At 64.2% G+C, this 56,333-nt stretch carries 55 protein-coding genes, 1 tRNA gene and 2 pseudogenes (1 of these 58 running past the window's edge); 28 read left to right on the top strand and 30 right to left on the bottom strand.

Going from position 1 to position 56,333, the window contains the following annotated elements; genetic code table 11:
* The 6 genes from IVA96_RS29235 to IVA96_RS29210 all read right to left on the bottom strand — a co-directional run.
* A protein-coding gene (locus tag IVA96_RS29235) for a M20 aminoacylase family protein (protein WP_247420735.1) crosses the window boundary here: on the bottom strand, positions 1-389 show its 5' end (the start). It extends 784 nt beyond the left edge of the window; 389 of the gene's 1,173 nt are visible here — the first part of the coding sequence; it begins with the start codon at positions 387-389; its stop codon lies off the left edge, out of view.
* Between the two features lie 13 nt (positions 390-402).
* A complete protein-coding gene (locus IVA96_RS29230) occupies positions 403-1,908 on the bottom strand; it encodes a M81 family metallopeptidase (protein ID WP_247420734.1) in 1,506 nt (501 codons plus the stop codon).
* Positions 1,909-2,184: 276 nt separating this feature from the next.
* Positions 2,185-3,834: an ABC transporter ATP-binding protein gene (locus IVA96_RS29225; RefSeq protein ID WP_247280085.1), complete on the bottom strand. Its 1,650-nt coding sequence runs from the start codon at positions 3,832-3,834 to the stop codon at positions 2,185-2,187.
* Between the two features lie 129 nt (positions 3,835-3,963).
* A complete protein-coding gene (locus IVA96_RS29220; RefSeq protein WP_247280084.1) occupies positions 3,964-4,851 on the bottom strand; it encodes an ABC transporter permease in 888 nt (295 codons plus the stop codon).
* A gap of 19 nt (positions 4,852-4,870) precedes the next feature.
* Positions 4,871-5,812, bottom strand: a complete 942-nt coding sequence (locus IVA96_RS29215) for an ABC transporter permease (RefSeq protein ID WP_247280083.1) — start codon at positions 5,810-5,812, stop codon at positions 4,871-4,873.
* Positions 5,813-6,044: 232 nt separating this feature from the next.
* Positions 6,045-7,175: a M20/M25/M40 family metallo-hydrolase gene (locus tag IVA96_RS29210; RefSeq protein WP_247280082.1), complete on the bottom strand. Its 1,131-nt coding sequence runs from the start codon at positions 7,173-7,175 to the stop codon at positions 6,045-6,047.
* 268 nt (positions 7,176-7,443) lie between these two features.
* Between IVA96_RS29210 and IVA96_RS29205 the strand changes: the two genes are divergently transcribed.
* Complete coding sequence (locus IVA96_RS29205) at positions 7,444-9,054, top strand: ABC transporter substrate-binding protein (protein ID WP_247280081.1); 1,611 nt, start codon at positions 7,444-7,446, stop codon at positions 9,052-9,054.
* Positions 9,055-9,260: 206 nt separating this feature from the next.
* Positions 9,261-10,901 (top strand): glycosyltransferase family 39 protein, encoded by a 1,641-nt coding sequence (locus IVA96_RS29200; protein ID WP_247280080.1) that lies wholly within the window; start codon positions 9,261-9,263, stop codon positions 10,899-10,901.
* Here the strand turns inward: IVA96_RS29200 and IVA96_RS29195 are convergent.
* Positions 10,892-11,029, bottom strand: a complete 138-nt coding sequence (locus IVA96_RS29195) for a hypothetical protein (protein ID WP_247280079.1) — start codon at positions 11,027-11,029, stop codon at positions 10,892-10,894. The two genes, IVA96_RS29200 and IVA96_RS29195, sit on opposite strands and share 10 nt — an antisense overlap.
* 54 nt (positions 11,030-11,083) lie before the next feature.
* On the bottom strand, positions 11,084-12,334 hold the full coding sequence (locus tag IVA96_RS29190) for a multidrug effflux MFS transporter (RefSeq protein ID WP_247280078.1): 1,251 nt from the start codon (positions 12,332-12,334) through the stop codon (positions 11,084-11,086).
* Positions 12,335-12,704: 370 nt separating this feature from the next.
* Between IVA96_RS29190 and IVA96_RS29185 the strand changes: the two genes are divergently transcribed.
* Positions 12,705-13,994, top strand: coding sequence for a hypothetical protein (locus IVA96_RS29185; protein WP_247280077.1), 1,290 nt, complete (start codon positions 12,705-12,707; stop codon positions 13,992-13,994).
* A gap of 114 nt (positions 13,995-14,108) precedes the next feature.
* Here the strand turns inward: IVA96_RS29185 and IVA96_RS29180 are convergent.
* Positions 14,109-14,197, bottom strand: a tRNA-Leu gene (locus tag IVA96_RS29180).
* Between the two features lie 173 nt (positions 14,198-14,370).
* Between IVA96_RS29180 and IVA96_RS29175 the strand changes: the two genes are divergently transcribed.
* Positions 14,371-14,793 carry a twin-arginine translocation pathway signal gene (locus tag IVA96_RS29175; protein ID WP_247280076.1) on the top strand — a complete coding sequence of 141 codons (423 nt, stop codon included), beginning with the start codon at positions 14,371-14,373 and terminating at the stop codon, positions 14,791-14,793.
* Between the two features lie 25 nt (positions 14,794-14,818).
* Here the strand turns inward: IVA96_RS29175 and IVA96_RS29170 are convergent, their stop codons facing one another.
* Complete coding sequence (locus tag IVA96_RS29170; RefSeq protein WP_247280075.1) at positions 14,819-16,021, bottom strand: FAD-dependent monooxygenase; 1,203 nt, start codon at positions 16,019-16,021, stop codon at positions 14,819-14,821.
* Between the two features lie 19 nt (positions 16,022-16,040).
* Positions 16,041-16,286, bottom strand: a complete 246-nt coding sequence (locus tag IVA96_RS29165; protein WP_007602543.1) for a zinc-finger domain-containing protein — start codon at positions 16,284-16,286, stop codon at positions 16,041-16,043.
* A 305-nt stretch (positions 16,287-16,591) separates the two neighbouring features.
* Between IVA96_RS29165 and IVA96_RS29160 the strand changes: the two genes are divergently transcribed.
* Both IVA96_RS29160 and IVA96_RS29155 read left to right on the top strand, forming a co-directional pair.
* Positions 16,592-17,728 carry a hypothetical protein gene (locus tag IVA96_RS29160; RefSeq protein WP_247420733.1) on the top strand — a complete coding sequence of 379 codons (1,137 nt, stop codon included), beginning with the start codon at positions 16,592-16,594 and terminating at the stop codon, positions 17,726-17,728.
* Positions 17,729-17,893: 165 nt separating this feature from the next.
* On the top strand, positions 17,894-18,649 hold the full coding sequence (locus tag IVA96_RS29155; protein WP_247280110.1) for an alpha/beta hydrolase: 756 nt from the start codon (positions 17,894-17,896) through the stop codon (positions 18,647-18,649).
* On the opposite strand, the gene IVA96_RS29150 is transcribed toward IVA96_RS29155, so the two are convergent.
* A complete protein-coding gene (locus tag IVA96_RS29150) occupies positions 18,635-20,011 on the bottom strand; it encodes a hypothetical protein (protein ID WP_247280073.1) in 1,377 nt (458 codons plus the stop codon). The genes IVA96_RS29155 and IVA96_RS29150 overlap by 15 nt on opposite strands.
* Before the next feature lie 276 nt (positions 20,012-20,287).
* Here IVA96_RS29150 and cysE point away from each other — a divergent pair, with 276 nt between their 5' ends.
* Both cysE and IVA96_RS29140 read left to right on the top strand, forming a co-directional pair.
* Positions 20,288-21,112, top strand: coding sequence for a serine O-acetyltransferase (cysE, locus tag IVA96_RS29145; RefSeq protein WP_247280072.1), 825 nt, complete (start codon positions 20,288-20,290; stop codon positions 21,110-21,112).
* Between the two features lie 126 nt (positions 21,113-21,238).
* Entirely contained in the window at positions 21,239-21,457 is a 219-nt protein-coding gene (locus IVA96_RS29140) for a DUF3126 family protein (RefSeq protein ID WP_007602550.1), read from the top strand.
* A 585-nt stretch (positions 21,458-22,042) separates the two neighbouring features.
* On the opposite strand, the gene IVA96_RS29135 is transcribed toward IVA96_RS29140, so the two are convergent.
* Entirely contained in the window at positions 22,043-22,750 is a 708-nt protein-coding gene (locus IVA96_RS29135; protein WP_247280071.1) for a hypothetical protein, read from the bottom strand.
* Positions 22,751-22,972: 222 nt separating this feature from the next.
* Between IVA96_RS29135 and IVA96_RS29130 the strand changes: the two genes are divergently transcribed.
* Positions 22,973-23,302 (top strand): hypothetical protein, encoded by a 330-nt coding sequence (locus IVA96_RS29130; RefSeq protein WP_247280070.1) that lies wholly within the window; start codon positions 22,973-22,975, stop codon positions 23,300-23,302.
* Between the two features lie 95 nt (positions 23,303-23,397).
* Positions 23,398-23,928 (top strand): gamma carbonic anhydrase family protein, encoded by a 531-nt coding sequence (locus tag IVA96_RS29125; protein ID WP_247280069.1) that lies wholly within the window; start codon positions 23,398-23,400, stop codon positions 23,926-23,928.
* A gap of 51 nt (positions 23,929-23,979) precedes the next feature.
* Here the strand turns inward: IVA96_RS29125 and IVA96_RS29120 are convergent, their stop codons facing one another.
* A complete protein-coding gene (locus IVA96_RS29120; RefSeq protein ID WP_247280068.1) occupies positions 23,980-24,144 on the bottom strand; it encodes a hypothetical protein in 165 nt (54 codons plus the stop codon).
* A 125-nt stretch (positions 24,145-24,269) separates the two neighbouring features.
* Between IVA96_RS29120 and IVA96_RS29115 the strand changes: the two are divergent.
* Together IVA96_RS29115 and IVA96_RS29110 are read left to right on the top strand one after the other, a co-directional pair.
* Positions 24,270-24,610, top strand: a pseudogene (locus tag IVA96_RS29115) (hypothetical protein).
* Positions 24,611-24,713: 103 nt separating this feature from the next.
* Positions 24,714-25,064, top strand: coding sequence for a hypothetical protein (locus IVA96_RS29110; protein ID WP_247280066.1), 351 nt, complete (start codon positions 24,714-24,716; stop codon positions 25,062-25,064).
* Positions 25,065-25,251: 187 nt separating this feature from the next.
* Here the strand turns inward: IVA96_RS29110 and IVA96_RS29105 are convergent, their stop codons facing one another.
* The 6 genes from IVA96_RS29105 to IVA96_RS29080 form a co-directional block, all read right to left on the bottom strand.
* Positions 25,252-25,746, bottom strand: a complete 495-nt coding sequence (locus IVA96_RS29105; protein ID WP_247280065.1) for a hypothetical protein — start codon at positions 25,744-25,746, stop codon at positions 25,252-25,254.
* Between the two features lie 178 nt (positions 25,747-25,924).
* Complete coding sequence (locus IVA96_RS29100; protein WP_247280109.1) at positions 25,925-26,656, bottom strand: aspartate/glutamate racemase family protein; 732 nt, start codon at positions 26,654-26,656, stop codon at positions 25,925-25,927.
* A gap of 4 nt (positions 26,657-26,660) precedes the next feature.
* The gene (locus IVA96_RS29095; RefSeq protein WP_247280064.1) at positions 26,661-27,539 is read right to left on the bottom strand and encodes an ABC transporter permease; all 879 of its coding nucleotides are present in this window, start codon (positions 27,537-27,539) and stop codon (positions 26,661-26,663) included.
* A gap of 3 nt (positions 27,540-27,542) precedes the next feature.
* The gene (locus IVA96_RS29090) at positions 27,543-28,502 is read right to left on the bottom strand and encodes an ABC transporter permease (RefSeq protein WP_247280108.1); all 960 of its coding nucleotides are present in this window, start codon (positions 28,500-28,502) and stop codon (positions 27,543-27,545) included.
* Positions 28,502-29,791: an extracellular solute-binding protein gene (locus IVA96_RS29085; protein ID WP_247280063.1), complete on the bottom strand. Its 1,290-nt coding sequence runs from the start codon at positions 29,789-29,791 to the stop codon at positions 28,502-28,504. Before IVA96_RS29085 ends, IVA96_RS29090 begins: the two co-directional genes overlap by 1 nt.
* 42 nt (positions 29,792-29,833) lie before the next feature.
* Positions 29,834-30,820 (bottom strand): ABC transporter ATP-binding protein, encoded by a 987-nt coding sequence (locus IVA96_RS29080; RefSeq protein WP_247280062.1) that lies wholly within the window; start codon positions 30,818-30,820, stop codon positions 29,834-29,836.
* A 256-nt stretch (positions 30,821-31,076) separates the two neighbouring features.
* Between IVA96_RS29080 and IVA96_RS29075 the strand changes: the two genes are divergently transcribed.
* Complete coding sequence (locus IVA96_RS29075) at positions 31,077-31,784, top strand: GntR family transcriptional regulator (RefSeq protein WP_247280061.1); 708 nt, start codon at positions 31,077-31,079, stop codon at positions 31,782-31,784.
* A 33-nt stretch (positions 31,785-31,817) separates the two neighbouring features.
* Here IVA96_RS29075 and IVA96_RS29070 read toward each other — a convergent pair whose 3' ends face one another.
* Positions 31,818-32,012, bottom strand: a complete 195-nt coding sequence (locus IVA96_RS29070; RefSeq protein WP_247296348.1) for a hypothetical protein — start codon at positions 32,010-32,012, stop codon at positions 31,818-31,820.
* Positions 32,013-32,377: 365 nt separating this feature from the next.
* On the opposite strand from IVA96_RS29070, the gene glsA reads away from it, so the two are divergent.
* From glsA to IVA96_RS29050, 5 genes are all read left to right on the top strand, one after another.
* Entirely contained in the window at positions 32,378-33,373 is a 996-nt protein-coding gene (glsA, locus tag IVA96_RS29065; protein WP_247420731.1) for a glutaminase A, read from the top strand.
* A gap of 69 nt (positions 33,374-33,442) precedes the next feature.
* The gene (locus IVA96_RS29060) at positions 33,443-35,110 is read left to right on the top strand and encodes an MFS transporter (protein WP_247420728.1); all 1,668 of its coding nucleotides are present in this window, start codon (positions 33,443-33,445) and stop codon (positions 35,108-35,110) included.
* Between the two features lie 359 nt (positions 35,111-35,469).
* The gene (locus tag IVA96_RS35925; protein WP_346347916.1) at positions 35,470-35,754 is read left to right on the top strand and encodes a hypothetical protein; all 285 of its coding nucleotides are present in this window, start codon (positions 35,470-35,472) and stop codon (positions 35,752-35,754) included.
* The gene (locus IVA96_RS29055; protein WP_346347917.1) at positions 35,649-36,023 is read left to right on the top strand and encodes a DUF308 domain-containing protein; all 375 of its coding nucleotides are present in this window, start codon (positions 35,649-35,651) and stop codon (positions 36,021-36,023) included. Before IVA96_RS35925 ends, IVA96_RS29055 begins: the two co-directional genes overlap by 106 nt.
* Before the next feature lie 57 nt (positions 36,024-36,080).
* Positions 36,081-37,397, top strand: coding sequence for an amidohydrolase family protein (locus IVA96_RS29050; RefSeq protein WP_247280107.1), 1,317 nt, complete (start codon positions 36,081-36,083; stop codon positions 37,395-37,397).
* Positions 37,398-37,504: 107 nt separating this feature from the next.
* Here IVA96_RS29050 and IVA96_RS29045 read toward each other — a convergent pair whose 3' ends face one another.
* On the bottom strand, positions 37,505-37,732 hold the full coding sequence (locus IVA96_RS29045) for a hypothetical protein (RefSeq protein WP_247280057.1): 228 nt from the start codon (positions 37,730-37,732) through the stop codon (positions 37,505-37,507).
* A gap of 130 nt (positions 37,733-37,862) precedes the next feature.
* On the opposite strand from IVA96_RS29045, the gene IVA96_RS29040 reads away from it, so the two are divergent.
* Complete coding sequence (locus IVA96_RS29040; protein WP_247280056.1) at positions 37,863-39,410, top strand: FAD-dependent oxidoreductase; 1,548 nt, start codon at positions 37,863-37,865, stop codon at positions 39,408-39,410.
* A gap of 124 nt (positions 39,411-39,534) precedes the next feature.
* Here the strand turns inward: IVA96_RS29040 and IVA96_RS29035 are convergent, their stop codons facing one another.
* The 3 genes and pseudogenes from IVA96_RS29035 to IVA96_RS29025 form a co-directional block, all read right to left on the bottom strand.
* The gene (locus IVA96_RS29035) at positions 39,535-40,158 is read right to left on the bottom strand and encodes a transglutaminase-like cysteine peptidase (protein WP_247280055.1); all 624 of its coding nucleotides are present in this window, start codon (positions 40,156-40,158) and stop codon (positions 39,535-39,537) included.
* 353 nt (positions 40,159-40,511) lie between these two features.
* Entirely contained in the window at positions 40,512-41,123 is a 612-nt protein-coding gene (locus IVA96_RS29030; protein ID WP_026312634.1) for a PilZ domain-containing protein, read from the bottom strand.
* A gap of 169 nt (positions 41,124-41,292) precedes the next feature.
* Positions 41,293-42,481: pseudogene (locus IVA96_RS29025) on the bottom strand (MFS transporter).
* Between the two features lie 221 nt (positions 42,482-42,702).
* Between IVA96_RS29025 and IVA96_RS29020 the strand changes: the two are divergent.
* Positions 42,703-43,464: a class I SAM-dependent methyltransferase gene (locus tag IVA96_RS29020; protein WP_247280054.1), complete on the top strand. Its 762-nt coding sequence runs from the start codon at positions 42,703-42,705 to the stop codon at positions 43,462-43,464.
* Here the strand turns inward: IVA96_RS29020 and IVA96_RS29015 are convergent.
* Positions 43,448-43,927 (bottom strand): GNAT family N-acetyltransferase, encoded by a 480-nt coding sequence (locus tag IVA96_RS29015; protein WP_247280053.1) that lies wholly within the window; start codon positions 43,925-43,927, stop codon positions 43,448-43,450. The genes IVA96_RS29020 and IVA96_RS29015 overlap by 17 nt on opposite strands.
* A 182-nt stretch (positions 43,928-44,109) precedes the next feature.
* Here IVA96_RS29015 and IVA96_RS29010 point away from each other — a divergent pair, with 182 nt between their 5' ends.
* The 4 genes from IVA96_RS29010 to IVA96_RS28995 all read left to right on the top strand — a co-directional run bounded on the left by IVA96_RS29010 (position 44,110) and on the right by IVA96_RS28995 (position 48,552).
* Positions 44,110-45,261 (top strand): zinc-binding dehydrogenase, encoded by a 1,152-nt coding sequence (locus IVA96_RS29010; RefSeq protein ID WP_247280052.1) that lies wholly within the window; start codon positions 44,110-44,112, stop codon positions 45,259-45,261.
* A gap of 88 nt (positions 45,262-45,349) precedes the next feature.
* The gene (locus IVA96_RS29005) at positions 45,350-45,775 is read left to right on the top strand and encodes a VOC family protein (RefSeq protein WP_247280051.1); all 426 of its coding nucleotides are present in this window, start codon (positions 45,350-45,352) and stop codon (positions 45,773-45,775) included.
* A 95-nt stretch (positions 45,776-45,870) separates the two neighbouring features.
* Positions 45,871-46,383: a hypothetical protein gene (locus IVA96_RS29000; protein ID WP_247420724.1), complete on the top strand. Its 513-nt coding sequence runs from the start codon at positions 45,871-45,873 to the stop codon at positions 46,381-46,383.
* Between the two features lie 216 nt (positions 46,384-46,599).
* A complete protein-coding gene (locus IVA96_RS28995) occupies positions 46,600-48,552 on the top strand; it encodes a DEAD/DEAH box helicase (protein ID WP_247280049.1) in 1,953 nt (650 codons plus the stop codon).
* A 94-nt stretch (positions 48,553-48,646) separates the two neighbouring features.
* Here the strand turns inward: IVA96_RS28995 and IVA96_RS28990 are convergent, their stop codons facing one another.
* The 3 genes from IVA96_RS28990 to IVA96_RS28980 form a co-directional block, all read right to left on the bottom strand.
* Entirely contained in the window at positions 48,647-48,937 is a 291-nt protein-coding gene (locus IVA96_RS28990; protein ID WP_247280048.1) for a hypothetical protein, read from the bottom strand.
* 151 nt (positions 48,938-49,088) lie between these two features.
* Entirely contained in the window at positions 49,089-50,228 is a 1,140-nt protein-coding gene (locus IVA96_RS28985) for a DJ-1/PfpI family protein (protein WP_247420721.1), read from the bottom strand.
* 146 nt (positions 50,229-50,374) lie between these two features.
* Positions 50,375-50,929: a PAS domain-containing protein gene (locus tag IVA96_RS28980; protein WP_247280046.1), complete on the bottom strand. Its 555-nt coding sequence runs from the start codon at positions 50,927-50,929 to the stop codon at positions 50,375-50,377.
* Between the two features lie 455 nt (positions 50,930-51,384).
* Here IVA96_RS28980 and IVA96_RS28975 point away from each other — a divergent pair, with 455 nt between their 5' ends.
* Together IVA96_RS28975 and IVA96_RS28970 are read left to right on the top strand one after the other, a co-directional pair.
* Positions 51,385-52,206 carry a rhomboid family intramembrane serine protease gene (locus IVA96_RS28975; protein ID WP_247280045.1) on the top strand — a complete coding sequence of 274 codons (822 nt, stop codon included), beginning with the start codon at positions 51,385-51,387 and terminating at the stop codon, positions 52,204-52,206.
* A 247-nt stretch (positions 52,207-52,453) separates the two neighbouring features.
* Entirely contained in the window at positions 52,454-52,882 is a 429-nt protein-coding gene (locus tag IVA96_RS28970; RefSeq protein WP_247420719.1) for a CBS domain-containing protein, read from the top strand.
* A gap of 6 nt (positions 52,883-52,888) precedes the next feature.
* Here IVA96_RS28970 and IVA96_RS28965 read toward each other — a convergent pair whose 3' ends face one another.
* The gene (locus tag IVA96_RS28965; RefSeq protein ID WP_247280043.1) at positions 52,889-53,920 is read right to left on the bottom strand and encodes a patatin-like phospholipase family protein; all 1,032 of its coding nucleotides are present in this window, start codon (positions 53,918-53,920) and stop codon (positions 52,889-52,891) included.
* A gap of 235 nt (positions 53,921-54,155) precedes the next feature.
* On the opposite strand from IVA96_RS28965, the gene IVA96_RS28960 reads away from it, so the two are divergent.
* Positions 54,156-55,244: a hypothetical protein gene (locus IVA96_RS28960; RefSeq protein WP_247280042.1), complete on the top strand. Its 1,089-nt coding sequence runs from the start codon at positions 54,156-54,158 to the stop codon at positions 55,242-55,244.
* A 136-nt stretch (positions 55,245-55,380) separates the two neighbouring features.
* A complete protein-coding gene (locus IVA96_RS28955) occupies positions 55,381-55,815 on the top strand; it encodes a hypothetical protein (protein WP_247280041.1) in 435 nt (144 codons plus the stop codon).
* Positions 55,816-56,333: the final 518 nt, after the last annotated feature.

Raw genomic sequence — 56,333 nt, 5'->3', positions numbered from 1 at the left:
AGGTGCACGGTGCCGTCGAAATTGCGGGTCTCGGCGAGATAGCGCGCGGTGCCGAGCAGCATGGTGGTGTGGCCGTCGTGGCCGCAGCCGTGGAAGCGGCCGGGAATTTTCGAGCTCCATTTCAGATTGGTGTTCTCTTCCATCGGCAGCGCGTCCATATCGGCGCGCAGGCCGATGCGCTTGCCGCTCGTGCCCTTACCCTTGATGACGCCGATCACGCCGGTGCCGCCGAGACCGCGATGCACCTCGATGCCCCAGCTCTTCAGCTTGTCGGCGACGATACCGGAGGTGCGCACTTCCTCAAAGCCGATCTCGGGATGGGCGTGGAGGTCGCGCCTGATAGCGGTGAGTTCGTCGGCATAGCCGTCGATGCGGTCGATCGTGGGCATGTGTCCTGTCCGGTTAGCGTGAGGAAGGGGTGAAGGCGGGTCCGTTCGGCTTGATGCGGATGCCCGGCCGCAGGCGCGTCCAGGGCAGGCAGGCGGTGTCGGCCGGCATCGCGCCCGGTGCGGCGCAAATCAGCAGCTTTTCCGCGATCGGCTCGAAATCGGCGCGGAAGTGCACCGAGCTCTTGTTGACCAAAATCTTCTCTCGCGTCGGCTCGATGCCGACATAGCGGTACATTGCCTGATCGGCGAGCTGCGCCTTGTGCGAGGAGACGACGACGCGGACGTCGCCGATGCGCAAGGCTGCGGAGGGGCCCATCTCCATCTCGCGGCCGCCATAATAAGGGCCGGACGCGATGAAGCGGCCGTCGGAGAGTTTTTCGACCACGAAGGTCTCGCGATAGGGCTCGTCGCCCGGAATGCCGGACTTGCCGCCGAGCGACAGCGTGACGGCGGCCCCGACGCCGGCTGCATGCGCGGCTCTGGCCGATTCCGGATCGTAGATCACCCCCGTCGCGGCACTTGCCTTGTTGCGCACCAGTGCGCGCAGCATACCGGTGGTATCGGAATCGCCGCCCGCGCCGGGATTGTCCTGGGTGTCGGCGATGACGATCGGCTTGCTCGCACCCTTGGAAAGCTCCATCGCATGGCGCACGCCGTCGTCGGGCGACCAGATCTTGCCGTCGAAGTCGTCCTCGTGGCTTTCGATCAGCTTGAGAAGCGCATCGGCCGCGCGGTCGGCGTCCGCTTGCGTCTTGCCATAGGCGAACACGCTCGGCCCGCAATCGCGGAAATCGGCGGCGGGGAAGCCGGGCGCGAAGGACAGCGTCGGAACCGCGTCACCCTCCAGCGCGGCGAGCTTCTCGTAGATGCTTTTGGTCGGCTGGTCGCTCGTGCACTGCCAGCTGATCGGGATCAGGAATGGCAATTGCCGGAACGCCTTTGCGAAGCGTTGCCTGGACTTCAGGAGCAGTGCGAGATGGCGCGCACAGGCGCGGCCGGTTGCGGCCATGTCGACATGCGGATAGGTGCGGTAGGCGATCAGCGCGTCGGCATGCTCGATCATCTCGGGCGTGACGTTGGCGTGCAGGTCGAGGCTCGCGACCAGCGGAATATCTTTGCCGATGATCCGGCGCACGCGCGCCAGGATCTCGCCTTCGCCATCGTCGAGGTGCTCGGCCACCATCGCGCCGTGCAGGTCGAGATAGACGGCATCGAGCGGACCGGCGGCTGCGATGCCGTCGATCATCACCTTCACGATGCGCTCGAAAGCATCTTTGGTGACATGCGCCGACGGGCTCGCACCGCAGGCGATCGTTGGGATGAGTTCCCAATCGTTCATTTCAGCGCCGTCGACGAAGCCCGCGAGACCGACATTGATGCGCCGCATCACCTTCAACACGTCGGCGCCCTGCGTCATCGCCGGCCAGCCGCCGCCATGCTGGAAGTCCGCGAACGTCGCCTTCGTCGGCGCGAAGGTGTTGGTCTCGTGCAGGAAGCCGCCGACGGCGATACGTGTCATTCGATCCAGTCCAATCGATCAAGAGTGCGCGAAGTTAGCCTTGGCCTTGCTGCAAGAGCAAGGTGGGAAGCAATCGCGCCATGCATGGGGTCAGATCGTTTTGGGAATGCTGCGGATGCGGTGGGGTGTGAGAGGAGCCATCTGCCACACCGCGGAGTCGTCCTGGCGAAGACCAGGAGCCACCGCGAGGTCCATCTGTCGTGTGCGCTGTAGTCCCGAGTGATGAGCCTCGCCAAACGTCTCCCGTAATGGGTTCTGGCTTTCGCCAGAACGACGTCAGGCGCTCGCCGCCACGCCCTCCGACACCGGCCGGAAGTTCGCAAAGTCCCAGCCTCGCCCCGGAGCCGCATCCAGCAGTGCCTTGGTGTAGGCCTCCTTCGGATGCGTCAGCACTTCGGCGGCGGGGCCCTGTTCGACGACGCGGCCGTGCTGCATCACCACGACCTCGTCGCAGATTTGCGCGGCGACGCGCAAATCATGGGTGATGAACAGGATCGCGATGCCGAGCCGCTTCTGGATCTCGTCGAGCAGCTCCAGCACTTGCGCCTGCACGGAGACGTCGAGCGCGGAGACCGCTTCGTCCGCGACCAGCACATCGGGATCGAGCGCGAGCGCCCGGGCAATGGCGATGCGCTGGCGCTGTCCGCCGGAGAACTGGTGCGGATAGCGCGACACCGCATCGACCGGCAGGCCGACCAACTCGAGCAGATCGCGCGCCCGCTTCATCGCCTCGGTGTGCGAGACGCCGTAGTTGATCGGGCCTTCGGCGATGCTCTCGCCGACGGTGACGCGCGGATTGAGCGAGCGATAGGGATCCTGGAACACGATCTGAATCTTTTGCCGGTGCGGCTGGAGCAGGCGGCGCGAGATATCGGCAATCTCGCGGCCGGCGAGGCGCACGCCGCCGGAGGTCGGATCGATCAAGCGGACGATGCAGCGCGCGACCGTCGACTTGCCGGAACCGCTCTCACCGACGATGCCGAGCGTACGGCCCTTGCGCAGTGTCAGCGTCACCTTGTCGGCGGCGACGACCTCACGGCCTTTGCCGAAGAAGGCGCGCTCCTTATAGACCTTGCTGAGCTCGTTGGCTTCCAGCACCACCGGCTCCTTGGTCTCGTCCCGCGCCGCGCGCGGCACCAAGCTCGGCACTGCGGCGAGCAAATTGCGGGTGTATTCCATGGTGGGATTGCGCAGCACGGTATCGAGCGCGCCGGTCTCGACGAGGCGGCCCTGCCGCATCACCGCGACCCGGTCGGCGATCTCGGCCACCACGCCCATATCGTGAGTGATGAACAGCACGGCGGTGCCGTGATCGCGCTGGAGGTCGCGGATCAGGGTCAAAATCTGCTTCTGCGTGGTGACGTCGAGCGCGGTGGTGGGCTCGTCCGCGATCAGCAGCTTCGGCTCGAGCACGAGCGCCATTGCGATCATGATGCGCTGGCGCTGGCCGCCGGAGAGGCGGTGCGGGTAAGAGGCGAAGATGCGCTCGACCTGGGGCAGGCGGACCTGCTCCATCATGTCGAGGATGCGCTTCTTGCGCGCTTTGGCGTCAAGATCGGTATGGGCGCGCAGCACCTCGTCGATCTGGCGGCCGACCGGCACCACCGGATTGAGCGCGGTCATCGGCTCCTGGAAGATCATCGCCATCTGCGTCGCGCGGAGCTGGCGCAGGCGGCGGTCGGTCGCGGTCAGCAGCTCCTCGCCGACCAGCTTGATGCTGCCGCCGGTCGGCACCAGCGTGCCCTTCGGCAACAGGCCCATCGTGGTGAGGGAGGTCACCGACTTGCCCGAGCCGCTTTCGCCGACGAGGCACAGCGTCTCGCGCTCGCGTACCTGGATCGAGATGCCGTCGATGATCTTCGGCCCACCCGGCTTCTTGCCGATGGAGACGACGAGGTTGTTGATGTCGAGGATGGTGCTGGTCATGCAGGGTCTTTCGTCATTCCGGGGCGCGCGCAGCGCGAACCCGGAATCCACCGGGCGTCAGTCCAAGCGGTGAAATGGATTCCGGGTTCGCGCCAAGAGGCGCGCCCCGGAATGACACTATTACCTGTTTCACTTCCCCTCCCGCTGCTTCATGCGCGGATCGAGGGCGTCGCGGGCGGCATCGCCGATCAAATTGATGCTGAGAATGGCGATCGAGAGCAGCAGGCCCGGCCAGAAGATCAGCGACGGCTTGAGCTGGAAGTACTGGCGGCCCTCGGCCATGATGTTGCCCCAGGTCGGCGTCTCCGGCGAAATGCCGGCGCCCAGGAAGGAGAGGATGGCCTCGGTCAGGATCGCGGAGGCGCAAACATAGGTGCCCTGGACGATCAGCGGTGCAATCGTGTTCGGCATCAGATGCCGCCACATGATCTTCGGCAGGCTGGAGCCGACCGAAATCGCTGCCTCGACGTAGGGCTCCTCGCGCGCCGACAGCACCACCGAGCGCACCAGGCGCGCCACGCGCGGGATTTCCGGAATGGTGATCGCGATCAGCACGGTCCAGAGGCTGGCGCCAGAGAGTGACACCACGGCGATCGCGAGCAGGATGCTCGGCATCGCCATCAGGCCGTCCATGATCCGCATCATCACGGCATCGACCAGCTTGAAGAAGCCGGACACGAGACCGATTGCAAGCCCAATGGCGACCGAGAGAATCGCCGAACCGATGCCGATCAGGAGTGAGATGCGGCCGCCATAGATGACACGCGACAGCAGGTCGCGGCCGTAGGCGTCGGTGCCGAGCAGGAACTGCGCCGACGACGGCTTCAGCCGCTGCGACGGCGCAAGCTGGATCGGATCATGCGGCGCGATCAGCGGCGCGAGAATCGAGATCACCACGACCAGCCCGAGCAAGACCGTGGCCGTCGCGATGATTGGCGTCGAGGTGAGAAATCCGAAGCGCGGCCGCAGCGGCGACGTGATCGGAATGGATGACTGGGGAAGGCTATCGACCGACATTATTGTTGTTACCCTTGCCTCAGTACCGAATCCGGGGATCGAGCAGCGTATAGGCGACGTCGATCAGGAGATTGACGACGACATAGATCAGCGACGTCAGCAGGATCATCGCCTGGATCACCGGATAGTCGCGCGCCAGCACCGCATCCACGGTGAGGCGGCCGATGCCGGGAATGTTGAACACGCTCTCGGTGACGACGACGCCGGAGATCAGCAGCGCAAAGCCGGTGCCGATCACGGTGATCACGGGCACGGCCGCGTTGCGCAGCGCATGCCGCATCATCACCGCGACCTCGTTGATGCCCTTGGCGCGCGCCGTGCGGACATAATCTTCGCCGAGCACGTCGAGCATCGCCGCACGCGTCATGCGCGCGATCAGCGCGATGTAGATGAAGGAGAGCGCGCAGGTCGGCAAGATGATGCGTTCGAAGAAGGGCCCAAAACCACTCGAGATGCTCTTGAAGCCCTGCACCGGGACCCAGCGCAGATTGATCGCGAAGATTTCGATCAGGACATAGCCGACGACGAACACCGGGACGGAGAAGCCCAGCACGGACAGGCCCATCACGAAACGGTCGATCCAGGTGCCATGCTTCCACGCCGCGATTACGCCCAGGGGCACGGCGACGACGACGGCGAGGATGATGGTCGACAGCGCGATCGAGATCGACGGCTCGACACGCTGGCCGATCATCTTCATCACCGGCAGGTTGGAAATCAGCGACGTCCCGAGATCGCCGTGCAGCAGCTTGTTCACCCAGGTGACGAACTGCACGATCAGGGGCTCGTTGAGGCCGAGCGAGGCGCGGATGCGCTCCAGCCGTTCCGGCGTCGCGTTGTCGCCGGCAAGAATCGCGGCGGGATCGCCGGGGGTGAGGCGGAGCAGCAGGAAGACGAACAGCGCGACGACGCCCATTACGGGCACGGCGGCGAAGATTCGGCGAACGAGATATCCGAGCAAGTTGGATCCGTCAGATTAGAGTCAAATCGGGCAGGGCCTTCGGCAAGCCTGCCATTAGCCTAACATTTCAGCAATTCCCGTGCCATCCGGGCCACAGCTTTTACAGGGCGGCCTGTCGTGGCGTGCTCTCTTTGCCCGTCGTCATTCCGGGGCGCGTCGAAGACGCGAACCCGGAATCTCGAGATTCCGGGCTCGGTCCTTCGGACCGCCCCGGAATGACGGACTCAGACAGTCACTCCAGCGTTGCCAGCAGCCCCGCCATCAGCCGGCCGCGTTCGACCAGGCTTTCGACCTCGATATACTCTTCGAGCGTGTGGCCGTTACCGCCGCGCACGCCCAGGCCGTCGAGCGTCGGGATTCCCATTGCGCCGGTGAAATTGCCGTCGGAGCCGCCGCCGGCACTCGCATGCGGCAGCTCGGCGCCGAGCGACTTGGCGATGCCGCGGGCTTTTTCATACAGCGCCATGGTGCCGGCGTCCGGTTCCCACACCGGCCGCGTTACGCCACGGGTGACCTTGAAGGTGACATCATTGGTTGTGCCCGACAGCGCCAGCATCCTCTCGACGCCGCGGTCGAGATCGGCCTGGCGCTTGGCCATCGAGAGCGCTTCGCCTGTGGCCGTCGTGGCAACGCAATTGACCCATTGGCCGCCATGCACGACGCCGACCGAGAAGGTGCAGTCGTCCGTGGTCATCGCGTCGATCGCGAGGATCTGCCGGGCCATCTCACGGATCGCCGAGCGTCCCGCCGACAGCGTCGCGCCGGCGTGGCTCGGGCGGCCCGTCGCCTCGAGATTGAAACGCGCGATGGCGTATCGTCCGGTGGTGACGCCATTGTCGGCGCGGCCAGGCTCGGGCACCAGCACGTATTTGTTGCGCGCGGCCTCCGCCTCGATGATGTCGCGGGTGGCGGGCGTGCCGACTTCCTCATCCGGCGTGAACAGCACGGTGATCGGCAGCGGCGTAGTGAAGGCGGCGCGCGCCAGCTGCCGGATCGCCTCCAGCGAGAGATAATTGCCGCCCTTCATGTCGTAGATGCCGGGGCCGTAGCACTTGTTGCCCTCGCGCCGCCATTTCAGCTTCTCGATGGTGCCGACCGGGTGCACGGTATCCATGTGCCCGGCGATCAGGATGCCCGGCCCGCCCTGCTTTGGATGGGGGAAGCGCGCGCGGATCACGCCGCCAAAACCCTGGCGGCCGGCGATGCGCTCGATCGTCGCACCCATGATCGCCATATCCCGCGCTGCGATATCGAGCATGCGGTTCACGGCGCCTGCGTCCCAGGTCGGACTCTCGCATTCCACCCAGCCGCGCAGGCCCTGGAGCATCGCCTCGGAATCGAAGGGAAGATTGGCTGGGTTCATCTCAATGTCTCTCAAGCTTCAAAGCTGGAACGCGCATTGCATTGGCGCAGGGGAGGACGGGCCGAGAGCGTTGTAAAGCCAAACCGATCTTTTTGGAGCCCTTGCACACGCCGCGACGGCTTGCACCGAAACCGGATTGACGCGCTCGGCACTGTCTGCAAGTCTCGAAAGATAAAGGCATTGCATGAGGTTAGTTCGCCCAAAGAACGAACCGGATGCTCAATCAATAATCTGCCTTTGAACAGTTTCACGTCAGGAGAAACTTTCCATGTTCAACTTCATGCGCCGGGGGCCTCGCGCGTTCGCCTCCAAACTTGCGCTGTCGGTGGTCGCGCTTTCGGTCGGCTTGGCCTCGCCCGTGCTTGCCGCCGGCAAGACTCTTACGGCGGTGATGCATTCGGATCTGCGCATCATCGATCCGATCTTCACCACCGCGTACATCACGCGGGACCATGGCTACATGGTCTACGACACGCTGGTCGCCACCGATTCAAACTTCAAGATCCAGCCGCAGATGGCGGATTGGAAGATTTCCGATGACAAGCTCACTTACACCTTTACGCTGCGCGACGGCCTGAAGTGGCATGACGGCGCGCCTGTGACGGCGGAAGACTGCGTCGCCTCGCTGAAGCGTTGGGCCGCGGTCGACGGCATGGGCCAGAAGCTCATGGATTTCACCGCGAGCATCGAGGCGACCGACGCCAAGACCATCACGTTGAAGCTGAAGGAGCCGTACGGCCTCGTGCTGGACTCCATCGGAAAACCCTCTTCGCGCGTCGCCTTCATGATGCCGAAGCGCCTCGCCGAGACACCGCCGGACAAGCAGATCCCGGAGCAGATCGGCTCGGGTCCCTTCAAGTTCGTGCAGTCGGAATTCCAGCCGGGCGTGAAGGCGGTCTACGTCAAGAACACCGATTACGTGCCGCGCAAGGAGCCGGCGAGTTGGACCTCGGGCGGCAAGGTGGTGAAGGTCGACCGCGTCGAATGGATCACCATGCCGGACTCGCAGACTGCGGTGAACGCGCTGCAATCGGGCGACATCGATTTCATGGAGAATCTGCCCTACGACATGCTGCCGATACTGGAGGCGAACAAGGAGCTCACGATCGAGGTCTCGAACAAGTTCGGTTTTCAGACGCTCGGCCGCATGAACTTCCTGCATCCGCCGTTCGACAACGTCAAAATACGCCGCGCAGCCTTCCTGGCGATAAACCAGAAGGACGTGCTCGACGCGCTGGTCGGAAACCCGAAATATCAGAAGATCTGTGGTGCCTTCTTCGTGTGCGATACGCCGCTCGCAACCGAGGTGGGCGCCGAGACCCTGGTGAAGGGCAACGGCATGGCGGAGGCCAAGAAGGCGCTCGCCGAGTCCGGCTATGACGGCACCCCGGTCGTGATCATGGCCCCAGGCGATGTCACGACGCTCAAGGCGCAGCCTATCGTTGCGGCCCAGCTACTGCGCGAGGCCGGCTTCAAGGTCGATCTGCAAGCGACCGATTGGCAGACGGTGGTAAGCCGCCGCGCCAGCCAGAAGCCCCCGAAGGAGGGTGGCTGGAACATGTTCTTCACCAACTGGGTCGCGGCCGACGTCTCCAACCCGATTGCCAATCTCTCGATCGGCGGCCAGGGCAAGAAGGGCGGCTGGTTCGGCTGGGCGGAAGACGCCAAGATCGAGCAGCTCAAGGATGCCTTCGTCCGCGCGTCCTCGATCGACGAGCAGAAGAAGATCGCCGCGGACATCCAGAAGGAAGCCTATGAACAGGTGATCTACATCCCGCTGGGGCAGTATCTCCTGCCGAGCGGCTGGCGCAAATCGCTGACCGGCGTGCTCGACGGCCCGGCGACGCCGCTGTTCTGGAACGTCGACAAGTCGGAGTGAGCGGAAGACGTATCCTCGCGCCATTGGCTCGATGATCCTGCGGCGCCGCTGTCATGAGCGGCGCCGTTGTCGTTTGTCAGCCTCGCGTCAGTTTGAAACCGGTGGAGCTCTTAACCCTTCTGACTTCCAATCATTGCTATTTGTTTCAATCCTGAAATAGATGTCCTTGTCCTCACGCATCACTTTTCCTCTCGAATTTAGTTCCTGTGCCGATCGATTTTGCATTCCAGGCGAGGGCCGAACGGTCCGATCGCGCGCCGGCGCGTTGGCGGCGACCGTTCCTGCGTTGGCTGGATGGCGTCGAGGCGGGTTGGGCCGTGCCGCTTCTCATCGCCTGCTTCGTTGCGATCTGGACGCTCTATCTGGCGATCGCCTATGCCGGAGGCGGTCTGCACCCTGATACGCTCGAGGCCTGCACGCTGGGGCGGCATTTCGCCTGGGGCTATCACAAGCATCCGCCCTTGATGGGCTGGATTGCCGCTGGCTGGACTTCCGTGTTCCCGCTCAGCGACTGGTCGCTGCAATTGATGGCAATGGCCAATGCCGGGCTTGCACTGTACTTCGTCGACCGGATCGCACGGCAATTCGTGACCGGACACAAGCGCGTCCTGGTGCTGCTGCTCCTGATGCTGACGCCGGCCTATCAGTTCCATGCTCAGCGCTTCAATGCCAATGCCGTGCTGCTCGCGGTCTGGCCGCTGGCGACCTGGTGCTTCCTGCGTGCGTTCGAGACGCGCGCAGTATCGTGGGCGGTCGCGCTAGGATGCACGACAGCGCTGGCAATGGTCGGCAAGTATTATTCGATCTTTCTCGTCGCGAGCTTCGCGTTTGCCGCGCTGGCGCACCCGGCGCGGCGCGCCTATTTTACCTCCGCTTCGCCCTGGATATCGGTGGTCGTCGGCCTGGCGGCGCTATCACCACACGTTTATTGGCTGGCGACGACGGGGGCGCCGACTTTCAGCTATGCGTTGGCGCACGCTAACGGCAATGTCCTAAGCTCGCTCGGCGAAGCCAGGAACTTCCTGCTCGGGCTGGCGGCGGCGATGATCGTGTCGGCTGTGACGTGGGTATTCATCGCCGGCACGCGATTGAAGCAGTTTCCGGCCGACTTCGCCGCAATGGGTCCGGGACTGCGACTTCTGTTCCACGTTGCCATAGGCACGATCGCGCTGCCGATAATGACATCCCTCATGATGGGCACCGATCTGCCCTCGCTGTGGGCCTTGCAGGGGCTGTTCCTGTTCGCCGTTCTCGTGGTCTGCGGCGCGCGCTATCCGATCGAGCGCTTCTACACCGTCAATCTCACCGTGATCGTGGCTGGCGTCGCGCTCGCCGCCGTCCTGGTCGCCGCGCCGATCCATGCCGTCTATCGTAACGATCACGGCTACGAAGAAGGCAGGAATTTCTACGCGCAGCTGGCTAGCGAATTGACGCGCGAGTGGCGCGAGCTGACCGGTACGCCGCTCAGCGCCGTGAGTGGTGATGATTCGCTGGCCTTTGCGACGGCGTTCTACAGCCCCGATCATCCGTATTATGCACGACCGTTCGAGTCTGAATACGGTTCGGGCTTGCAGCGCAAGACGACGCCCGACCGAGGCTGGGCCGCGGCGTGTTTCCGCGGCCAGGACTATTGCGGCCGCTGGATGGAATGGGCGTCCTCGAAAGCCGAACACGTCGTCCGACGCGAGTTCACGGTACAGGCCAATTTGTGGGGCCGGCGCGGTCTGGCGTGGCACGTGGTCGTGCTGATGGTGCCCCCGCGGGGAAGCGGGCCGGCGCACGAGGCCGCTGCGGATGATTTCAGCGCCAGCAGGCGGCGACCGACCAGACTTCGTGATCAGCAGTGACTGTCGCGCAACTGTTCGAGCCCTTCGCTCGCCAAAGGCGTCGTGGACGTGGTCCGCTCAGCGGCCGGCTCTGAACGCTCCTGCTCCTGCTGTTCCGGCTCGCGGTCTTCGCGGTGTTTCAGTCCCATCTCGTCATCCTCTCGAATTGCTGCGGTACAACATCGAGGGGAGCGGGAAGTTCCTCAGATGGCAGGGCGATGATGCGGCTTGAACAGCCGCCCCTTCTCCACCACCAGCACGATCGCAAGCGCCGCAAGGGTCGACAGGAAGAAGCCGACCGAGAACGGCAGCAGCGTGCCGTCGAAGCTCTGTCCGATCGCCATGCCGACCGCGATTCCGATCAGTGTCGTGATCGAGCCGTAGAGCGAGGACGCGGTGCCGGCGATGTGGCCCTGCGGCTCCATCGCGAGCGCGGTGAAGTTGGCGATCATCATGCCGAACGAGAACATCATCAGGGCGGAGAGCGCCATGAACAAGGATAGCGGCAGCACGCCGAGGCTTTCGGTGAGCAGCATCACGCCCGCGACCGCGGTGTAGAGCATGAGTGCCCCGTGCGAGATCACGCGCATGCCGAGCCGACCGACCAGCCTCGCATTGAGGAAGCCGGCGATGGCGGTGCCAGCCGCAATCGCCGCGAAGGCGAGCGGGAAGTAATGGCCGAGGTGATAGATGCCGGAGAAGACCTGTTGGGCGCAGAAGACGTAGGCAAACAGGGCGCCGATGACGCTGCCGGCCGCCGTGGCGTAGCCAATGGTCTGGCGATTCGTCACGGTCTGGCGGAACGCCGAGAGCACGTCGGCGGGCGCCAGCGATCTGCGCTCGGACTCGGGAAGGGTTTCAGGCAGCCGCAGCACGCACCATGCGAGCGCGAGCAGGCCGTAGAGCATCAGCACGACGAAAATGCCGCGCCAGGCCGTCACCAGCAGCACCGCCTGTCCGAACGAGGGGGCGACCACGGGCACCGCGATGAATACCATCATCGCGAGCGACATCACGCTCGCCATGCGGCGGCCGACGTAGCAGTCGCGCACGATCGAGGTCGCGATCACGCGCGTCGCCGAGGTGCCGAGCCCTTGCAGCGCGCGCGCCAGCAGCAACGTCTCGAACGAGGGTGCTGCCACTGCCAGCACGCTCGCCACCGCATAGACCGCCATGCCGCCGAGCAGCACGGGGCGGCGGCCGAAACGGTCCGACAACGGGCCCATGACGAACTGGCCCGCGCCGAAGCCGACCAGGAAGGTCGACAGCACCAGTTGAAGATGGTTGGCGATAGGAATCTGGAAGGCGGCGCCGATGTTGGGCAGCGCCGGCAGCATCATGTCCATCGCAAGCGGATTCAGCGCCATGATGGACGCGATCACGATGACGAATTCGGGAAAACCCATGGGACGGTGCCCGGAGGACACCCAATCATCGGCATTGACGTCGGACAAGAAGCTCACCTCTGAAATTGAGAGCTTTATTTAGTCCGATGTTGCGTTGCACAACCCCCGTTTCGGGATAGCTGTCAGGCGCAGCCGGAGCGGACAAGAATTGGTGAGAGACCAGTGTTCCCTGCCGCTGGATCCCGCGGATCGCGCAATCTCACGCCGGCCGGAAAACCAGTGATTCACCATCCCGTCCTAAAGATTGGCGTCCGGCGTGGCCTGTCCCTCTGGCAGGATAAAACCGAAACGCATCCTGCCCAGAGTGCGGCTGAGATGATGACGCGCCGCAGCGGCGCCGAGAGAAACAAGCCAAACAAGGTATCCGCCGATGTCCGAGATGTCAGGTGCAGCACGATGGTTGGAGCCCACGGCCAACATGGCCACGAGGCGCAACGTCTGGCTTGCCGGCCTGATCGCGCTGACGACGCTGCTGGTGCTCGGCAATCTCGCTAACGACGCCAGGCTCGATTTGAAATATGGCTATGGTTGGGACATTCGCGTGAATTGCGCTGCGGTCGACGCGTATGTCGGCGGACTCGATCCTTATTTCGTCAAGAACCTGAAGGGCACCAAGCTCTCCTACCCCTATCTGCCGGTGACGCTGGACGTCTTTCGCCCCCTGTGCGCGGGCGGCTTTCTGCTCGATCACTACAGAGGAATCTTTCTCGTCCTCGCCGTGCTCTGCGGCCTCCTCTTACCCAGGCTCGGCCGAAGGGGCCCGAGCGCGCGCGATGCTGCGCTCAAGGTGCTGTGCGCGCTCGGCGCGTTCGTCGGTTTCGAATGGGTGCAGGCCTCGGGCAACTTCGCGATCCTGAGCGGACTGCTGACCGCGATCGCGCTGAGGCTCCTGCTTCCTCCGCCATCCTCCGGAGCGTTGGAGGGCCGCAACTCTTTGCTCCGCGTCGCGGGCGCTGCGTTGCTCGGTTTCGTGATGTCGTTCAAGTTGGTGTTCTTTCCCGTTCTGGCCGCGCTTTACTTCCTGCCTCTGCCGTGCGGCCGCAAGCTGGCGCTGATCGCGGTGGCGACATTCAGCTTCGCATTGCCGATCCTGATATCGGGGCTGGAATATCCCGATCTGTTCGCAAGCTGGCGGCTTGCGATGGCCCGAGAAATCCCCGACCAACACGTCGTCGATCTCTTCGAGATCAATCCGTCGCTGCTGCTGCTAGCGCGAAACCTCATGGATCATGCCGGCCTCGGTGAAAGCAAGCCGGTCATATTCGCGACATATGCGTGCGCCGCGTTAGCGCTCGTGCTCGTGCCGTTCGCTTTGTCCATCTTCCGCGTGGCCGTAAGCCAACCTGCGCGGGAAGGGGCATCGGTTCTGAAGCGGCTGGATCGCTGGTTGATGGATCATCCCCGCGCGGCCATGCGCGTCACGATGCTCGCCATGTTTGCGCTCTATCTCAGCTCGCCGCGTCTCAAGGAATATGCCTTCTTCGAGCTTGCGCTCTATGCTGCCATCCTCATCGTCGATCTTCCGGCCCTGGCGCTTGCCGCATGTCTCTCGATCGGACTCCTCGTTCCGGCGCTGATGTCGCTTTTGGGAGCGATGATCGAGGGCACTTTCGCCCTTCTCGTCGTTTCCCTGTCATGCTTCTGGATCCTGCTGCTCGATTTTCGCGCCGAGCCGAAGCGCCTTGAGACGGAAGGCGCGCAACCATGAGCAACGTCGCCGCGTCCGCAGTGCGTCAGAACAAGGGCGCTTTGCCGCCGCGCTCCAGCCGGTTCGGTTGCCTGCTTTGCGGATCTGCACGCAGGCGAGCGTCATCAGCACCGATGGTGCGGGCAGCCGGGGTCGAACCGGCACAGCGCTTGCGCGCCGAGGGATTTTAAGTCCCTTGCGTCTACCAATTCCGCCATGCCCGCTTGATCCAACGAGATCAATCACTTAAGGCCACTCCCGGCCGTCTGGAATTGGCGTCTTGCCGGCCGGATGGTCGGTCCTTCCTTAAGCGAGCCGGGCGCACAAGGCAAAGCCTCAATCCGGACATCTGTTGTTGCTTTAGGCATTCTCAATCCACGGGGGCTATTTATCCGACATGGCTGCTTCGTTTTCCTGTCTCCTGCGCGGCTTCGGCGCGCTCCTCGCGCCGCTTGCGGCCGGCGTCGCGCTGTCCGGCTGCGCCGGCATGAGCGAGACGGTCGCGCCGGCCTTCGCCGATCCCGGCAAATACGAGTTGTACGACTGCAAGCAGCTCGAGACCGAGCGCAAGGCGCTCGCCAACCGCACGGCCGATTTGCAGAGGCTGATGGACAAGGCGGAGACCGGCGCTGGCGGCGCGGTCGTGTCCGAGCTTGCCTATCGCAACGACTACATCGCGGTGCGGGGCCAGGCCCAACTTGCCGACGAGGCCTGGCGCCGCAACAGGTGCCGGGACACACCGCCCGAGCCGACACCGCCCGCCACGTCACCGTCATCCGCTGCCAAGCCGGCGTCGAAATCCGGAAAAGCGATCCGCTGAGGCACCGCGCCGGCGGTGCCTCGCTTCAGGGCCGCCAGTTGTAGATCCAGTCCTGCCGCGCCAGCATGCGGTCCGGTCCGAGTGCGCGGATCGCAAGATCGCGCGCGATCGCGAGCGGCCCGCTGAAATGATAGATGCGGCCCTGCTGTCGCGCGGTCCGCTGCACCCGCCGCACGCGCGCTTGGCGCGCGCGGCCATATTGCGTCAGCGCGGCTGTGATGCCGGCGGTGCTCTCGGCCGCCTCGACGCTCAAATGCCGGGCGAGCACGGCGGCATCCTCGATCGCCATGCCGGCGCCCTGCGCTGCGAACGGCAGCATCGCATGCACGGCATCGCCGAGCAGCCCGACGGGACCCTTGCTCCAGGGGCAGCCGTCAGGCACGCCGAACAGCGCCCATTTTCGCCAGGCTTCGACCGCGGCGAGCATCATCCGCGCCGGTGGCGGCCAGCGCGGTGCGGCGAAAGCCTCCATGACCTCGGGAGGATCGCCGGGCGTGCTCCAGCCCGGCCTGTTCCACGTGCCCGGCAGCACCGCGACCACGTTGATCTGGCGTCCGCCCGCGATCGGATAGGCCACGAGATGGGCGTTCGGGCCCATCCAGAGCTGCACCCGGCGCGCGGTGTAGTCCTTCGGCAGTTGCGTCGCATCGAGCGTGCCGCGCCAGGCGATCAGGCCTGAAAAGCGCGGCTGCACGTCGGGAAACAGATGCTGGCGGACCGTCGACCAGATGCCGTCGGCGCCGATCAATGCGCTCGCAAGATCGCTGCGGCGGATCGTGCCGCTGCGATGGACCACCGTCAGCCCCTTGGTGTGAGGCGCGACGTCCTCGAAGGTTGCGCCCAGCTTCAGGTCGATATCAGGATGGTCGGACACCGCGCCGGCGAGCGCCGATTGCAGATCGGCGCGGTGCACCACCCAATAGGGAGCGCCGGCGCGCGCGGAGGCTGCCTCGCCAAGCGGCATGCGCAGCAGCTCGCCGCCGGCCCGCGCGCTCATGATCGAGACCGCCTCCGGGGTCACGGCGCCCAGCTTGAGGCGTTCGGTCAGGCCGAGCTCGACCAGCACGCGGCTGGCATTGGGGGAGAGTTGCAGACCGGCGCCGGCTTCCTCGAGGCGCTCGGCTTTTTCCAGCACGACGATGCGGAAGCCGCAGGCCGCGAGCGTCAGCGCGGCCGTCAGGCCACCGATGCCGGCACCGGCGATGACAATCGTTCGGGAGAGCGCCACCCCTGACCGATGAGAGCGGTCAGGCCACCTTGTCCTTCAGCACGCATTCCGGCGGACGGGCCTCGCCCGCCTTCAGGTCGGCCGCGAAGCGGTACAGCGTCGAGCAATAGGGGCAGATGATCTCGTTGTCGTTGCCGAGATCGAGGAAGACGTGCGGATGATCGAACGGAGGATTGGCGCCCACGCACATGAACTCTTGCGAGCCGATCTCGATGACGGGAACACCGGCATCGTTATGGAAGTGCGGGACGACATGGTCGGACATCGTAGTTCATCCTGGAGTGGCAATGGCGGCAGATACAATCAAACTGACGCGGCATTAGTAAGGCGCCGCGGACCATACTGGCGGGTGTAGATGATTGCTAGTCCAGCGGAACCGAAAGCTCCGCAATTGCCCCATGCTCATTTGCTCATGCAAATTCGACACAATCTTGCGGCTTGAGAGAAGCCCTTCTTTCGTCGGGGACGTTGTGTCGCAATTTCGGCGTACTATGTCTGTGGGCGAGCGCAATTGCGACGACAGACGAAGCGTCAGGCGTCAACGATTTTAGGACCGTCCAGGCTTTCCGCATGAAATGGCTGCGAATCAGCACAGCGTTGACCGGTGTCGCGGCATGCGCGTTCCTGCTCGCGCAGGTTGCGCCGCATGCCCGCGAGGCCGGCGCGCTTCTCGCCGCCCAGGATGATCCCGCGGTGCTCTCCGAGCTCAAGCTCGATGCGCTGCTGCGGCAGAACGATCGCCTTGTTCAGGACAACATCGAGGCTGCGCTCGCCGCAGGCGACGCCGATCTCGCCGACAGTTTCGTCGCGCTCGCGCGTGACCGCAACATCGCGCTGCCGGACGACCTCCTGAACCGCGTCAGCGATGCGGTCAAAGCCGAGAATTCCACCCCCCATTTCGCCAAACGATTTGCCACCGGTCTCGTCACCGGCAATGCCGACGACGTCGCGAGCCTGTCGGGAACGGTGGCCGGCGATCTCTTCGTAATCGGCGACATCAGGGACGTCGTCCGCGAAGGCAAGCACCTCGCCATGGGCGAGGATACCGACCGCCTCGTGCTGGGGCTGGCGGCGGCAGGCCTTGCGGTGACGGCGGCGACCTACGTCACCGTCGGTGGTGCCGCGCCGGTGCGCGCCGGGCTGACGCTGGTGAAGGACGCGCGCAAGGTGGGGCGGCTCGGCGAGGGGCTGGCCGTGTGGGCCGGCCGGTCCGCGCGCGAGATCGTCGACGCGCCGATGCTTCAGAACGCGGTCGCCAAGGGTTCGGTGCTGCGCCCGGGCGAGACCGTGAGTGCGATCAAGGCTGCGTTCCGCGCCGAAAAGGCCGGCGCGCTGGTTCGGCTCGGCAAGGACGTCACGCGCGTCGCCGGAAAGACCGGCACGCGCGGGGCGATGGACACGTTGCGGATCGCCGAAGGCCCGAAAGATGTGGCGCGCGCGGCGCGGCTCGCGGAAGCGCAGGGCGGCAAGACCCGCGCCATCATGAAACTGCTTGGCCGCGGCGCGCTGCTCCTCATTGGCGGTGCGTTCGATCTGACGCTCTGGCTATTCGGCGCGGCACTGACCCTGTTGGGACTGCTGTCCTCGATCAAGGCGACCACCGAGCGCCTGACCCAGGCCTGGTGTGATCGCAGGCGCGCGCGGCGGCTCCGCCGGGCGCAGGGGGCCGCCGAGGCCGCTCTGGCGGATGCAGCCCTCAGGGTCTGAAGCGCGATGAGATTGAGGTCATTCGTAGCCGCGATAGAGGCTATTGTTTGAGCATGATCTCCGCGCAAACGCGTTCCGCGTTTGTGGAGCGGAAAAACCCGCTGCACACTTGTCCGGATCGTGCTCTAAGATCGACTTTTCCCCTCAAGACCTGCGGAACTGATGATGCCGAGCTTCCACAACGGCGCCGTTGAAATTGCCTATCTCGACGAAGGTGAGGGCGACCCGATCATTCTCGTGCACGGCTTTGCCTCCAGCAAGAACGTGAACTGGGTCTATCCGACCTGGGTCTCGGAACTGCGCAAGAACGGCCGCCGTGTCATCGCACTCGACAATCGCGGCCACGGCGAGAGTGCGAAGCTCTACGAGTCCCAGCAATACTCGATCCCAATAATGGCCGGCGACGTGCTGGCACTGATGGATCATCTCGCGATCCCGCAGGCCGACATTATGGGCTATTCGATGGGTGGACGGATGGCGGCGTGGCTTGCGCTCCACGAGCCGCAGCGCCTGCGCTCGGCGATCCTCGGCGGCATCGGCATCGGCGGTCTGATCGAGGGCACCGGCCCCGGTGAGAACGTCGCCAAGGCGCTGGAGGCGCCCTCGCTCGACGACGTCACCGATCCCGTTGGGCGCACCTTCCGCGCCTTCGCCGATCAGACCCGCTCGGACCGTCGTGCACTCGCCGCCTGCCTCCGCGGCACGCGTGACCTCATGACGAGGCAGCAGGCTGCACGCATCGAGGTGCCGGTGCTGATCGCGGTCGGCACCGCCGACGACGTCGCAGGCTCTGCCGGCGCACTCGGTGCGATCATCCCGGGCGCGCAAGTGCTCGATATCCCGGGCCGCGATCACATGCGGGCGGTCGGCGATAAGGTCTACAAGACCGGCGTGCTCGATTTCCTCTCACGCCGCGGTTGAGATCTCATCCGCCAGCGCGTCGTCGCCGAATGAGCGAAACAGAGCCGTCAGCACCACGAAGGTCGCAAGCCACGCCATCCGCGCGCCATAGCGGTCGTGCGGGCCCGAGATCACGCCGCAGATGAAGGCATTACCGAGCAGCGCCAGCGACACGGTTGCTGCCAGCAGCGTCAGATCGTCAAGCCGACGCTTGGCAAGCGCATGCACCAGCAGCACGACGAGTGCCGCCATCGAGGCCAGCGCGGCGGGGACGTGCAGCCAGTTGACGCCGTCGAAATTGACGGCCCAGTGCTGCTGTCGCGCCGCGCGCATCGGCGCGACTTGCGAAGGCACGTAACGTTCGATGATGCCGTAGGTGTGCGGGATCCAGCCGTTGGTGCCTTCGCCGGTTGCGACATGGAGCAATTGTTGCCCGATCGCCCGCAGCGCCGCGCCGGCCTGCCAGGCCGGATAGTCCGCGAGTGAATGCACGACGATGTAGCCCATCTCCTCGTTCAGCCCATCGAAGCGGCCGAGGGTGTTGAACATGCTCTTGCCCCACAGAAATTCGTCGGCGCTCGCCGGCAGCTCGTTGCGATAAGGGCAGAGCTTGTAGTGTTCGCGCGGGCAATGGTCGTTGAGATAGCGCGCCACGATGCCGTCCTGCATCATGCGACCGAAGGCGACGCCATAGCCGCCGGGCGTCCAGGTCCATTTGCCCGACAGCGCATAATTCGCCGACGTCAGCATCAGGCCGCCCGCGACGATGCTGAGACTCGCCAGCGCCAGTCCCGCAAACGGAAGGCGAGGCCCAAGGAGCGGCCGCGCCATCCAGCCGGCGGCGCACAGACCGAGCAGCACGCCGAGCGTTGCGCTGTGGGTCGCTGCGGCAAAGGCGGTGAGGACGAACAGCGCGATTTTTTCGGGCACCGAGGTGCGGTGTCGTCCGATGACCAGGAGGAACAGCGACAGCACCGACAGTCCCGCAAAGATGTCGGTAAGCAGCATGCTGGCCAGCCAGGGCAGGGCGGTCGACAGGATCAGGAGCAGACTGATCGGGACGAAGCGGAAGGTCTGCATCAGGCCGAGCACGCGCAAGCTGAGCTGCAACAGCCACAGCGTCGCCAGCGACTGGACCGCGAGGTTGATCCAAAAATCAAAACCCTCGCCATAGTGCAGATAGAGGCCGAACACGGTGGAGCGGCTGGGGACGAGATAGCCCTCGTACCAGCGGGCCAGATAGCCGCCGGTATCCCATTGCAACAAGGGATAGCCGTTCCAGAACGCCGGCGCGATCATCAGGAGGGGCAGGGCCATTGCGGCCAGCCGCAGCCAGAACGTGTCAGCGGCGCGCGCGCGCAATTGGTCGGTGGTGATGCTCAAATCTGCTCCGTCCTCGCTCGGACCATGCCCGCAATAACGGTTGGGGGAGAATTCACCAATAGTTTGACGCGGCCCGGCTTGAATTTGGCAAAACTCTGGCCACCTTGAGCCGACCTTGCCGCTTGGGGGCGTCAGAAGAAAGTCTTGTATATCAGTACTTTGGCTTGGTGTGTCGAGGCAAGGCACTGTTCACTCTCAGGCAAGCCGGTCAGGACTTTGTCGCCTAGACTGTGCTATAGAACCAACAAAACGAGCCCATTCGAAAGAGCAGATCCCATGTCAGTGCATCAGGTCAATCCGGGAGGAAAGCTCGCATCGCTCGATCCGATCTGGGACCGGATCCGGAGCGAGGCGGAAGACATCGTCCATCGCGAGCCCGAGCTTGCGACCTTCATCTATTCGACGGTGCTGCATCACAGTCGCCTGGAAGATTCCGTGATTCACCGTCTCGCCGACCGGCTCGATCACTCCGCGCTGTCGGGCGATCTTGTGCGCCAGACCTATGACGAGGCGCTGCGCGACGATCCCGATCTCGGCAACGCCTTCCGCGCCGATCTCGTTGCCGTCTACGACCGCGATCCCGCGACTTCGCGCTTCATCGATCCCTTGCTCTACTTCAAGGGCTTTCATGCGATCCAGACCCATCGCCTGGCGCATTGGCTCTATCTAAAGGGCCGCAAGGATTTCGCATACTACCTCCAGAGCCGCGCCTCGGCGGTGTTCCAGACCGATATCAATCCCGCAGCGCGCATCGGCCGCGGCATCTTCCTCGACCACGCCACCGGTTTCGTCTGCGGTGAGACGGCTGTCATCGAGGACGACGTCTCGATCCTGCACGGTGTCACGCTCGGCGGCACCGGCAAGGAGAACGAGGACCGTCATCCGAAGATCCGCCATGGCGTGCTGATCGGCGCCGGCGCAAAGATCCTCGGCAACATCGAGATCGGCCATTGCGCACGCATCGCCGCCGGCTCGGTCGTGGTCAAGCCGGTACCGCACAACGTCACGGTTGCGGGCGTCCCCGCCAAGATCGTCGGTGAAGCCGGCTGCGCCGAGCCGTCGCGCACCATGGATCAGATGATCAACGCCATGGGACTTTGATCTTCGTTTGATCGGAACAGGATTTTCCGACCCTTTCCCTCCCAAATTTCGTTGGCAATTCATGCTGGCGGTTCGTCGCGTCTCGTCGTAAACCCCGCCACGTTAGATTTCGATTGGAGACTTGCCGTGGACGTCAAGGAAGTGAGAAAGCTCGATGCGTATCTGAAGCGCGTATTCGGCAATCCCAAGATTCGCGTCGTGCCGCGGCCGAAGAAGGACGATTCCGCCGAGGTCTATATCGGCGAGGAGTTCATCGGCGTGCTCTTCGTCGACGATGAGGACGACGATCGCTCGTTCCAGTTCCAGATGGCGATCCTCGAGGACGATCTCGTCGATCAGGAATAGTGGTGACACGGAGACTTCGGCTTCGTGCCCCGGACGCAGCGCAGCGCCTCTTCGGCGATGCGCTGCAGAGCCGGGGCCCCATGCAGCAGCGGAGTGCGGTGCCTTCTGGATCCCGGCTCGGCGTCGCAGCAGCGTAAGAACGCTGCAGCGCGTCCGGGACACGCGAGCTGCGAATGCAGCGCCCCAATATGTCGTGATTGTTTCGCCGCCGTTCTTGAGCTGGACAAGCCTCTCGCAACGACGGGCATTGGCGACGCAGCTGCACAACTCGACTTTTTTGCAACAATGCGCAGCCGCGCCGCGGCATCGGCAACGATGATGCCCTCCGATCGACGAGCTCGGCATGCACGACCATGTCGCGATCAGTGTGCTCCACGATGCGCGCACGCGCCGGGATGGGGACACGCGCCGAGCTGCAGGAAAAGCATGATGACATCATGCCCCTGTTTTGCCCGACGGGTCAAGTTGAGATTTCGAAAAATACGAAAAACCCCGATGCCCCCAATGCTTGGCTACTGTGCATGGGGTTGTTTTCGCAGTTTTTGTTTGGGAGGCTCCAGCCCGTCCTTCAAGCCGAGGCCCGGCTCAGCCCTTCGGCCCGCGCAGCTGCGCGGTCAGCTTCTCCATCGCCTCCGCCACATCTCGCCACTGCGACAGCCAGCTTCGCGGAAAGCGGAAGGTGAGGTCGGCGCCGCCGACGCGGCGCTCGGAGAGGCACATGCCGGGAGTGGCCGCATCGCGGGTGCAGCGTGCGGTCAGCGCCGGACTTGCGGCGGAATAGAGATCCTCGCTGCCGTAAGGGGTCTCAGCGCGAAACATCCGCATCGTCAGGCCCTCTTCGGGCATCGTCGCGGCCCGGTCGAGATAGCGCGGATAGATCGTGGCCGTTCGCTGCTCGGGCGCGAGTGCATCGTGATGGGCCGCGATCGACAGGAAGATGCGGTCGATCGATTGCGCCGCCGCCTCCACCGTATCGGCGGTGACGTGCTTCGGAGCGCCGGGCGGTTCCAGCGAGGGATAGAGGAAATCGAGATCGATGCGCTCCTGCGGCCCGGAGTGTCGCTGGATCTTCATCCGGATCGCCGTCACAGGCAGGTTGAACAGGGTGCCGCCGACGCTCACCGGTAGCTTGTCCGGGGCGTTCGCACCGCGCGTGCCCCAGGTCGGCCACAGCAAATAGGCAACGAGCGCGACCGCGCACGCCGCAGCGGCGCCGCCGAGCGCGATCGGGACGACGTGCGCTCGGGTGCGCGTCCGGGGAGAGCGAGAGGAGGCTGCCGAAAACACCGTCATGAGCTAGCGCAAGGTAAGCCGCAGTCGGCCGCTGGCCGACGAATCAGCGGCGAATATGCCATGTGCCGGCGATTTCGCGCAGCGCTCCCCACCTGCGGAGAGCGGGAAGGCCCCTGCGCGGGTTGGCGGGCGGCGTTAACCTTCCCTTAAGGATAATGTAGCGTTAACCGGCACGATTTGTCACAGGTGGGCGCCAGCGTCGCGTAAGGGCGGACCGTTCCGATGACACCTGAAGCTCTCAATACCTTCTTCTCGATCTGCATCGGTTTCGCGCTCGCGGGCGCGCTCGTGAACGGATACCAGGCGTTCGCGCAGCGTCCCGCCGGCTTCGGCTTGTTGCAGGACGGCGTCGCGCCGAAGACCTTCGCGGCCGTGCCCTTCCTGGTCTTCGCGGCGCCCTTCATCATCATGCGCAACACGCTCCGCGGCATCCGTGTGGAAACCCGCCGCGCCGAATTCGTGATGATGGCGACCCTCATCGCCGGCTTCTGGAGCATGATGAGCGGCACCTTCTTCCTGATGACGCTGCGCGCAGCTGGCGTGCTGGGCTGACGCCTCCCGCGCGACCCTTGACGCTCCGCGTGGCGGCCCCTTTGCGTCCAGGCCGCCGTTTCGCTATGCCAGGATCATCCTGACAGGAGACCTCCATGGCGATCTACGAGCTCGACGGGCAGGCGCCCGATCTTCCCGCCGACGGCAATTATTTCATCGCGGAGACCGCCACCTTGATCGGCCGTGTGCGCCTGAAGCCGGGCGCGAGCGTCTGGTTCGGCGCGGTGCTTCGCGGCGACAATGAATGGATCGAGATCGGCGAAGGCGCCAACGTGCAGGACGGCTCGACCTGCCACACCGATCTCGGCTTCCCGCTTCACGTCGGCAGGAACTGCACGGTCGGCCACAACGTCATCCTGCACGGCTGCACCATCGAGGAGGGCGCGCTCGTCGGCATGGGCGCGATCGTGATGAACGGCGCGAAGATCGGCCGCAACAGCATCGTCGGCGCCGGCTCCGTCATCACCGAGGGCAAGGAGTTTCCCGAGCGCTCGCTGATCATTGGCTCGCCGGCGCGCGTGATCCGCACGCTCGAAGATGCCCAGGTCCAGAAGATGGGGAGTGCGGCCAAGTTCTACGTGGCCAACGGTCCCCGCTTCAAGAAGGGTTTGAAGCGGATCGGCTGAGATGCCCGGGGCCGTGTCGGTCCAGTCGGTGCGGCTGCAGACGACCTATCGTCACATGCCCTCGGATTCGCGTGCCTCGATCGCGCCTGCCACCTTCTCGTGGCCGGCGGCCCATAGCGCATGCTCGTCGCTGCCGTCCGAATAGGGATTGGCTTCTGCCGGGATGCTTTCGCGCGCAGCGCGTTCGCCTTCAGCAAAGGGATCGCGATGGGTCATCGTGATTTGGCCTCCTCGCTTTCAAGCTGATGTGACGGCATTTGTTCCGGAACAGGTGATCGCGGCAGCGGTTGACCGGCAAAGGAGAATTTCCAATGTCTGCCAGATCGTCCGCAACCAAGACCATGATGGTGATCCTCGCACTCGCGGCGATTCCGGCCGTATCGTTCGCGCAAGCGACCGGCGGCTCTGCCGGATCGACCGGAGGCTCTGCGAGCTCGACCGGAGGTTCTGTGGGATCGACCGCAGGCTCTGTGGGATCGACTGGAAGCTCCGCGGGACCGACGGGCGGTGTCGCCAACTCGCCGGCCCCGCCGCCCGGGACCAACAGCCTGGGTGCGGCTCAATCATCCGGCCCGGGCTCCGGAGTCGCCACCGGCGGTGCAGGTGGGGCGGCTGATGCCACCGTCAACGCCGAGAACCGGCTGCTCGACAAGAGATGAAGAGCATCTGCCGCGGCTGCTGACGCTCGCGCGGAAGTGAGACAGCGTGGCTGTCAGAAATGTCGAACTGACATTAGCTTGATCCGGCTTTGAAGCGTGGAGCGTATCCACGCGGAGGATCGAGTGATGTTACGCAAGATGATCATGGCGGCGGTGACCGTCGCGGCGGTAGGGCTGTCGGCGCCGCAAGTGGCCGAGGCGCGCGGTTTCGGCCATGGCGGCTGGGGCGGTGGCGGTTGGCATGGCGGCCACGGCCATTGGCACGGCGGCGGCTTCTGGCCGGGCGTCGCGATCGGGGCGGGGCTTGCCGGCGCCGGCTACTATGGCGCTTATTATGGCTATGGCTATCCGTATTACGGCAGTCCTTATTATTATGGTGCCGGCTATGACGATGGTTACGGCGGCTGCTACGTCGTTCGCAAGCGGGTCATGACGCCTTCGGGATGGCGATACCGGCGCGTGGACGTCTGCGAATAGCATCCTTGGCGAGTAGCCGGCCCACCAAAAAACAAGGCCGTTGACGCAGTATACCGTCAACGACCTTGCCAGCCCCGGACATTGAAATCGGCTCACGCCATCCGGTATCGCAAGCATCGCGCGGAATCACACGCGCGAATGTGATCCAGTTCACAAGTCGAAAAAATTCGTCGGTGTCGTGAGTTGCTCAGCCGCGCGACCGCTTGCCCGCGCTGGCCTGAACGCGGTGCCGCGCCGGTTTCCTGCGGGTAACGGAGGGTGTTTCGGCCTCGCTGGCCCGGGTGCTGGCAAAGGACTGCCGTAAGCCGTCGACGGACTCGTTCAGCGCCGCGACCTGCTCGGACAGGCGCTTGGTGTCGGCCTGCTGCGCCGCCATCAGCCGCTTCATGGTCTGGAGCTGGTCCTGCACGACCTGGAGCTGGTCGATCGATTCCTGCTGGGTCGCCTCCAGCCCTTTGGTCTTCTCGACGAGTTGCTCGGACGCCTGTGCGGTGCGGGCCTGGAGCTGCCGCGATGCTACCAGCCGGTCGGTCTCCGGTGCCGCGCCGGTATAGGCACGCCAGCCCGCGATCGAGGTCACGCCGGCGATCAGCAGGAGAAGCGCGGCCGCGGTCAGCGCGATCGGCTGGGCGCCGAGGCGAAGGAGAGGGGCGGATGGTGTGTCCTGTGCGAGATCGATCATCGCTGACAAAACCCAAATTGAAACTTGGTGAGTGGCGAAGACCGGCAACCCAGAGGATCACCGGGGCGTCCCGAAAGCCTTACGTTTCGGCAAGGAATGGGACCAAAAAGAGGCTAAGGGCAAAAAAACCAGCAATCAGCGGGAGTTGAAGCGTCCGAAGGCCCGTCGGGACCACGGATCAGGGCTGAAATTGCGAAAACGGCCCGGAATAGGTCTTCGACCGCGGCGCGGCATAGGGCCCGAGCCGGGACGTCGTCAGCCCGAGCCGCACCACTGATTCCGCCAGCGTCACGGCGGCCGCGACGCCGTCGACGACGGGCAGGCCGTGCGTGGCGGCCAGCTCGGCGGCGAGATCAGCCATGCCGGCGCAGCCGAGCACGATGGCTTCGGCGCGGTCATCACGAATCGCGGCCGAGATCTCCGCGGAGATCTGGCCGACGGCATCGGCATTGCGCTCCTCGAGCGCGAGCACGGGGACCTCGGCGGCGCGCACGCGGGCACAGCGTTCGGCGAGACCGTATTTTCGCAAATTATGTTTGATCGGCACGATGGAGACAGCGAGCGTCGTCACCACGGCGAAGCGCGCAGCGATCAGGCTTGCCATATGAAAGCCGGCTTCGCCGATGCCGATCACCGGGGCCTTCGCGGCGGCGCGCGCCGCGTCGAGGCCGGTGTCATCGAAGCAGGCAATGACGTGCGCATCCGCGCCGTCGCGATCAGCCTCGCGGATGCAGCCGAGCATGCCGGGCACGGCAAAGGCCTCGTCGTAAAATCCCTCGATCGAGACCGGGCCCATCGCCGGCTGGCGCGCATCGATCACGGTGCTGGGCAGGGCAACGGAGCGCGCGGCAGCGGCGATCTTCGTCGTCATCGCAACAGTGGTATTGGGATTGACGACGTGAAGCCGCATCGGATCAGACAAGTCCCTTGCCAGCGTCCGAGCCCTTGGCCGCCTGCCGCTTGTTGAGCATGTGGATGGTGCCGAGCGCAAGCGCGATCACCGTGAACGAGACGGCGGAGATCACGGTGCCGAGAGCATAAATGTCCGGGTTCGTCACGGTGGTGGTGAGGCCCTGCAGATCCAGCGGCAATGTATTTACAGCTCCGATCGCCTGGCTCGAGCGGGCGAGTTCGTCCCAGGATAGCGTGAAGCCGAATAGGCCAATGCCGATCACGGATGGCAATATGATCGGCAGCACGACATGGCGGAACGTCTGCCACGGCGTCGCGCCGAGATCGCGTGCGGCTTCCTCGAGCCTGGGGTCGAAGCGGTTGAAGATCGCGAACATGATCAAGAGGCCAAACGGCAGCGTCCAGGTCAGGTGGGCACCGAGGCCCGAAGTGAGCAGCCCCATCGAGGTCTCGAAGTTTTCGTTCCAGTGCGCCTTGATCAAGTCGTCGATGATGCGGAACTCTAGCGATATACCGAGCGAGGTGATGATCGAGGGCACGATCAGGCTTGCGATCGCCGAATAGAACAGGATGCTCTGCGCCCTGAACTTGCGGCGGAAGGCCATGCCGGCGGCGACTGACAGCACGACGGTGAGGATCATCACGATGATGCCGAGCAGCAGCGAGCGGTGGAAAGCCGCGCCGAGATCGACGATGCCGGTGCCCTGGAACAGCTTCGCGATCCAGAAGGTCGACACGCCATTCATCGGGAAAGTGAGGCCGCCCTGCGGCCCCTGGAACGACAGCACGTAGATCGCGATCATCGGGCCATAGAGAAACAGCACATAGGCCGCGAAGAAGATCGCGAGCACGTAGAAAGAGCGCGGGCGTCCTTCCTTCATGCTCTAGAGCTCCTTCTTGATGTCGACGATGCGCGACATCATGGTGATGATCAAGAAAGTGATCGCGAGCAGGATGACGGCGTTCGCCGCGGCGGCCGGGAATTGCAGCGCGTTCACCCGCGTCTCGATGATCTTGCCGGCGGCGGCGATCTGCTGGCCGCCCATCACGCCGATGGTGATGAAGTCGCCCATCACGATGGTAATGACGAAGATCGAGCCGATCACGATGCCGGGCTTTGCCAGCGGGATGATGACGTTGACCAGCGTCTGGAAGCCGCTCGCGCCGGCGTCATAGGCGGCCTCGATCAGCGACTTGTCGATGCGCACCATCGAATTGAAGATCGGCACCACCATGAAGAAGGTGAAGAGGTGGACCAGCGCCAGCACCACGGAGAATTCGGAGAACAGCAGCCATTCCAGTGGCTGGTTGATAAGTCCTGCTTTGACAAGGCCGGAATTGACCAGGCCGTTGCGGCCCAGCAACGGGATCCAGGCGATCATGCGGATGACGTTGGAGGTCCAGAACGGGATCGTGCACAGCAGCGACAATCCCATCTGCCAGGTCTTGGACTTGACGTGGAAGGCGAGGAAGTAGGCGACCCAGAAGCCGATGAAGAGCGTGATGGCCCAGACCATGAAGCACAGCTTCAGCGTCATCACGTAGGTGCGCCCGATCGTGCAGAGATCGGGGAGCTGCGCGATGCAGCCTTCGAACGTGTCGGTGTAGCCGCGGCCCGAGAAGGCCGGCAGCAGCTGGTATTCGTTGTAGTCCCAGAACGAGACGATGACGACGAAGACGAGCGGGATGAGGAAGAAGGCGAGAAACACCAGCATCATCGGCCCGGCCTGGAGCCAGGAGATGAAGGACGGGGACAGCCGCGTCAGTTTTGCGGCGCGCGCTGTGCCCGACCCCGGAATCAAGCCCGGGGCCGCCTGTTGCAGGACCTCTTCCGACATGTCGATTACGCCGCGATGAACTCATTCCATTTGCGGACCATGTAGTCGTTCTCGTCCATCACCGCGTTCCAGCAGGCGACGCCGCCCATGCGGTCCTCGTAGGAGCCGCCGTCACGCACGGCACCAGCTTTCTCGAGCAGCGAGCCGTCGGGCGCCTTGATGTCCTTTTCGGCCGGCTTGCCTTCCATCCAGTAGGCCCATTCGTAAGGCTCCATGTTCGCCTTCGCGGTGGAGAGCACGGCAGAGTAGTAGCCCTGGCGGTTGAGGTAGGCGCCGGCGTAGCCGGACAAGAACCAGTTCACGAACTCGTAGGCCCATTCGAGCTTGGGACCCGAGACGCCCTTGGAGACGCAGAAGCCCGAGGCCCAGGAGCGGTAGCCTTCCTTCAGCGGCTGGAAGGTGCAGGGGATCCCCATCGAGCGCACCTTCGTCACCGCCGGCGACCACATCGACTGGATGACGGTCTCGCCTGAAGCCATCAGGTTGACGCTCTCGTTGAAGTCTTTCCAGAAGGCACGGAACTGGCCGGCCTTCTTGGCTTCGGTCATCACCTTCATGGTGAGGTCGATCTCTTCCTTGGTCATGTTGCCCTTGTCGGCATATTTGTACTTGCCGGAGGCCTCCACGACCATGGCGGCGTCCATGATGCCGATCGAGGGAATGTTGAGGATCGAAGCTTTGCCCTTGAATTCGGGATTGAGCAGCTCGGACCACGAGCTGATGGGGCGCTTGATCAGGTCGGGACGGATGCCCAGCGTGTCGGCGTTGTAGACGGTCGGAATCAGCGTGACGAATTCAGTCGCCGACGTCGCGAACTTCTTGGAGTCCTTTCCTTCGAGATAGAGCACCTTCCAGGGCGCGGTGCCCTGGCCTCCAATCTTCTTGCCGCCGGGCGTCTCGCCCTTGGTGAAGACCGGCGTGATGTTGTCGAATTCCTTGATCTTCTTGGCGTCGAGGGCAAGGATGTTGCCGGACGGCACGATCTTCTTGAGCGAGAAATATTCGGTGTCCAGCACGTCGAAGGAGTTCGGTTGGGTCATCACGCGCTTGGTGACGTCGTCGGTGGTCGCGGTGATGTATTCGATCTTGATGCCGGTGTCCTTCAGGCATTGCTTGGAGATGTCGTCGCCCTCGTTTACGGCGGTGCCGAGATAGCGCAGCACCTTCGCATCGGCCGACTTCACATATGGAAAGCCGGTGATCGCGCCGGAGCCGGCGGCGAGGCCGGCAAGACCTGCAGTGCCCTTGAGCAGCGTGCGGCGGCTGACGCCCTTCGTCCTGGTGGTCTCGGTCATATCAGTCACTCCTCTGTTGCGCATTCCAGTGATCGATCGGCGCTATTGCAGGCGTTGCGCCTTGGCGGGATCCCAGGTGGCCAGCACGCGATCGCCCGGACGGAACGGGTGGACGTCGAAGGTTGCCTCGGGAACGTGGGAGAACAGGGCGGTGCCATCGTCGAGCGTGAGCGAGACAGCGATGAAGGAGCCCTGGTACTCGGTCTGGGTCAAAAGCGCCGGCGCGCCGAAGGCGCCGTCAGTGAACGGGACGATGCCGAGCTGATCGGCGCGCACCGCGATCAGCTTGCCGGAATCGTTGAGCACGTTATGGCCACCGATGAAGCGCGCCACGAATTCGGTGCGGGGACGGTGGAATATCTCGCGCGCGGTGCCCTGCTGCTCGATCCTGCCGTGGTTCATCACCACGATGTGGTCGGCGAGCGCCATCGCCTCTTCCTGGCCGTGGGTGACCTGGATGAAGCTGATGCCGAGCTCGCGCTGCAGCCGCTTCAATTCGCCCCGCATTTTCACCCGCAGGAAGGGATCGAGCGCAGAGAGCGGCTCGTCGAGCAGCAGAATCTGCGGCTCGGTGATCAGCGCGCGGGCGAGTGCCACGCGCTGCTGCTGGCCGCCGGAGAGCTGTGCGGGCAGGCGTCCGGCATAAGGGCTCATCGCCACCAGTTCGAGCAATTCGCCGGCGCGCTTGTGGCGCGTCGGCTTGTCGATGCCACGCATCTTCAGCGCAAAAGCGACGTTATCGATGACGCTGAGATGCGGAAACAGCGCATAGGACTGAAACATCATGGCCGTGCCGCGCTTGGCGGGCTCAACGTCGGTGACGTTCTGCGCGCCCAGGATGATGTCGCCCTCGCTGACGGCCTCATGGCCCGCGATCATGCGCAGGGTCGAGGTCTTGCCGCAGCCGGAGGGGCCGAGCAGGCAGCAATAGGTGCCGGCCGGGATCTTCAGGCTGACATCCTCGACCGCCAGCGTCGCGTCGTAGCGTTTGGTGACGGCAACCAGTTCGAGAGCGGCAGGAGTGGCCATGGCGTGTCCGACGGGAGGGCGATGCTTCCCGCCTCTCTCCGCAAGGTCCGTGCCAACGGCTCTCGGCGGTCAATTTCTCAAAACTGTGCAGCGGAGTCAGATCGTTAGATTGAATCTGGCCGATCCGGGCTGCCTGCCGCCTGCGCAATCACCTGCACACAAAACGGGCGAAGATTGTATAAAGTTTCGCCTGTGATTGGATACAGCTCGTCGACTAACATTCGCAGCCGAACGTTCTCGATCGAGCCTGACATCCATGGCCGCCAAGACCCGCCCGAAATTCGACGTGCCGGACGCGAGCGATCGCGTCAGTCGTATTCGGGAGGGCGTGACCGCCGCGATCCTCGAGCACCGCCTGTTACCCGGCACGAAGCTCGGCGAGGACGAGATCGGTGACATCTACGGCGCCAGCCGTACCCTGGTCCGCACCGCGCTGCAGCAGCTCGCGCATGAAGGCATCGTCAACATCGAGAAGAACCGCGGAGCCTTCGTCGCACGTCCGACGCCTGCGGATGCCCGCGAAGTGTTCGAGGCGCGCCGCCTGATTGAGCCGACGATCATTGGTCACGCCATCGACGCGGTATCGCCGGCCTGGATCGACCGTCTCCAGCGCCATCTCACCGAAGAACGCGAGGCCGAACTGCGCGGCGACGCGCGCGCCTCGGTCCGCCTCTCCGGCGAGTTTCACCGTCTGGTCGCCGAGATGAGTGGCCACAGCATCTATCTCGGCTTCCTCAAGGAGCTGATCGCGCGTTCCTCGCTCATCATCCTGCTCTACCGCCGCCATGACACGCCGGCCTGCGGCACCGATCACCACGCCGGCATCGTCGCCGCGATCCGCAAGCGCGACAGAGAGGCGGCCCGCGCACAGATGCTGTCGCATCTGACCGAGATCGAGGCCGAGCTGTTCTTGAAAGATCCCGCTGCCGATGAGCTGCGGCTGGTCGATGTGCTCGGCGCCTGAGCGAACCGCGTCAGTTGCCTATGGCAACGAAGATCATTCGTTTCGTTTGACGATTTTCAGCACGAGTAAACCCGCGCCAAGCACCAGGAAGAGAACGCCGAAGAAAGTCGTCCCGCTGGATTCGAAGGTCACGCCGACTGCGGTCAGCAAGCATCCGATGATGATTGCGAAGAGGCCGCCGAGCTTTTTGACCAGCAGGACATGTCCGTCAGTCGTTTGTGCCACCATGTTACGCCTCGTTTATATAATGTGGATTTCTTCGCGCTTCTCTTTCGCCCAATGATCCTTTCGCAGCCGCGCATGATCGTACTCCAGCGCAAGCGAATTACAATCTGACCTTGATTCTTATCTCGGTCGGTATTTGCTTTTGAATAGAGTTCGATACATGGCTCGACAGCGAGGCTTACGCATATGCCAGAAATTCCCGCTGCATCGCGCGGTCGCTGCATCTCTTGTGGAGTCGTATGGCAGGCCTGCAAAATCGCCTTGTGGTTGTAAATTGACTCGCTCGAGCTGGGGGAATCAACTGGTGGCGAGCGTCGAGTTCTAGAACGGAGCCGACATCAGTTGAATCCGTTCTACGGAGTGGTGCCATGGCGCGTCCTCTGGTTGACGAACGAGAGACGGCTTACGTCTCGACCGGCCATCTGCCCGGCGCGGACGCCGTGCAGTCGCTGGTGACCGAGGCACAGCGACGATTTCAAGCAAATCATGATGGAACCAACTCGCAGGTCTACCCCGCGCTCGCGCGCGTGCCGAGTGAGCTGTTCGGCGTCTGTGTCGTTGCGACAAGCGGGCAGATCTTCGGCGCTGGCGATGCCGACTACGAATTCTCCATCATGAGCGTGTCAAAACCGTTCCTGTTCGCGTTGGTCTGCGAGGCCATCGGGCCGGAGGAGGCCCGCGCCAAGCTCGGCGCGAACGCGACCGGTCTCCCATTCAACTCGCTCGCCGCGATTGAGCAGGGCAGCGGCCGTACCAACCCAATGGTGAATGCCGGCGCGATTGCGACGACCAGCCTGGCGCCTGGCGCTACCGCCGCGGCGCGATGGGCATTCATTCATGACGGATTGTCGCGCTTTGCCGGCCGCACGCTGCCGCTCAACGAAGAGGTCTACGCCTCGGCGTCGGAGACCAATTTTCGCAACCGCAGCATAGCGCGGCTTCTGGAGAGCTATGACCGCATCTACTGCGACGCAAAGGAAGCGACCGATCTCTATACCCGGCAGTGCTCTCTGAATGTGAGCGCGCGCGACCTCGCGGTCATGGGCGCAACGCTCGCGGACGGCGGCGTCAACCCCGTGACCAAGCAGCGCGTCGTCGATGCCTCGATCTGCCATTACGCATTGGCTGTTATGATCACAGCCGGGCTCTACGAGACCTCCGGCGACTGGCTCTACGACATCGGCCTGCCGGGCAAGAGCGGGATCGGCGGCGGCATCGTCGCGGTGTCCCCAGGCAAGGGCGGCTTCGGCACCTTCGCGCCGCCGCTCGATGCCGCCGGCAACAGCGTGCGGGGGCAACTCGCCGCAAAGTTCCTGTCGCAGCGGCTGGGAATGGATCTGTTCGTATCGAAACCAGAAGAGTGAACCGATGCTGAAAGGATCGGTCGGCTCATAGCCTGGCCGGTCGCAACGCCGATCAAGCTGGAGGACGCCATGGCCACGCAGACAATGTCGATCGGCGGCATTCACCAGGAGGAGCGCGCCTCATGGGTTCCCATGATCGCAATCGCGCTCGGCCAGATGATCATGTCATTCAACGTGGCTTCGCTGCCGGTGGCCATGGGTGGAATGGTCGAGAGCTTTGGCGTCGCGCCCACGACAGTCGCGACAGGCATCGTAGCTTACTCCATGCTGGTTGCCGGCTTCGTGATGCTCGGCGCCAAGCTTGCTCAACGATTTGGCGCGGTGCATGTGTTCCGCGGCGCGGTCGTGCTGTTCTTCGTCTCACAGCTCATGATGACGTTCAGCCCGTCCGCATCGGTCATGATTTCCGCGCAAGCGCTGTGCGGTCCCTCGGGTTCGGTGATCGTGCCTTCGCTGGTCGCGCTAATTGCCGAGAATTATGCGGGCCGCCAGCAGGCAACCGCGCTGGGTGCGCTCGGCTCGGCCCGTGCGGCTGCCGGCGTGCTGGCGTTTGTGGTCGGCGGCGTCTTTGGAACCTATATCGGCTGGCGGCCGGCGTTCGGAATTCTGATCGCGGCCTCCGCTATCGTTTTTCTCATGAGCTTCCGCCTCAAACCTGACCACGGTCGGCCTGACGTGCAGATCGACCTCGTCGGCGTGATGCTCGCCGCGACCGCGATCATCCTCATCAGCTTCGGCTTCAACAATCTGAACGGCTGGGGGCTCGCGGTGGCGACCCCGAACGCACCGTTTGATCTGTTCGGCCTTTCGCCCGCCCCAGTCATGATCTTGCTCGGCATCGTGCTGGGCCAGGCATTCCTGCTGTGGACGCACAGGCGGCAAGCCGCCGGCAAGACGCCGCTGCTGGCCTTGGCGGTAGTCGACTCGCCGGAGGAGCGTTGCGCGGTCTTTGCGCTGTTCGCGGTGGTCGCGCTGGAGGCTGCACTGAACTTCACGGTGCCGCTCTATATCCAAATCGTGCAGGGGCGTTCGCCGCTTGCGACCGCTATTGCGATGATGCCGTTCAACCTCACGGTCTTCTTCTCGGCGATGCTGATCGTCAATGTCTACGAGCGACTAACGCCGCGCCAGATCGGTCGCTACGGGTTTTCGGTTTGCACCATCGCGCTGGTCTGGCTCGCCTTTGTCGTGCGCAACGACTGGAGCGAAATTCCCGTGCTGTTCGGGCTTTTCCTGTTCGGCATTGGTCAGGGCTCGCTGGTGACGCTGCTGTTCAACGTCCTCGTGACAGAGTCTCCAAAAGCACTCGCCGGTGACGTCGGCTCCTTGCGCGGCACGACGCAAAATCTTGCCGCCGCAGTCGGGACCGCGGTCGCAGGAGCTCTTCTGGTCGGTCTACTCAGCACCATCGCACTCGGCAGGATCACGGCAAGTCCCGTGCTGACGCCGGAGCTTCAGGCCCAGGTCGATCTCGACAACATCACCTTCGTCAGCAACGACCGCCTGCGCACCGTGCTGGAAGGCACGAGCGGATCGCCGCAGCAGGTCGCGGAAGCCGTGCGGGTGAACACCGAGGCACGCCTGCGGGCGCTCAAGATTGGACTCTTGATCATGGCGGGTCTCGCCCTGATTGCGATTATCCCGGCCGGACAACTTCCTAACTACCTGCCGGGTGAGATCCCAATCGATGAAGCCCCTGCGAGAGCCTGCGTTGAAGAAGGGCAGAGGATTTCGTGAAAGTGAACCCAGGAATGAGATCAGTAAGCGAGATGGATCGACGCGCCGCGTTGCGGATGCTGTTGGGAGGCGTGATGGTCGCTGGTGCAGGAGTGACCCTAGGGTCGTACGATGCTGTGGCCCTGCCGGAGCCAAAGGATCATCCCGTTCCGAGCAGGCGCGAGCCCGCTGCCGGCACCTTTGCGCAGCAGACTGCCCGTCCGTTACAGGACCCCGGCCAACGCCCAGCGCGTCGGCCGCCACAACGTCCACGGCCTCGCCCGCCATCATGGCATCGGCGGCGTCGGCGCTGGGAGTGCTGGTGGCACCGTGGCCGCCGTCATTGCGGATGGCGTTGGAGGTAAACCGAGGAGGATGTCATGACCACTTACGACAATAGCGCACCCATGGGCGCGACGGGCCTGCCGCAACCGCCTCGCTGGGTCTGTGTGCTGCTGGGTCTGTTCATGGTGCTCGCAGGGCTGATGGTGCTCGGCGACATCGCGTTCTTCACCGTGGTCAGTGCGCTGTTCATTGGCTGGCCGCGGGCGCTTTCGAAATTTTCCACGCCTTCTGGACCAAGGGCTGGGGCGGCTTCGTCTGGCAGATCATCCTCGGCATGCTCTATATTGCCTTCGGCATTGTTCTGGTCACCCAGCCGCTGACCGGAGCGCTCCTGCTCACTTATGTGCTCGGCATTGCGCTCCTGGTCTCCGGTGTCGTACGCATGCTGATCGGCATCGGCCGCTGGCAGCAGGGCGGCGGCATCATATTCGCGTCGGGCGTGTTTGGTGTTCTGGCGGGACTCATCATCCTGACGGGCTTTCCGATGACCGGGCTGTGGGTTCTGGGACTGTTGCTCGGCATCGACTTGTTGTCTCATGGCATCGGGTGGCTGACTTTTGCGTGGCTCCCTGTGGCAAAGCCTGCGTAAGCGCTGCGGAGATTACATATGAGTTGGCGTAGGCCGGCGACGCTCCTGCGGGCTGTCATGGCGCTTTGGTTCGTTGGAGGCGTCTTCGGTCTTCCGTCACCGGTATCGGCGCAGCAGGACCCCGCTATCCTGTTCCGCAACGTCCGGATATTCGACGGCAAGTCCGTTTCGCTCTCTGCACCATCCAGCGTTCTTGTCCGGAACAAGACCATCGAGAAAATCTCAATTGGCGAAGCCACTGCTGCCGGTCTGGTAATCGACGGCGGTGGCCGCGTGTTGATGCCCGGGCTGATCGACGCACACTGGCATGCGATGCTGGTGCGCCCGACGCCGATGGCCGCGCTCGCAGGCGATGTTGGCTACAACAATCTGCTCGCCGCGGCCGAGGCAACTGCGACGCTGATGCGCGGCTTCACGACCGTGCGCGATATGGGTGGCCCCTCGTTCGGACTGAAGCAGGCCATCGACGAAGATCTCGTTGCCGGCCCTCGCATCTATCCCTCGGGCGCAATGATCACCATCACCAGCGGTCATGGCGATTTTCGTCAGCTTTCGGATCTGCCGCGCACGATCGGCGGCATGCTCAGCCGCATGGAGCGGATCGGCGGCAGCATGGTCGCCGACAGTCCCGACGAGGTCCGCATGCGGGCGCGCGAGCAACTGATGCAAGGCGCTTCGCAGGTCAAGCTTGCGGCGGGCGGTGGTGTCGCGTCGCCGTTCAGCCCGCTCGATGTCTCGACCTTCACCGAGCCCGAACTCCGCGCCGCGGTCGAGGCGGCCGACAATTGGGGCACCTATGTCGCGACCCATGCCTATACCCCGGTCGCGATCCAACGCTCGATCGCGGCCGGCGTCAGATGCATTGAGCACGGTCACCTCATGGACGAGGCGAGCGCGAGGTTGATGGCGGAAAAGGGAATATGGCTGAGCACACAGCCGTTCCTCGATCTCGCCGGCGCGGCCGCGCTTGGGCCTGCCGAACAGGACAAGATGCGGCAGGTGGTTGCCGGCACTGACCGCCTTTATGCGCTGGCAAGAAAGTACGGCATCAAAACCGCGTTCGGCACCGACGTCTTGTTCTCGAAGGCACTGGCGGACAAGCAAGGTGCGTTGCTGAGCGCGCTCACGCGCTGGTACACGCCGGCCGAAGCATTGACTATGGCGACGTCGACCAATGCGGAACTGCTGCGCCTCTCCGGTCTGCGGGATCCCTATCCCGGCAAGCTCGGCGTCGTGGAGGAGGGGGCGCTCGCCGATCTCCTGCTCGTCGACGGCAATCCGCTCGAAGACATCAGGCTCATCGAAGATCCCACGAAGAATTTTGTGGTGATCATGAAGGACGGCAGGATCTACAAAAACAGTCTTGAGCACTGACACGCGCGCGCGTATCTGCGCCGCTTGTCGCCTGCGCCGGATGGTTTTTGGCTCGACGGTCAGGACCGGCGTTTTGTCGAAGTCGCGGCCGGACCCCAGCGAGCGCATCAGCGACTGTACTCGCTTTCGGCGGCAAGCTGCCCGTCAGGCGTGATCTCGTATTCGCCGTCCTGCTTGGTCATCCATCCTGACCTGACCATCTCGCGTGCAAGCTGGATCGAGCAGATCGGATGATTGCCTCCTGGGTAATACAGCCTGTCATTCCGGACGAGCAGGTGTCCGTACAATTGGGCTTGACGTAACGCCCTGCGCATTCCGGGTGATGGATTTTTCATGCGGTTTCAAGCGCGAGCGCGATGAAGGTTCCTAATGAATGTGGTGATCTTCAATGGCATTTCCGCTCGCCGGCGGTCGGAGAGGAACCCTCGTCCCGTCGCATCGTTTGTTGCTTCGAGGAGTAGTGTCATGAATGTACGAGACGAGCACACCCGATCGCTCTGGATGGATGTTTCGGTTGCCGACGCCCCGGCGCTATCCGGTACGATGGGTACGGACGTCGTCATTGTCGGTTCTGGAATTGCCGGGCTGTCGGTCGCCTATGAGCTCGCCAGCCATGGACGCTCGGTCGTGGTGCTGGACCGCGGCGGCATCGGCAGCGGGATGACGGCGCGGACCACTGCCCACCTGGCCACCGCGCTCGACGACGGTTACGACGAGTTGGTGAGGGTGCGCGGGCTTGATTGCGCGCTCCGCTACTATCAGAGCGTTGCTGCCGCGATCGATCGCGCCGAGGCCATCCAGGGTGCCGAGCACATCGATTGTGATTTTCGACGCGTCGACGGTTACTGGGTGCTGGCGTCCGAAACGCCCGCATCGGAGCTGGACAAGGAATTGGATTGCTGTGGCAAGCTCGGAATTCCCGTCGAGAATTGCATCGAGCCAACCCCGTTCCATGCCAAGGGCCAGGTGCGTTCGCTGCGCTTTCAAAGCCAGGCGCGCATGCACCCGACCAAATATCTCGCGGGGTTAGCGCGTGCACTCGAGCGGCGGGGTGTGCGGCTCTTTAGCAACACCTGTGTTGAGAGCATCGGTCAACGCCACGGCGACATGGTCGTGACGACGGCCTCGGGTCACGAGGTCCACGCCGCCGACGTGGTGGTCGCGACGAACTCGCCCGTCAATGTGCAGGTGGCGATCCACACCAAGCAGGCGCCTTACCGCACCTATGCGCTTGCGGCGAAGATTGCGGCCGGCGCGCTGGAGGATGCGCTCTATTGGGATACGCTCGATCCCTATCATTATGTCCGGCTCCAGCCGTTCTCTGCCGACGAGGACATCGTGATCATCGGCGGCGAAGATCATAAATCGGGCGAAGCGAACGACGGCGCACAGCGCCTTGACGCGCTCGAGCGCTGGGCCCGCGATCGCTTGCCCGGTTTGCGCGAGGTCACTCATCGCTGGTCCGGCCAGGTGCTGGAGCCGGTTGATTTCGCCGGCTTCATCGGCCGCAGCCCCGGCGAGGAGCATCTGTTCATCGTCAGCGGCGATTCCGGGCAGGGGATCACGAATGGGCTCGTCGCCGGCCTTTTGGTGACGGATCTGATCACGACGGGTGCGAGCCCGTGGCAAGAGATCTACGCCCCGTCACGGAAGATCCAGAAGAACATCGGCGAGTTCATCAGTGAGAACATCACCCCGCTGAAGAATTTTGCGGAGTATCTTGCGGCGAGCGAGATTGCGAGCGTCGAACGGCTGCGGCCGGGCGAGGGGCGTCTCGTCCGCAGCGGCCTGAAGAAGATTGCCGCTTGCCGGGACCGCAACGGACGTCTGCATCTGCACTCGGCCAGCTGCACCCATCTCGGCTGCGTCGTGCACTGGAATGCGCTGGAGCAGTGCTGGGATTGTCCCTGTCACGGCTCGCAGTTCGCGCCTGACGGCACGGCGCTCAATGGTCCTGCCGTGTCACCGCTCGGCGAGGTCGATAGGCCCGCTAATCTCGAAGCCGCGGAGTGAGCGGCAATTCCCTCAAAAAGTTGCGGCCAGGCTTTGGGGGAAGCCTGGCCGCGCGCGAACCGGTCTGGGACGGGGAGGGGTGGGGATGTGACCGGGCCGCGTGACTCTTTCCTTGGGTGAACGATCAATCTCTCGCGCTGGCGGTCGAGACCGCCGGCTTGGTATCGCCCAGCGAGACCCAGACGTTGGGATCGCTCTGCGACTGGCGCTTGACGAAGCGGTAGCCGGTCTCCGTCCAGGCAAGGACGTTCTCGTTCTGATTGTCGAGAACGAACTCGCCCTTGTCGGTCTTCACCGTCAGCACCGCGTGACCTTCGCCCTTCTTGTCGCGCACGACGGTGATGAGCAGGGCCTCGCGCGGCCATCCGGCATCGATCAGCATCTTGCGCTTCAACAGCACGTAGTCTTCACAGTCGCCGTAACCGTCTGAGGGCAGCGACCACTTCTCGATCACGCCCCAGTGCTCCTGGTCGGTCAAAGGCTTCACGGTCTCGTTGACCCAGCGATTGACCTTGATGAGGTCGCGCCATGCAGCCTGCGACATCACGATATCGCGTGCCTGCGTCGGCCCGCCCTGGCACTGAGCGGCATTGTCCGCACAGAACTCGACCCAGCCGATCGGCGCACGCGTGGTGTCGCCGAGGCTCGCGTAGAGCAGGCGGCCTTCGCCGGCCTGCGCTGCCGCGCTAAATCCGAAGAGCATGGCAGCCAGCGCCAGCCCTTTCCCCTGTCCCCTGAAATCAAACATTGCGGCCCCCGTTTCTTGTTGGGACCACATTTCGCACGGAGCTTTTGAGTTGCCGCTAAGTCATCCAAGTCAAGTCGAGACGAATGCAAGTAAAACGCGCGTCGAATTCGAACTATACTTGAATCGAATTCTCATAAAGTTTGAAATGACTGCAATTGATTCAATTTTTATCTATTAACGCGGCATTTTTATCTATTAACGCGGCAAACGCTGCTGAAGCCGTCGTTTGCGCGCAGCTGCAACCCTTGCGTTAACCCGCGGGGGGCCGGTCGCAACGCACGAAAAAGGCGGCGTCCGCATCACGGAGGCCGCCTTCGAGGCTGGAAATGCAGTGGTTTTGGGGTCGTTGCGCTTTACCGGGCGGTAACGCTCTCTTCGAGTGTCTCGGCCGGCTGCTCGTGCATGAACTCCAGGGCGAAGCCGTCTTCGAGGTTTCGGACCACCCGGCCCTGGACCCGGCCGAGCAGAACCGTCGATTTCAGCGGCGGGCGGTTCTCCGCGGCGATCGCGGCGCCCGACAGCGACAGGTCGATGATGCGGCAGGTCATCTTGGTGCCATCCTCGAGCGTCAGCACCGCGATCGGGTTGCGCGGCACGATACGGTCGTGGCGGCGGTCTTCCGGCAGATTGAGGATGTCGCGGTTGGCGAGCCAGGTCAGTTGGGCCGCAAGCTTGTCGCGCTTCCGCGGTGTCGCACCGATCGTCATGGCGAAGCCATTGTCGATGATCCGGGTGATCTTGCCCTCGACGCGGCCGATATGGTCGAGATAGGCGACGACGCGGTCGCCGACATTGCCGATGCCGGGGGCCAGCAGTGCCAGCCCGCCCGGCGACATGTTGATCACCTGGCAGGGGAATTCGCGGCGGTCCGGCAGCATGTAACGGCCGAGCAGGTGCACTTTCACCCGCTGGAAACGCCGACGCTCCTCGGCGGCCGGAAGAAATTTTTTGTTCGCCAACGCCATTTCCAACACCCGACCCCCCGCCCGGGCGGAGTCCGGGACGACCCTAAGGTGCATAGGGTTAATGCCGCGTTAGGATCGGGCCCGCCGGACACGGACAGACACAATGCGCTGGAAAAGCCACATCAAGGGCGGGCAGGCCCGTCCGCGCACCCCAGCCGGGCTGAGCCGGTCAAGCCTCTCGCACCCGCCGCCGATAGAGAAGACACAGCCCTGCGAGCAGCACGGCGGCCGAGAGCCCGAGCGACCAGTGAATGCCGATCGCCGCGCCTGATAGTCCGACCGTGATGCCGCTGAAGGCGCGCATGCCGAGGCCGGCCATGTTGTAAAGGCCGACGACGCGGCCGCGGATGTCGGACGGTGCGTTCAGCTGCACCAGCGCCTGCGCCATGGTGTTGAACGACAGCTCGAAGAAGCCCGCGCAGAATAGCAGCACGATCGCGGCCGGATAGATCCGCACCAAAGCGAAGCCGAGCAGCGCCCCGCTCCAGCACATCGCCAGCATGATCGCGGTGCGCGGCGTGCCCTTGAGACGCCCCCAGGATTCCAGCGCGATGCCGGCGAGCAGCGCTCCGGCCGCGTCGGCCGCGAGCAGCATGCTGTAGGAGACGCCGGGATCGCCATGGCCGAGATCGCCGGCAAAGCCCGGCATCTGGGCATGATAGGCGTTGCCGATCATGAAGGAGGTGAGGCCGGCGAGCCACGTCATCGCTGACAGCACCGGCTGCGTGCCGATCGCGCGCATCGTCAGCACGATGTCGGCAAGGCCGCGCACCGCGAAGCGCCGCATGGCGATGCTCTTGTCGCGCATCGGCGCCCAGAACAGCCACAGCAGCATCGGCAGATAGAACAGCGTGTTGAAGATGATGCCGTGCGAGGTGCCGAGGCTGAGCATGATGATGCCGCCAACGGCAGGCCCGACCAGGATGCCGAGATAGCGTGCCATCGCGTTCAGCCGTACTGCGCTCGGCAGATCGGCGGGGCCGACGAGGTCGTAGAGCAGCAGCTGGTTCGGCGTCTGCCACAACACGCCGGCGCAGCCATGGATCACCAGCAGCAGCATCGCGTGCCACATCTGGATAGTATCGGTGAGAAAGAAGAAGCCCCAGCCGCTCGATGCCACGATGAACAGCACCATGCCGCACTGGATGATGCGTCGCGGATCGAACCGGTCCGCGAGCCCGCCGACCGCGACCGAGAACAATAGGAACGGCAGCCAGTGCGACAGCACCGCAAAGCCCGCCAGCGCCGGCGAATGGAATTTCTGGAACACCACCCAAGCTGATCAAATGCTCGATATTGTCGGCCATCATCGCCAGCACGTAAGCCGTGAACTGGAGACGGTAGGGCACGGACTTCATCGCCGCGAACGAGCCGGACGCGGCCAAGGGATTCTGGGGGAGGGGGTTCAAGCGAGCACCTTGGTGGACTGCTCGGGCCTTACACGGTCGCTGGCGAGCGCTCAAGACAATTGGGTGTGTGAGAGGGTTGCTCGGCCTCGTATGCAGCGCGATCACCAGCGCGCGGTCCGGGGACAAGTCACCTCGTGCCGCTCACGAGATTATCCTGTACAATTGCCTTCATGGAACAGAACAGCCTCTACGACCGCCCTGACCTCTACGATTTGATGGCGCCGCGAGAGCCGATCCTCGAACGCTTTTATGTCGAGATCGCAAGCGAACGCGGCGGCCGCGTGCTCGATCTCGCGTGCGGCAGCGGTCGCCTGACCATTCCGCTGGCGCAAGCCGGGCTTGAGGTGGTCGGAGGCGATTTGTCGCCGGAGATGCTCGATCGCGCGCGGAAGAACGCAAAGGCGCAGGCGGTCGAGCTCGATCTCATCCAGCTGGACATGCGCGATTTCGATCTCGGCGGGCGAACGTTCGACACCATCATCGTTGCCATGAACTCGATCCTCCACCTGCATAGCCTCGACGACTTGAAAGGCTTCTTCGGATCGGTCGGCAGACACCTATCGCCGAAGGGTCGGTTGGTGTTCGACGCCTTCCTGCCCAATATCGCCATACTCAACTCTGATCCCAACAAGCGCGAGTTGATCGGCGCGGTGGTCCACGACGGTCTTGGCGCGATCACTGTCGAGGAGACTGCGAGCTACGACCCGCTCACCCAGATCAGGCACGTTGATTGGTACTGGTCGAGCGAGACGGAGATGGACTTTTGGCAAGCCGCCTTGCCGATGCGCTGCATCTTCCCGCAGGAGATGCCGTTGCTCGTGGCCTCGGGCGGCCTGCGCGTCATCGCGCGCTTCGGTGATTTCGATCGCAGACCGCTGACTGCGGGAAGTATGCGACAGGTTTGCGTGTGCGGCCTTACGCCAGTGCCTTGACGTAGACCGCATAAGGCACGCCAGAGATATCCGGCGCCTCGCGCACTTTCTCGAATCCCATCCGCAGATACATCGGCAGAGCGACCGTCATGATCGGCGTCGTATGCAGTGCGATGATCGGCGACTGGTCGCGCTCGGCGCGGCGAACGCATTCTTCCGTGAGTTGCCGGCCAATGCCCTTGCCGCGCGCGAAGGGGTCGACCACCAGCATGCGGATGATCGGCCAGGCCGGATCGAAGAACGGCGGCTTTGGCTGCCGTGGGCCGATATAGGCCACGGCGCCGACGATCTCACCACCGTCTTCGGCGACGATGATCTCGCCCGTCCTGGAAAGCGCCGTTATCTTCGCGACATTGGCTGTAAACGTCGGCCAGTCGGAATAGTCCTGCTCGAATTGCGCGAAGGCGGCGAGAGCGACGCGCCTGACCGCTTCCGCATCCGCCGGCTGATAGTCACGCAGCATCGGCATTCTCCTCGATCATAGCCCGGATGGCGTGCAGCGCAATCCGGGGCCGCCGAGCCCGCATTCCGCTCTGCTGCATGCGGGCTACGAGACTCGCGCTTGGCACAACGGTGCATCTCACATACGTTTCGCCTCACGCCCGCACCAATCAATCATAACAGACGGGCAGCGAGGACACAGCCATGGAATCCATCCGCGTCTGCACCCACGCAGGACCGGGCTCGGAGCCTGTCATCCGCACCGTGCCGTGGCCGAAGGTCGGCCGCAAGGCGGCGCTGATCAAGGTCGGCGCCTGCGGGGTCTGCGGCACCGATTTGCATATTCTCAAGGGACATTGGCCGAAACCGCTGCCGTGGCCGTTCACGCTCGGCCACGAGCTCGGCGGTGTCATCGTCGAATGCGGCGACGAGTTCACCGAGGACTTCATGAGCAAGCCGCTGAAGGTCGGCTCGAAGGTGATGATCCCGCCGCTGATGCCCTGCGGCCGCTGCTATTACTGCATCCATTATCCGCAAGTCGCCAACAAGTGCCTGACGCCGGTCTATTACGGCCGCTATCTCGGCTTCGAGAAGGCGCCTCACATGTGGGGCGGCTGGGCCGAATATGTCTATGTCGATCTCGACATGCTGCCGGGCACCAAAATTTACAAGCTGCCCGACGACATGTCGCTGCGGCTGGGCGCGCTGTCCGAGCCGCTGACGTCCTGCATCCGCGCCTTCAATCGCGCGATCCGCGCCGGCGGTTTTTCCTGGGGCGATACCGTGGTGATCCAGGGCTCCGGCCCGATCGGCATTCTGGCGGTCGCAGCCGCGCAGGAGATGGGGGCAGGGCGCGTGATCTGCGTCGGCGCGCCGGAGCAGCCGCGGCTCAAGCTCGCCCGCGAATTCGGCGCGGAGGCGACCGTCAACATCGAGGAACTGAAGTCGCCGCAAGATCGCATCGCACGCGTGCGCGACATCGTCGGCGGCTTCGGCGCTGATCTCGTGATGGATTGCTCGGGACACCCCTCAGCCGGCCCCGAAGGCATCGAGATGCTGCGCGACGGCGGCACCTATGTCGAGATGGGCCAGTTCACCGACGCCGGCTCGATCGAGACCTCCTGGCACCGGATCTGCACCAAGGACCTCAACGTGCTGGGATCCTGGGGCTTCACCGGCAACGATCTGCCGCTCGGCGTCGACATGCTGTACCGGACGCGCGACAAGTATCCCTGGCTGAAGATGCAGACGATTTATCCGTTCACGGAAGCGGGCGTCGCGCAGGCGGTCCAGGACGCGATGGCGATGAAGACGGTGAAGTCGACCATCGTGCCGTGGCCGGAGCTGGTGGAGTAGGTCATGTTCCCCGTCAAGCGGGTGGCGCTTTGCGCCGACCGTTGGCGCCTTGCGGGGCTACGAGTCGGGGTTTGGAATGAATGACGAGATGACCAACGAACCGACCCTCGAACCGAACCAGCCCCGCTCGCCGTTCAGCGCCATCCGCGCGATCGACTACACCGTCATCTTCGTGCGCGACATGGCGGCGATGCGGCGCTTCTACGAAGACGTGCTCGCCTTGTCCCTGCTGCGCGAGCTTTCGCCGAGCTGGATCGAGTACGGCCTCGGCAGCAACACGCTGGCGCTGGCACGGCCGAGCCGGACCGCCGCTGATGCGCCGACGCCGCCGGGCAGCGCTTCGCTGCAACTGGCCTTCAAGGTGTCGGCAACTGAGGTCGATGCGTGCGCCGACGAACTCGTGCGGCGGGGCGTGGCGCTGCTGTCGCCGCCGACCAACCAGTCCTTCGGCCATCGCACGCTGTTCTTCCGCGACCCCGATGGAAATTTGCTTGAGATCTATGCGGAGATCTGAACCGCCCAGAAAGTTCCATCGGGAATTCGCGAACTCTTCATGCTGCGGTGAAACTTAGGCCCAAGTTCCGGCTTTCAGTTCACGGGAGAGGTGCCGTGAAGCGAATTCTGAAACCCGTCACTTACGTCCTGGCCGCCGTCTACTTCCTTGTGGACGCGGTTTTCATGGCCGTGGCGCGGCCAATTTCGCGCTGGGTCGAGCGGCACCTCCAATTCGCGCGATTGCGGGCCTGGATCAGGTCGCTGCCGCCCTATCCTTCGCTCGCCTTGTTTTCCGTACCCGTGATCATTCTGGAGCCGATCAAGCCCCTGGCAGCCTACCTTGCCGCAACTGGCCAGGTCCTGAGCGGCGCAGCGACCTTCATCATCGGCGAGCTGCTCAAGCTCGTTCTGGTCGAGCGCCTGTTCCATCTCACGCGGGACAAGCTGATGCGGATTCCGGCATTCGCCTGGACCTATGGCAAGTTTGCCGACGTGAAGGCGTGGCTGCAGGCAACCGAAGCCTGGCGCGCCGTCCGCGCCTTGACCTTTGCAGCAAGAGACATTGTTGCGCGGGCGAGGTCGAAGCTGGTCGGCAGCTTCAGCAAGCTGGCGACCTCCAGGGATTAGACGCGCGCCAAGCAATTGCCGGCTGGCAAATCCTTGCGACCTTCAGGCGCGGTTCTCTGGCAGGCCATGCATCATAGGCATGGTGATTTCAGCGCACTTGGCGTAAAGAGCGCCCAGATCACATCCGGCGTGCGGCCGGGCCGTTTGCCGCGCACGCGAGCTCAGGTCCGCCGGTTCACCGTTTGCGCGCCTGAATTAACCAAGGTTCTCCATCCCGTGTCTTTTCCGGCCCTGACCCCGCCGCTCGCCCGCGCTTTGGGCGAGCGGAACTATGATTCCCCGACTCCCGTTCAGCTCGCCGTGCTCGCGGACGAGGCCTCTGGCCGCGACCTCCTGGTCTCGGCCCAGACCGGCTCCGGCAAGACCCTGGCTTATGGCCTTGCCATGGCCAGGGACCTGCTCGGTGACGCCGAGCGGTTCGCGCAGGCCGGCGCGCCGCTCGCGCTGATCGTGGCGCCGACCCGCGAACTTGCCTTGCAGGTTCAGCGCGAGCTTGCATGGCTCTACGGGCATACGGGCGGGCGGGTCGTCTCCTGTGTTGGCGGCATGGATCCGCGCCGCGAGCAGCGCGAACTGGCCGCCGGCGCCCATATCGTCGTCGGCACGCCCGGCCGCCTCTGCGATCATTTGCGCCGAAGCCGTCTCGACATCTCGGAATTGAAGGTGGTCGTGCTCGACGAAGCCGACGAGATGCTCAATCTCGGCTTTCGCGAGGACATGGAGTTCATCCTCGAGACCACGCCTGAGGCGCGCCGCACCCTGTTGTTCTCGGCGACGTTTCCGCGCGGCATCGTCGCACTGGCCAGGCAATATCAACGCGACGCGCTCCGGATAGAGGTCGCTGGCGACGAAGGCGGCCACGCCGATATCGAGTACCGCGCGATCCGGATCGCGCCCGCCGACGTCGAGCACGCGGTCGTCAACGTGCTGCGATTCCACGAGGCGCCGAGCGCGCTGGTGTTCTGCAGCACGCGCGATGCCGTGAGGCATTTGCAGGCGGCGCTGCTCGAGCGCGGCTTCTCCGTGGTCGCCCTGTCAGGCGAATTGACCCAGAACGAACGCACCATGGCGCTGCAGTCGCTCCGGGACGGACGCTCCCGCGTCTGCGTCGCGACCGACGTCGCCGCCCGCGGTATCGACCTGCCGAGCCTCGACCTCGTCATCCATGCCGATCTGCCCAATGACGCCGAAGTCATGCAGCACCGCTCGGGCCGAACCGGACGTGCGGGACGAAAGGGCACGAGCGTCCTCCTGGTGCCGCCGGCACGACGCCGGCGTGCGGAATTGCTGCTCAATCTCTCGGGCATCGAGGCCATCTGGGGTACGGCGCCGCAGGCGGAGGAGATCCGCAAGCTCGATCACGCGCGCATGAAGGATGTGTTGTTCACCGAGGAGACGACCGCCGACGATCTGGTGCTGGCGCAGGCGTTGCTGGCCGAGCGTTCGCCCGAGGATATCGCCGCCGCGTTGGCGCGGCTCTATCGGGCACGGCTGCCCTCGCCCGAGGACATCATCGATCCCGGCGAGCGCAGCGGCAAGCCGCGCGAAGATCGCGGTCGTGACAGGTTTGAAGGTGAAGGCGGCGGCGATCGCCCCGGCAAGCCACGAGCAAAATCCGGGAAGTCCTCGTCGAAACATCGCATGGCCGAGGGCAGCGTCTGGTTCCGCGCCGCCATCGGCCGGCGCAAGAACGCGGAGGCGCGCTGGCTGCTGCCGATGATCTGCCGCCGCGGCGGCATCGACAAGGGCGACATCGGCGCCATCAAGATCATGGACACCACCACCGAGTTCGAGATTTCCGAGCGGGTCGCGGACTCCTTCGCTGCCAAGATCAAGCGTCCGGACAAGGAAGACAGCATCCGCATCGAGCCGATGGCGGACGGGCCGCAGCGGCAGGCGGCTTCGCAGGAGCGGTCATATGCGCCTAGGCGCGAGGCCGCTGACGATGATCACCGTGAGCGTCAGAGCGATCGCGCGCGCGAGGCAGGTGCATTCAAGCCGCGCAGCACGTCTCACGGCGAGCGTGGCCCGAAATTCGGCGAGGCTGCTTCTTTCGGGAAGCAAAAGAAGCATAAGAGCAAACAGGGCCACGCGGAGCCTTCGGTCATGCCGTGGCCCGTGAAGGGCGCGCCGGGGAAGAAGAAGGCGAGGAAGAAACGGCGAGGTTGAGCGTCCGCCATTCAGGTCAGGCAGCAATGATGCCGCCGGATTGCACTGGCGACATCATCTACTGGCGACATCATCTGAAGAGAGAGGCGTGAGCTCAGCGGCCACCGCTGCCCCCACCACCACCACCGCCGCCACTGCCACCGGCATCACGCATCGCGGAGCTATAGCGAGGATCGGTCTGCTTCATGTAAGTCGGCGAGGTGTCGCGATGGGTGACGACGCGTCGTCCGCCTTGATTCGGCATCTCGATCAGGCTGCCACAGCCCTCGAACAAGGCGAACTCGCAGCCGTATGTGCGGTACTGCGCGGCGTTGACACTGGTCGCGATGAACGCGGTCGCCGCAACAAAGGCAATCAAAGCAACTTTCGGCAATGTGAGTTTCATGGAAAGTCTCCAGTCTCGGTTCGGCGAGACCAGAACGGCCCGCACGGTTCTTCGACGGAGGCTGGTTGAAACTGGTTCGAGCAGGTGGGTTCACGCCCGCGTGAGTCGTGAGCGGGGAGGGACGTCACGTTGCAGCGAGATCGCGCTGAGATCAATCCAGCTTCAGATATTCCAGCTGCATCGCCACGAAGTCGGCCGTGCGCGATCCGTAGCGCGCATCGATCGCACGTAGCGTTTCATCCAGCGCCTGTGCCGGCGGCGAGGTGCCGGCTCCCGGCAGCGCCTGCTGCGCAGGCCAATCGTCCGCGATCCGGTCCGGCAGGATGCCGAGGCCTCCGCGGCTCGTGCGCGCCTCTGCCGTGGCGGCGAAGGTGAGGGCGCGTGAGCGATAGGTCCGCGACCATGCATCGGCGACCAGCGCGAGCGAGACCTCGTCGACACCTGGCGTCAGCGCTATACCGAGCTGCTCGCGGTTCCAGAAGGCGAGCGTGTTCGCGATCGCCGTCAGCGCGAAGGGGCGCGTGAAGCTGAACGCGTCGCTGCGGTGGCGCGCATCCCACGCCGCAAGGCCGATGTCGCGGGCGACCGCCTCGGCCTTGGCCCGACCGGCAATGGCCTCGATCAAGGTGAGGGCCATCGGCATGGATGCGGTGATGCCGGTGGTCGTTACGACGCCCTGGTCGACGACCAGTCTGCGGTCCGCCGTATAGCGGACCGTCGAATGCTTCTGAAGGTCGCGCACCGAATACCAATGCGTCGTGGCTCTCTTGCCGTCGAGCAGCCCGGTGTTGGCAACGACCGTGGCGCCGACGCAGACGCCGATCACGATCGCGCCCTTGCCGGCCTGGCTCCTGATCCACTGCAGGACGATTGTGTCGTCGTCGCGGCTCATCGCGGGCACGATGACGTAGTCGGCGCCGTCGGGATGCGCGGCGTCGAACTCGGCGATGGTCGCATGGGGCTGCACCCTGAGTGCGGGATAGAGCGTGACCGGTCCCGGCTGCGTCGCCAGGGTGAGGACGTCGGCGACGTCCGCCCGCGCGAGGATGCCGTAGGGCATCAGATAGTCGGTGGTCTCGCTCATGTCGTTGATGCCGACGATGGCGATCAGAGGGCGCTGTCGCTTCGGCGGTTTCAGCGCGGCCAGCGTCGCCTCGGCTTCGTCTTTGGAGATCGCAGGCGCGGTTCCCGATGCCGGCGCGCCTGGCAGCAGGAGCAGCCACGTTCCGCCGATCGCCACCAGCAATGCCACGCTGCCAAGGAGGGTCCATGCCAGAATGCGCCAGCTCATGATGATGTCACCCGCTCGTCATCTCACGCGGCGCGGAAACTATCCGGTTGGGACGACTTCGGGAATGACGCAAATCCGGCAAAAACGGTCATGCCGCGCGCGACGATCCATCGCGCGATCGGCACCTGCGCAGGAGCTTTCGAAGTCTACCGCAGCCCCTCATACACCATCAGCCCGCGTGCGATCTGCAATTTGCGGATCGCGCGCGGCAGCAGTTTCTCCGGCTGATGCAGATAGCGCCAGGAGGTGAGGGTGAAGGCACCGAGCACGCCGCATTCGTCGTCGAACGGTGCGAGCACGCCGGTCACGCTGACAGGCGTATGCGGGCGGGCATTGAAGGGCAGCAGCAGCAGCTCGAGATGCGCCTTGCTGCCGTTTTCGCGTTGAGCCGTGACGCCGGCAATCGCACCCAAGGTCTCGTCGGCGACGATCGTGGTGATCTCCTCGATCTCGCCGCGGCTGGCTTGCGTGAATAGCGCCGCAAAGCTCCGGTCCTTGAGATCGCCCCCGGCGAGCGCACAGACGCGCGTGCCGGCGACGCGGAACGGGAAGCCGAGCTTCTGCTCGCAGGACAGCACGAAGATATCGCCGAGCAGGTCGCGGACGGCGGCCGGATCGATGTCGGCCCGATCGGGCGCCCGCGCTGCGCCGCGCTTGTTGTCCCAATACGCGAAGAACTCGCGGCTCGACGGATGTTTCATGACTGACGCTTATTCGGGGGCGCAACCTCCCGGGACAAACCTGTCCCGCTTCAGTGCACCCGCGATCCCTTTCGTTGTTGTGCAGGAGGGGATCTGCAGCGTCCATGCCGCTGGGGTGTTTTCAGCTCCTCGGCGGCTGTCTTTGCGTTGTTAACGTTAAATTAACTATGCGCTTTGCACCGCCAGCCTGCCTGCTAAGGTGATCGCGGTCGCAAGCTTCGCCGCTTTCTCCAGGTTCTCGGCGAGGCCTGTACACAGGGCGTCAAACAGTTTGGTCGCGGGCCGCGGGAGGGGTGGGGATACACCTTATTCCCGGGAAGGTACCGGAAGGCCGACAACACGGACAGGGAGGGCTTTTCCCAGGGCCCTCCCATTTCCTTTTGTGCACTTGCGCAAGGCCGGCAAAGGCGACTATCTCCAAGCACCGCTCCGATCGCGCTGAAAGCGAAGCTGCCTTGGATTCCCCGCAAGACTTTCCGCCGCAAGGTTTTCAAACGGACGTGCCGGCCGTCGTTGAGGAGGCTTCGCGCGAGCCGATCCTGACGTTGCCCGCGGCGCTGACCGGCTATATCGCCCTGCTGGCGCTGATCCATCTGCGGGTGCTGCTGCCGCCGGAGATCGAAAACTGGACCATCGACGTCTTCGGCTTCATCCCGAAGCGCTACGATTCCTCGCTGCTCAATCTGCAGATTCCGGGCGGGGCGGGTGCGAAGGTCTGGACCTTCGTCACCTATTCGCTGCTGCACGCCAATTTGACCCATCTCGGCTTTAACGTGCTGTGGCTGCTGCCGTTCGGCAGCGCGCTGGCGCGGCGCTTTGGCGCCATCAGGTTCTTCGTGTTCATGGCGGTGACGGCGGCGGCCGGCGCGCTCGCCCATCTCGTCACCCATGAGCATGCGGTGGCGCCGATGATCGGCGCGTCGGCCTCGGTGTCGGGAGCGATGGCGGCGGCGATCCGCTTCGCGTTCGCCCGCGGCAGCTTCCTATCGTTCAGCCGTTCGGACGCCGATACCGCCGCAAAGGTTCCAGCGCTGCCGCTGTCGCGCGCGTTGCGCGACGGACGGGTGGTCGGCTTCCTCAGCGTTTGGTTCGGCGTCAACATCATCTTCGGCGTTGGCGCAATTGGCATCGATGCTGAGACCACGAGCGTGGCCTGGCAGGCCCATATCGGCGGTTTCTTCGCGGGGCTGCTGCTGTTTGCGCTGTTCGATCCGGTGCCGCGCATGCGAAGCGATGCTGCGGATGCGTCATCACGGGACGTCTCAGACCGTATTTGAAGCGGCGCTTGCGGCGCGGCCCGAATTCATCCATCATTCCCGAGAAGAATGTTCCGAAGCTGCAAGCTGATCGAGCATGATCCGGAAAAGCGTAGCGGTTTTCCGGCGAGATCATGCTCAGACGGTAACAAGGCAATGCTTCGCAAGGCGCCCGAGCGTGAAACCGGCGCTGAAACTGTTAGTTGAAGACTCGCGAACAAGTTCCGGATCGCCAAAGGGCGGACGGCTCCGATTCAGGGAGGCGACAATGACGGTACGTTCCATTCTCAACACCAAGGGCCACCAGATCGTGAGCGTCGAGCCCGACGCCAAGCTGTCGGCCGCGATCAAGCTGCTCGGTGAGAAGAAGATCGGCGCGGTGCTGGTGATGAACCAGAGCCGGCTCGAAGGCATCCTGTCCGAGCGCGACATCGTGCGCGTGCTCGGCGAACGCGGCGCCGGCGTGCTGGAGGAGCCGGTCGCTCAGGTCATGACCCGCAAGGTGGTCACCTGCAAGGAGACCGACACAGTCGCCGAACTCATGGAGATAATGACCACAGGCAAGTTCCGCCATCTGCCCGTGATCGACAATGGCAAGGTGGTGGGCCTGATCTCGATCGGCGACATCGTCAAGCGCCGCGTCCAGGAATACGAGGCCGAGCAAGAAGCCCTGCGCGACTACATCAAGACGGCTTGAGCGGCTTTACTCGCTGATCTTGGGCGCCGCGCCTTCGGGCGGCGGCGCCAGCACGTGGATCGCTTCCTGAATGGAGTCCAACGCACGCTCGGCGGCGCGGGTGCCCAAGGCGATGAGGTCATCGGCACGGTGGAAGTCGAACCAGCCGAAATGGCCGACCCGCGGCGTGATCAGCATATCAGGTGGATCGCCGGCGAGGCGGGCGCGGGTGATGCGGTCCTGCATGATGTTGAAGGCGTCGACCATCACCGACGAAAGGCCGGGGCGGCTGCTGCTTGCGCCGAAAAACTCGCGCTTCACCGTTTTCTCAGGCGAGAAGAATCGCGGGAAGCGCCGTTTTGACGTTGTCTCCTCAGGCACGGGCACGACCGGTTCGGGCATCGCGCCGTGGGAATAGACCGTCGTCGAATAGGTGAAGATATCGCTGGAAAGATTTGCCGCGATAACGATTTCGGCGCCGAGCGCCCGTGCCGCCGAGACCGGTACCGGATTCACCAGCGCGCCGTCGACCAGCCAGCGGTCGCCGATCAGGACGGGAGAGAAGATGCCGGGCAGCGCATAGGAGGCGCGCATCGCGTCGACCACGCGCCCGCGCGTCAGCCAGATCTCGTGGCCGGTGCGGACCTCGGTGGCGACCGCCGCGAACTTGATCGGGAGATCCTCGATCAGGGTTCGGCCGCACGCTTCCTCGAGCCGGGTCGCCAGCTTCTCGCCGCCGATCAGGCCTGAGCCGTTGAGGCGGATGTCAAGATAGCCGAGGATGTTGCGCATGCCTTGCAGGCTGCGGCCCCATTCTTCCAGCGTATCGAGCTGGCCGGCCGCATAGAGGCCGCCGACCACCGCGCCGATCGAGGTGCCGACCACGACGTCGGGCGCGATGCCGTTGGCGAGCAGAGTCCGGATGATGCCGATATGGGCGAAGCCGCGCGCCGCACCGCCGCCGAGGGCAAGGCCGATGACCGGCCGGCGGATGCTGCCCAAGCCGACTTTCTCGCTATTCGAGCCGTTCGCGCCCCGACCCTTCAAGATGTCCAGCACTGAAAAACTCCCCTGGGCCAGGCCCGTATCACTAGACTAAGCACCGCACTGGCACTCCGCCAGAACCGGGGCAGAGCATGGTTTATGCCGCTTTGGGAAGGGCACAGGGCAGGAGTATGGCGATGGACGGTTGCTGCGAGACTAATCACGCAGGCGTCAACCGGGTTCCAAATGACCGTATTCCAGCGGGTTCCTGAGGCTTGAATTTGCCGCGTTTTCAGTGAAAAGCAGGGACATGACACGCGGGGGTGACGGCATCATCAGATGGCGGCGCAGCGATCGGCTGCTGCCGGCGCTGACCCTTGCGGCGTGCCTTGCGTCCTTCGGCCCGGTCTCCCTTGGCCAAAACGCGGCGCAAGCGCAGCTTTTCTCCGATCGTCCGCCGCCGGTGCCCCCTGCGTCGGTGCCGGATCCCGGCGGCGCCATCAATCTGGCACCGCCCTCGGGGGCAGGCGCCGGGCCGCTGAGCCTGCCGCCGACCCTGATGCAGCCGACTTCGCCCACCATGCCGCCGCCCGCGGTCACGACCGTGCCGCCGGCCGCGCCGCTGAATGCGGCCGTGCCCGGCCAGGGCGTGCTGTCGCTGACCGCGAAATACGGCAAGGATGCTCCGCCGATCACCAGCGGCCTGGTCTGGCGCGTATTTGCCGACCGTCCCGACGAGAACGGCACCTTCAAGCTGATCCGCGAGGACCGCAACGCCACGCCCAACATCGTGCTGCCGCCGGGCAATTACGTCGTGCACGTCGCCTTCGGCCTCGTCAGTGCGGTGCGCACCGTCAGCCTGAAAGCGGAGACCGACCGTGAATCCTTCGTGCTGCCGGCCGGGGGCTTGCGCATCGAGGGCCGCGTCGGCACCAGCCGCATTCCGCAGAACCAGATCTCGTTCGCGATCTACAAGGGCAGCCAGTTCGAATCCGGCGAGCGGGCTTCCCTGGTGCCGAACGTCGCCGCCGGCGACGTCGTGCTGATACCGGAGGGCACCTACTACATCGTCTCCAACTATGGCGATGCCAACTCTGTGGTGCGCTCCGACATCCGCGTCCAGGCCGGCAAGCTCACCGACGTCACCATCACCCACCGCGCTGCCGTGATCACGCTCAAGCTCGTCAGCGACAGGGGCGGGGAAGCGCTGGCCAACACCGCCTGGTCGGTGCTGACCCCGGGCGGCGACGTCATCAAGGAATCGATCGGCGCCTTCCCGCGCGTCGTGCTCTCCGAAGGCGAATACCGCGCCATCGCCAAGAACGAGGGCAAGGTCTACGAGCGCGGCTTCAACGTCGTGAACGGCGTCGACGGCGAAGTCGAGGTCGTCGCGCGGTGATGCTGGCGGCGATGCCCGCCGGTGGTGGTCTGGTCCGGATGCTGGGCTTCGCGCCTCGAAGATCCTCCGCTTCTCACATGGCGCACAAGCGCACCATCTTCCGTTACCTCTGCGATAGGTGAGCAGACGCTCACTGTTGCCGCTCCTGTGTTTTGAATCCATAGGCCTGCGCGGCCAAGCAGCGTCTCGAGGCGCGAAGCAACACCGCCATCAGCGCCTTATTCCCGAAGCGCGAGTTCACCGCACCGGTGGACGCTCAATTCCGATCATCAATTTTTATTCTCTTTCCATCCTGCTGGGTTATATGTCGCAGTCGGATGCGCAGATCATCGACGCCTGCGCCATCGGTAATGAGCAGGGGGCCCGGCCCGTCGGCATGTTCGAAGTGGTCCTAACAAGGCGCAAGCGGTTTGGCTGGCGATGGCAAGTGTGCGACCAGTCCGGCAAGATATTTGCGGACGGGTTCGAGCGCACGCGCCCGTCCGCCAAATATCAAGGCGAACGCGCGCTGTTCTTCCTGCTGTCGCAGGCCCATTTGAACGACCGCTCCGCCGCCTCGAGCGAGGACTAGCGGCACACCTGCGCTTTGCACTGAATTCGTAACCGGGTGAGCGGCTTGTCTGCACTAGCTCGGCGAGCGAAGTCGGAAGCGACACTCGGGATGCACGGCAAGATTCCCGGATCTCGCTTCGCTCATTCGGATTACGAGACCTTGCGTTGCCCGCCGGGCGAAACACCAAGCCGTGGGTCAACGTGCGCCATCCAAAATATTCCGCTTTACCGAAATTCGGAAATCGCGTATGTGTCGCCCAAGCAAGAGGGGCGTATCGCGATCGTCACGACACGCGGGCCGGGCGGCGGTGGACGCAGGTCACATCGGCGCGAAGGGCTTCGCAGGGCGGAGAGCCGTGAGCGAGGACCTCGCGCACTCGACCGGTGTGATCGGCGTACGGCGAAATCGTGTGGTCCTGGCGCCCGGGGTCTGTGCGCCAAGTCTTGCGGTGATGTGAGCGGCCCAACCGGACCGCGGCATCAGCCATCGGCAAGGCGACGGGGGCAATAGTGCATCGCTCCCCGGGGAGCAACTGT

This window comes from Bradyrhizobium sp. 159 (genome assembly GCF_023073795.1).
Classification (GTDB): domain Bacteria; phylum Pseudomonadota; class Alphaproteobacteria; order Rhizobiales; family Xanthobacteraceae; genus Bradyrhizobium.
This window is presented reverse-complemented; position numbering and strand designations above follow the sequence as displayed.

Bases quoted from the DNA above. Each gene is read 5' to 3' on its own strand.
- IVA96_RS28985 (WP_247420721.1), bottom strand. From the start codon at position 50,228: ATGAGCTGGCGCATTCTGGCATGGACCCTCCTTGGCAGCGTGGCATTG.
- IVA96_RS29175 (WP_247280076.1), top strand. From the start codon at position 14,371: ATGGCTGCTTCGTTTTCCTGTCTCCTGCGCGGCTTCGGCGCGCTCCTC.
- IVA96_RS29030 (WP_026312634.1), bottom strand. From the start codon at position 41,123: ATGGCGTTGGCGAACAAAAAATTTCTTCCGGCCGCCGAGGAGCGTCGG.
- IVA96_RS29210 (WP_247280082.1), bottom strand. From the start codon at position 7,175: ATGAACCCAGCCAATCTTCCCTTCGATTCCGAGGCGATGCTCCAGGGC.
- IVA96_RS29135 (WP_247280071.1), bottom strand. From the start codon at position 22,750: ATGACGGTGTTTTCGGCAGCCTCCTCTCGCTCTCCCCGGACGCGCACC.
- IVA96_RS29130 (WP_247280070.1), top strand. From the start codon at position 22,973: ATGACACCTGAAGCTCTCAATACCTTCTTCTCGATCTGCATCGGTTTC.
- IVA96_RS29035 (WP_247280055.1), bottom strand. From the start codon at position 40,158: ATGTTTGATTTCAGGGGACAGGGGAAAGGGCTGGCGCTGGCTGCCATG.
- IVA96_RS29220 (WP_247280084.1), bottom strand. From the start codon at position 4,851: ATGTCGGTCGATAGCCTTCCCCAGTCATCCATTCCGATCACGTCGCCG.
- IVA96_RS29080 (WP_247280062.1), bottom strand. From the start codon at position 30,820: ATGGCCACTCCTGCCGCTCTCGAACTGGTTGCCGTCACCAAACGCTAC.
- IVA96_RS28980 (WP_247280046.1), bottom strand. From the start codon at position 50,929: ATGAAACATCCGTCGAGCCGCGAGTTCTTCGCGTATTGGGACAACAAG.
- IVA96_RS29005 (WP_247280051.1), top strand. From the start codon at position 45,350: ATGACCAACGAACCGACCCTCGAACCGAACCAGCCCCGCTCGCCGTTC.
- IVA96_RS29120 (WP_247280068.1), bottom strand. From the start codon at position 24,144: ATGACCCATCGCGATCCCTTTGCTGAAGGCGAACGCGCTGCGCGCGAA.
- IVA96_RS29010 (WP_247280052.1), top strand. From the start codon at position 44,110: ATGGAATCCATCCGCGTCTGCACCCACGCAGGACCGGGCTCGGAGCCT.
- IVA96_RS28970 (WP_247420719.1), top strand. From the start codon at position 52,454: ATGACGGTACGTTCCATTCTCAACACCAAGGGCCACCAGATCGTGAGC.
- IVA96_RS29045 (WP_247280057.1), bottom strand. From the start codon at position 37,732: ATGAAAAATCCATCACCCGGAATGCGCAGGGCGTTACGTCAAGCCCAA.
- IVA96_RS29075 (WP_247280061.1), top strand. From the start codon at position 31,077: ATGGCCGCCAAGACCCGCCCGAAATTCGACGTGCCGGACGCGAGCGAT.
- IVA96_RS29110 (WP_247280066.1), top strand. From the start codon at position 24,714: ATGTTACGCAAGATGATCATGGCGGCGGTGACCGTCGCGGCGGTAGGG.
- IVA96_RS29070 (WP_247296348.1), bottom strand. From the start codon at position 32,012: ATGGTGGCACAAACGACTGACGGACATGTCCTGCTGGTCAAAAAGCTC.
- IVA96_RS29125 (WP_247280069.1), top strand. From the start codon at position 23,398: ATGGCGATCTACGAGCTCGACGGGCAGGCGCCCGATCTTCCCGCCGAC.
- IVA96_RS29230 (WP_247420734.1), bottom strand. From the start codon at position 1,908: ATGACACGTATCGCCGTCGGCGGCTTCCTGCACGAGACCAACACCTTC.
- IVA96_RS29095 (WP_247280064.1), bottom strand. From the start codon at position 27,539: ATGAAGGAAGGACGCCCGCGCTCTTTCTACGTGCTCGCGATCTTCTTC.
- cysE (WP_247280072.1), top strand. From the start codon at position 20,288: ATGTCAGTGCATCAGGTCAATCCGGGAGGAAAGCTCGCATCGCTCGAT.
- IVA96_RS29195 (WP_247280079.1), bottom strand. From the start codon at position 11,029: ATGGGACTGAAACACCGCGAAGACCGCGAGCCGGAACAGCAGGAGCAG.
- IVA96_RS35925 (WP_346347916.1), top strand. From the start codon at position 35,470: ATGACCACTTACGACAATAGCGCACCCATGGGCGCGACGGGCCTGCCG.
- IVA96_RS28990 (WP_247280048.1), bottom strand. From the start codon at position 48,937: ATGAAACTCACATTGCCGAAAGTTGCTTTGATTGCCTTTGTTGCGGCG.
- IVA96_RS28960 (WP_247280042.1), top strand. From the start codon at position 54,156: ATGACACGCGGGGGTGACGGCATCATCAGATGGCGGCGCAGCGATCGG.
- IVA96_RS29085 (WP_247280063.1), bottom strand. From the start codon at position 29,791: ATGACCGAGACCACCAGGACGAAGGGCGTCAGCCGCCGCACGCTGCTC.
- IVA96_RS29205 (WP_247280081.1), top strand. From the start codon at position 7,444: ATGTTCAACTTCATGCGCCGGGGGCCTCGCGCGTTCGCCTCCAAACTT.
- IVA96_RS29050 (WP_247280107.1), top strand. From the start codon at position 36,081: ATGGCGCTTTGGTTCGTTGGAGGCGTCTTCGGTCTTCCGTCACCGGTA.
- IVA96_RS29105 (WP_247280065.1), bottom strand. From the start codon at position 25,746: ATGATCGATCTCGCACAGGACACACCATCCGCCCCTCTCCTTCGCCTC.
- IVA96_RS29060 (WP_247420728.1), top strand. From the start codon at position 33,443: ATGGCCACGCAGACAATGTCGATCGGCGGCATTCACCAGGAGGAGCGC.
- glsA (WP_247420731.1), top strand. From the start codon at position 32,378: ATGGCGCGTCCTCTGGTTGACGAACGAGAGACGGCTTACGTCTCGACC.
- IVA96_RS29165 (WP_007602543.1), bottom strand. From the start codon at position 16,286: ATGTCCGACCATGTCGTCCCGCACTTCCATAACGATGCCGGTGTTCCC.
- IVA96_RS29020 (WP_247280054.1), top strand. From the start codon at position 42,703: ATGGAACAGAACAGCCTCTACGACCGCCCTGACCTCTACGATTTGATG.
- IVA96_RS29015 (WP_247280053.1), bottom strand. From the start codon at position 43,927: ATGCTGCGTGACTATCAGCCGGCGGATGCGGAAGCGGTCAGGCGCGTC.
- IVA96_RS29040 (WP_247280056.1), top strand. From the start codon at position 37,863: ATGAATGTACGAGACGAGCACACCCGATCGCTCTGGATGGATGTTTCG.
- IVA96_RS29160 (WP_247420733.1), top strand. From the start codon at position 16,592: ATGAAATGGCTGCGAATCAGCACAGCGTTGACCGGTGTCGCGGCATGC.
- IVA96_RS29185 (WP_247280077.1), top strand. From the start codon at position 12,705: ATGGCCACGAGGCGCAACGTCTGGCTTGCCGGCCTGATCGCGCTGACG.
- IVA96_RS29100 (WP_247280109.1), bottom strand. From the start codon at position 26,656: ATGCGGCTTCACGTCGTCAATCCCAATACCACTGTTGCGATGACGACG.
- IVA96_RS29155 (WP_247280110.1), top strand. From the start codon at position 17,894: ATGCCGAGCTTCCACAACGGCGCCGTTGAAATTGCCTATCTCGACGAA.
- IVA96_RS29225 (WP_247280085.1), bottom strand. From the start codon at position 3,834: ATGACCAGCACCATCCTCGACATCAACAACCTCGTCGTCTCCATCGGC.